The 57,671-nt window shown below is 71.3% G+C and carries 47 protein-coding genes and 2 pseudogenes (1 of these 49 running past the window's edge); 34 read left to right on the top strand and 15 right to left on the bottom strand.

Going from position 1 to position 57,671, the window contains the following annotated elements:
* Positions 1 to 1,513, top strand: the 3' portion of a protein-coding gene (locus tag AB0903_RS22780) for a SpoIIE family protein phosphatase (protein ID WP_366705525.1). It extends 1,070 nt beyond the left edge of the window; 1,513 of the gene's 2,583 nt are visible here — the last part of the coding sequence; its start codon lies beyond the left edge, outside the window; it ends in the stop codon at positions 1,511 to 1,513.
* Positions 1,514 to 1,896: 383 nt separating this feature from the next.
* On the opposite strand, the gene AB0903_RS22775 is transcribed toward AB0903_RS22780, so the two are convergent.
* The 5 genes from AB0903_RS22775 to AB0903_RS22755 all read right to left on the bottom strand — a co-directional run bounded on the left by AB0903_RS22775 (position 1,897) and on the right by AB0903_RS22755 (position 8,231).
* Positions 1,897 to 3,990: a TPM domain-containing protein gene (locus tag AB0903_RS22775; RefSeq protein ID WP_366705550.1), complete on the bottom strand. Its 2,094-nt coding sequence runs from the start codon at positions 3,988 to 3,990 to the stop codon at positions 1,897 to 1,899.
* Between the two features lie 361 nt (positions 3,991 to 4,351).
* Positions 4,352 to 5,122: a succinate dehydrogenase/fumarate reductase iron-sulfur subunit gene (locus tag AB0903_RS22770; RefSeq protein WP_366705523.1), complete on the bottom strand. Its 771-nt coding sequence runs from the start codon at positions 5,120 to 5,122 to the stop codon at positions 4,352 to 4,354.
* Positions 5,119 to 7,047, bottom strand: a complete 1,929-nt coding sequence (locus AB0903_RS22765) for a fumarate reductase/succinate dehydrogenase flavoprotein subunit (RefSeq protein WP_366705521.1) — start codon at positions 7,045 to 7,047, stop codon at positions 5,119 to 5,121. Before AB0903_RS22765 ends, AB0903_RS22770 begins: the two co-directional genes overlap by 4 nt.
* Positions 7,048 to 7,073: 26 nt before the next feature.
* Positions 7,074 to 7,895, bottom strand: coding sequence for a hypothetical protein (locus tag AB0903_RS22760; RefSeq protein WP_366705519.1), 822 nt, complete (start codon positions 7,893 to 7,895; stop codon positions 7,074 to 7,076).
* A gap of 93 nt (positions 7,896 to 7,988) precedes the next feature.
* Complete coding sequence (locus AB0903_RS22755) at positions 7,989 to 8,231, bottom strand: hypothetical protein (RefSeq protein WP_366705518.1); 243 nt, start codon at positions 8,229 to 8,231, stop codon at positions 7,989 to 7,991.
* A gap of 320 nt (positions 8,232 to 8,551) precedes the next feature.
* Here AB0903_RS22755 and AB0903_RS22750 point away from each other — a divergent pair, with 320 nt between their 5' ends.
* The 15 genes from AB0903_RS22750 (at position 8,552) to AB0903_RS22680 (ending at position 28,288) form a co-directional block, all read left to right on the top strand.
* Positions 8,552 to 10,978: an ABC transporter substrate-binding protein gene (locus tag AB0903_RS22750; RefSeq protein ID WP_366705516.1), complete on the top strand. Its 2,427-nt coding sequence runs from the start codon at positions 8,552 to 8,554 to the stop codon at positions 10,976 to 10,978.
* A 302-nt stretch (positions 10,979 to 11,280) separates the two neighbouring features.
* A complete protein-coding gene (gene typA / locus AB0903_RS22745; RefSeq protein WP_366705514.1) occupies positions 11,281 to 13,188 on the top strand; it encodes a translational GTPase TypA in 1,908 nt (635 codons plus the stop codon).
* A 419-nt stretch (positions 13,189 to 13,607) separates the two neighbouring features.
* Complete coding sequence (locus AB0903_RS22740) at positions 13,608 to 15,224, top strand: ABC transporter substrate-binding protein (protein ID WP_366705512.1); 1,617 nt, start codon at positions 13,608 to 13,610, stop codon at positions 15,222 to 15,224.
* Positions 15,225 to 15,353: 129 nt separating this feature from the next.
* A complete protein-coding gene (locus AB0903_RS22735; protein ID WP_366705510.1) occupies positions 15,354 to 16,283 on the top strand; it encodes an ABC transporter permease in 930 nt (309 codons plus the stop codon).
* Positions 16,276 to 17,241 carry an ABC transporter permease gene (locus tag AB0903_RS22730; RefSeq protein WP_366705508.1) on the top strand — a complete coding sequence of 322 codons (966 nt, stop codon included), beginning with the start codon at positions 16,276 to 16,278 and terminating at the stop codon, positions 17,239 to 17,241. The genes AB0903_RS22735 and AB0903_RS22730 overlap by 8 nt, the downstream gene beginning before the upstream one ends.
* A gap of 11 nt (positions 17,242 to 17,252) precedes the next feature.
* Positions 17,253 to 18,311, top strand: coding sequence for an ABC transporter ATP-binding protein (locus AB0903_RS22725; RefSeq protein ID WP_366705506.1), 1,059 nt, complete (start codon positions 17,253 to 17,255; stop codon positions 18,309 to 18,311).
* The gene (locus AB0903_RS22720) at positions 18,304 to 19,395 is read left to right on the top strand and encodes a dipeptide ABC transporter ATP-binding protein (RefSeq protein WP_366705504.1); all 1,092 of its coding nucleotides are present in this window, start codon (positions 18,304 to 18,306) and stop codon (positions 19,393 to 19,395) included. Before AB0903_RS22725 ends, AB0903_RS22720 begins: the two co-directional genes overlap by 8 nt.
* A gap of 140 nt (positions 19,396 to 19,535) precedes the next feature.
* Positions 19,536 to 20,024, top strand: coding sequence for a GNAT family N-acetyltransferase (locus AB0903_RS22715; RefSeq protein WP_366705502.1), 489 nt, complete (start codon positions 19,536 to 19,538; stop codon positions 20,022 to 20,024).
* 49 nt (positions 20,025 to 20,073) lie between these two features.
* A complete protein-coding gene (locus AB0903_RS22710; RefSeq protein WP_366705500.1) occupies positions 20,074 to 21,018 on the top strand; it encodes a GNAT family N-acetyltransferase in 945 nt (314 codons plus the stop codon).
* A gap of 66 nt (positions 21,019 to 21,084) precedes the next feature.
* Positions 21,085 to 22,713 carry an ABC transporter substrate-binding protein gene (locus AB0903_RS22705; RefSeq protein WP_366705498.1) on the top strand — a complete coding sequence of 543 codons (1,629 nt, stop codon included), beginning with the start codon at positions 21,085 to 21,087 and terminating at the stop codon, positions 22,711 to 22,713.
* Positions 22,714 to 22,784: 71 nt separating this feature from the next.
* A complete protein-coding gene (locus AB0903_RS22700) occupies positions 22,785 to 23,708 on the top strand; it encodes an ABC transporter permease (RefSeq protein WP_366705496.1) in 924 nt (307 codons plus the stop codon).
* Positions 23,701 to 24,702: an ABC transporter permease gene (locus AB0903_RS22695; protein WP_366705494.1), complete on the top strand. Its 1,002-nt coding sequence runs from the start codon at positions 23,701 to 23,703 to the stop codon at positions 24,700 to 24,702. The genes AB0903_RS22700 and AB0903_RS22695 overlap by 8 nt, the downstream gene beginning before the upstream one ends.
* A 20-nt stretch (positions 24,703 to 24,722) precedes the next feature.
* Positions 24,723 to 25,751: an ABC transporter ATP-binding protein gene (locus tag AB0903_RS22690; protein WP_366705492.1), complete on the top strand. Its 1,029-nt coding sequence runs from the start codon at positions 24,723 to 24,725 to the stop codon at positions 25,749 to 25,751.
* Complete coding sequence (locus AB0903_RS22685; RefSeq protein ID WP_366705490.1) at positions 25,744 to 26,808, top strand: dipeptide ABC transporter ATP-binding protein; 1,065 nt, start codon at positions 25,744 to 25,746, stop codon at positions 26,806 to 26,808. Before AB0903_RS22690 ends, AB0903_RS22685 begins: the two co-directional genes overlap by 8 nt.
* A 364-nt stretch (positions 26,809 to 27,172) precedes the next feature.
* A complete protein-coding gene (locus AB0903_RS22680; RefSeq protein ID WP_366705488.1) occupies positions 27,173 to 28,288 on the top strand; it encodes a hypothetical protein in 1,116 nt (371 codons plus the stop codon).
* Positions 28,289 to 28,299: 11 nt separating this feature from the next.
* Here the strand turns inward: AB0903_RS22680 and AB0903_RS22675 are convergent, their stop codons facing one another.
* Positions 28,300 to 30,459: a prolyl oligopeptidase family serine peptidase gene (locus tag AB0903_RS22675; protein WP_366705486.1), complete on the bottom strand. Its 2,160-nt coding sequence runs from the start codon at positions 30,457 to 30,459 to the stop codon at positions 28,300 to 28,302.
* A 169-nt stretch (positions 30,460 to 30,628) separates the two neighbouring features.
* Here AB0903_RS22675 and AB0903_RS22670 point away from each other — a divergent pair, with 169 nt between their 5' ends.
* The 5 genes and pseudogenes from AB0903_RS22670 to AB0903_RS22650 all read left to right on the top strand — a co-directional run.
* Positions 30,629 to 30,823 (top strand): hypothetical protein, encoded by a 195-nt coding sequence (locus AB0903_RS22670; RefSeq protein WP_366705484.1) that lies wholly within the window; start codon positions 30,629 to 30,631, stop codon positions 30,821 to 30,823.
* Between the two features lie 38 nt (positions 30,824 to 30,861).
* Positions 30,862 to 31,749, top strand: a complete 888-nt coding sequence (mshB, locus tag AB0903_RS22665) for an N-acetyl-1-D-myo-inositol-2-amino-2-deoxy-alpha-D-glucopyranoside deacetylase (RefSeq protein ID WP_366705482.1) — start codon at positions 30,862 to 30,864, stop codon at positions 31,747 to 31,749.
* A complete protein-coding gene (locus AB0903_RS22660) occupies positions 31,746 to 32,243 on the top strand; it encodes a DUF6113 family protein (protein ID WP_366705480.1) in 498 nt (165 codons plus the stop codon). The genes mshB and AB0903_RS22660 overlap by 4 nt, the downstream gene beginning before the upstream one ends.
* A 234-nt stretch (positions 32,244 to 32,477) precedes the next feature.
* On the top strand, positions 32,478 to 34,625 hold the full coding sequence (locus AB0903_RS22655) for a hypothetical protein (RefSeq protein ID WP_366705478.1): 2,148 nt from the start codon (positions 32,478 to 32,480) through the stop codon (positions 34,623 to 34,625).
* A gap of 294 nt (positions 34,626 to 34,919) precedes the next feature.
* Positions 34,920 to 35,234, top strand: a pseudogene (locus tag AB0903_RS22650) (DUF397 domain-containing protein); the annotation flags it as partial.
* Here the strand turns inward: AB0903_RS22650 and AB0903_RS22645 are convergent.
* Positions 35,143 to 38,046 (bottom strand): AAA family ATPase, encoded by a 2,904-nt coding sequence (locus AB0903_RS22645; protein ID WP_366705476.1) that lies wholly within the window; start codon positions 38,044 to 38,046, stop codon positions 35,143 to 35,145. The pseudogene AB0903_RS22650 and the gene AB0903_RS22645 overlap by 92 nt on opposite strands.
* A gap of 316 nt (positions 38,047 to 38,362) precedes the next feature.
* Here AB0903_RS22645 and AB0903_RS22640 point away from each other — a divergent pair, with 316 nt between their 5' ends.
* Positions 38,363 to 39,577: an isoafricanol synthase gene (locus AB0903_RS22640; protein WP_366705474.1), complete on the top strand. Its 1,215-nt coding sequence runs from the start codon at positions 38,363 to 38,365 to the stop codon at positions 39,575 to 39,577.
* Positions 39,578 to 39,584: 7 nt separating this feature from the next.
* Here the strand turns inward: AB0903_RS22640 and AB0903_RS22635 are convergent, their stop codons facing one another.
* Entirely contained in the window at positions 39,585 to 40,409 is an 825-nt protein-coding gene (locus AB0903_RS22635; RefSeq protein ID WP_366705472.1) for a transglutaminase-like domain-containing protein, read from the bottom strand.
* Positions 40,410 to 40,430: 21 nt separating this feature from the next.
* Positions 40,431 to 41,429: a GNAT family N-acetyltransferase gene (locus tag AB0903_RS22630; RefSeq protein WP_366705470.1), complete on the bottom strand. Its 999-nt coding sequence runs from the start codon at positions 41,427 to 41,429 to the stop codon at positions 40,431 to 40,433.
* A gap of 114 nt (positions 41,430 to 41,543) precedes the next feature.
* Here AB0903_RS22630 and fdxA point away from each other — a divergent pair, with 114 nt between their 5' ends.
* Both fdxA and dapC read left to right on the top strand, forming a co-directional pair.
* Positions 41,544 to 41,864 carry a ferredoxin gene (fdxA, locus tag AB0903_RS22625; RefSeq protein ID WP_003985062.1) on the top strand — a complete coding sequence of 107 codons (321 nt, stop codon included), beginning with the start codon at positions 41,544 to 41,546 and terminating at the stop codon, positions 41,862 to 41,864.
* 95 nt (positions 41,865 to 41,959) lie between these two features.
* A complete protein-coding gene (dapC, locus tag AB0903_RS22620; protein ID WP_366705468.1) occupies positions 41,960 to 43,066 on the top strand; it encodes a succinyldiaminopimelate transaminase in 1,107 nt (368 codons plus the stop codon).
* Between the two features lie 171 nt (positions 43,067 to 43,237).
* Here the strand turns inward: dapC and AB0903_RS22615 are convergent, their stop codons facing one another.
* Together AB0903_RS22615 and AB0903_RS22610 are read right to left on the bottom strand one after the other, a co-directional pair.
* On the bottom strand, positions 43,238 to 43,696 hold the full coding sequence (locus tag AB0903_RS22615) for an ATP-binding protein (protein WP_366705467.1): 459 nt from the start codon (positions 43,694 to 43,696) through the stop codon (positions 43,238 to 43,240).
* Between the two features lie 295 nt (positions 43,697 to 43,991).
* A complete protein-coding gene (locus AB0903_RS22610; protein ID WP_366705465.1) occupies positions 43,992 to 44,969 on the bottom strand; it encodes a hypothetical protein in 978 nt (325 codons plus the stop codon).
* 82 nt (positions 44,970 to 45,051) lie between these two features.
* Between AB0903_RS22610 and dapE the strand changes: the two genes are divergently transcribed.
* Together dapE and AB0903_RS22600 are read left to right on the top strand one after the other, a co-directional pair.
* Positions 45,052 to 46,131 (top strand): succinyl-diaminopimelate desuccinylase, encoded by a 1,080-nt coding sequence (dapE, locus tag AB0903_RS22605; protein ID WP_366705463.1) that lies wholly within the window; start codon positions 45,052 to 45,054, stop codon positions 46,129 to 46,131.
* A gap of 97 nt (positions 46,132 to 46,228) precedes the next feature.
* Positions 46,229 to 46,978: a TIGR00730 family Rossman fold protein gene (locus AB0903_RS22600; RefSeq protein WP_366705461.1), complete on the top strand. Its 750-nt coding sequence runs from the start codon at positions 46,229 to 46,231 to the stop codon at positions 46,976 to 46,978.
* Between the two features lie 168 nt (positions 46,979 to 47,146).
* Here the strand turns inward: AB0903_RS22600 and folP are convergent, their stop codons facing one another.
* The gene (gene folP / locus AB0903_RS22595; RefSeq protein ID WP_366705459.1) at positions 47,147 to 48,007 is read right to left on the bottom strand and encodes a dihydropteroate synthase; all 861 of its coding nucleotides are present in this window, start codon (positions 48,005 to 48,007) and stop codon (positions 47,147 to 47,149) included.
* Positions 48,008 to 48,150: 143 nt separating this feature from the next.
* Here folP and AB0903_RS22590 point away from each other — a divergent pair, with 143 nt between their 5' ends.
* A complete protein-coding gene (locus AB0903_RS22590) occupies positions 48,151 to 48,504 on the top strand; it encodes a DivIVA domain-containing protein (protein ID WP_366705457.1) in 354 nt (117 codons plus the stop codon).
* A gap of 5 nt (positions 48,505 to 48,509) precedes the next feature.
* On the top strand, positions 48,510 to 49,157 hold the full coding sequence (locus tag AB0903_RS22585; protein WP_366705548.1) for a DNA-3-methyladenine glycosylase I: 648 nt from the start codon (positions 48,510 to 48,512) through the stop codon (positions 49,155 to 49,157).
* Here AB0903_RS22585 and AB0903_RS22580 read toward each other — a convergent pair.
* Positions 49,154 to 49,957 (bottom strand): enoyl-CoA hydratase-related protein, encoded by an 804-nt coding sequence (locus AB0903_RS22580; protein WP_366705455.1) that lies wholly within the window; start codon positions 49,955 to 49,957, stop codon positions 49,154 to 49,156. The genes AB0903_RS22585 and AB0903_RS22580 overlap by 4 nt on opposite strands.
* Before the next feature lie 333 nt (positions 49,958 to 50,290).
* Here AB0903_RS22580 and AB0903_RS22575 point away from each other — a divergent pair, with 333 nt between their 5' ends.
* Complete coding sequence (locus AB0903_RS22575) at positions 50,291 to 50,458, top strand: DUF3117 domain-containing protein (RefSeq protein WP_003966491.1); 168 nt, start codon at positions 50,291 to 50,293, stop codon at positions 50,456 to 50,458.
* A gap of 624 nt (positions 50,459 to 51,082) precedes the next feature.
* Here AB0903_RS22575 and AB0903_RS22570 read toward each other — a convergent pair.
* Positions 51,083 to 51,785: pseudogene (locus AB0903_RS22570) on the bottom strand (O-methyltransferase).
* Positions 51,786 to 51,892: 107 nt separating this feature from the next.
* Between AB0903_RS22570 and sigE the strand changes: the two are divergent.
* The 5 genes from sigE to AB0903_RS22545 all read left to right on the top strand — a co-directional run bounded on the left by sigE (position 51,893) and on the right by AB0903_RS22545 (position 57,120).
* A complete protein-coding gene (sigE, locus tag AB0903_RS22565) occupies positions 51,893 to 52,663 on the top strand; it encodes an RNA polymerase sigma factor SigE (protein ID WP_366705546.1) in 771 nt (256 codons plus the stop codon).
* The gene (locus AB0903_RS22560; protein WP_366705453.1) at positions 52,660 to 53,616 is read left to right on the top strand and encodes a zf-HC2 domain-containing protein; all 957 of its coding nucleotides are present in this window, start codon (positions 52,660 to 52,662) and stop codon (positions 53,614 to 53,616) included. The genes sigE and AB0903_RS22560 overlap by 4 nt, the downstream gene beginning before the upstream one ends.
* Before the next feature lie 124 nt (positions 53,617 to 53,740).
* Positions 53,741 to 55,675 (top strand): trypsin-like peptidase domain-containing protein, encoded by a 1,935-nt coding sequence (locus tag AB0903_RS22555; protein WP_366705451.1) that lies wholly within the window; start codon positions 53,741 to 53,743, stop codon positions 55,673 to 55,675.
* A gap of 169 nt (positions 55,676 to 55,844) precedes the next feature.
* Positions 55,845 to 56,306 carry a sec-independent translocase gene (locus tag AB0903_RS22550; protein ID WP_366705449.1) on the top strand — a complete coding sequence of 154 codons (462 nt, stop codon included), beginning with the start codon at positions 55,845 to 55,847 and terminating at the stop codon, positions 56,304 to 56,306.
* Between the two features lie 118 nt (positions 56,307 to 56,424).
* Positions 56,425 to 57,120 carry a hypothetical protein gene (locus AB0903_RS22545; RefSeq protein ID WP_366705447.1) on the top strand — a complete coding sequence of 232 codons (696 nt, stop codon included), beginning with the start codon at positions 56,425 to 56,427 and terminating at the stop codon, positions 57,118 to 57,120.
* A 139-nt stretch (positions 57,121 to 57,259) separates the two neighbouring features.
* Here AB0903_RS22545 and AB0903_RS22540 read toward each other — a convergent pair.
* A partial coding sequence (locus AB0903_RS22540) for a P-loop NTPase (RefSeq protein ID WP_366705445.1) occupies positions 57,260 to 57,671 on the bottom strand: 412 nt, incomplete at its 5' end.

Below are 57,671 nucleotides of genomic sequence, written 5' to 3'. Positions count from 1 at the left end.
CTGCGCGCCAGAAGGAAGCCCCCCGACCACCGTGGGAGAGGTCCACCGCTACCCGTTCAACTCACCGTGCGCAGGAGCCCTGCGCACCGCCCGCGTCCAAACGGTCCCGGGGGAGGACGGCAGCCTCGTCCAGTCGACGCTGGCCGTTCCGATGGTGGCGCACGACACCGTCGTCGGACTGGTGCAGTTCTCCCGGACCAAGGGCAGCGAACCGTTCGGGGAGCGGGACCGGGTGCTCGCGGTCGAACTCGCCGCCCGGGCCGCCGTCTGCATCGACAACGCCCGCCTGTACCGAAGGGAGCACGAGCGCGCCCTCATCCTCCAGCGCAGTCTGCTGCCACCCGGCGACCCCGAGGCCGCCGGACTCGACATCGCCTGCCGCTATCTGCCGGGCACCGCCGCGACCGAGGTGGGCGGCGACTGGTTCGACGTCATCGAACTGCCCGGCCACCGCACGGCGTTGGTCGTCGGCGACGTGATGGGCCGGGGACTGAGGGCGGCCGTCGCCATGGGTGAACTGCGCACCGCCGTACGGACGCTGGCGCTACTGGACCTGGAACCGGCGGAAGTGCTCTCCGCGCTCGACGAGATCGCCCGCGGGCTCGGCAGCCCGGTGAGGGCCGGACGGCCCACGGGCGGTGCCCACGTCCCGTCCCGCGTCGCCCACACGTCCCGCGAGGCGGACCTCTCCGAGGTCTATCTCGCCACCTGCGTCTACGCGGTCTACGACCCGGTCACCCGCCGCTGCACCTTCGCCAACGCGGGCCATCTGCCGCCCGTGCTCGTCGAGCCCGGTGAGGAGGCGCTGCTGCTCGACGTGCCGCCGGGGATGCCGCTCGGTGTCGGCGGCGAGCCCTTCGAGGAAGTGGAGGTCGAAGTCCCCGAGGGGTCCCTCCTCGCGCTCTACACCGACGGGCTGGTCGAGTCCCGCGAGCATTCGCTCGACGAAGGGCTGCGGGCGTTCCGTGCAGCGCTCACCGATCCCGTCCGCCCGCTGGAGGACGTCTGCGACCACGTGCTCGGCGCACTCGACACCCGGCACGGCGAGGACGACATCGCGCTGCTGATGGCCCGTATACAGGGCCTGCCGGCCGAGGCCGTCGGCGACTGGCGGCTGCCGCGCGAGCCCCGCTCCGTCGGTCGCGCGCGTGAACTGGCCCGCGGCCGGCTCACCTCCTGGGGCCTCGAAGCCCTGGTCGACACGGTGGAACTGCTCGTCAGCGAGCTCGTCACCAACGCGTTGCGGTACGGCGAGGGCGAGATCAGGCTCCGGCTGCTGCAGGATCGGACCCTGGTGTGCGAGGTGTGGGACGCGGGCCTCGTACAGCCCAGGCGCCGGCGGGCACGGGACACGGACGAGGGCGGACGCGGACTGCAACTGGTCGGCCTGCTGAGCGCGGCCTGGGGCTCGCGGCGGACGCCGCGCGGCAAGACGGTGTGGTTCGAGCTGGCGCTGCCGGACGGCGGGGGGTCGGCGGAACCGACGGTGGAGCAGCTGCTGAGCATGTTCTGACGGGGGCGGTCTCCCCACCCGCCCCTTCCCGCTGTACCGATGTGCGGTTCCGCCGAGTGGCGGGCTCTGCCCCCGGTGCTCGGCACCCGGCACCCGGCACCCGGCCCCCGTGCCGCAAGCTTCCTCTACGGCTTGGCGGCCGTGGGAGGTGCTCCCGGCGGGGCTGACGCTGCGCGAAACCAGCCCGTCCGGCGTTCGAGGACACCACGCGAAGCGCGGTACCGGGTCCGGGTAGGGGCGGGCCCGAGAAGCCCTGGGTCCGGGTAGGGGCAGAGCCCGGATCCGGGAAGAGTCAGGGGAAAGAGCCCGGGGGGCGGGCAGGGGACAAGCTCCGGACGGGAACGCCGGAGTACGAAACCGCCGCACGGAGTGCGGCACACGCGTCAGAACCGGCCGCCGGCCATCCGCCCCCGCGTGCCACCGCCACCGAAGCGGCCGGGCCCCCCGGCGAAATCGCCGCCCGGTCCGCCGGCGACACCGCCATGGCCTTCGCCCCGGTCCGCGCCCGGCATTCCGCCGAGCAGGATCCCGCCCAGCACCGCGCCCCCGAGACCGCCCCCCGCACGGCCCGCTCCTCTCGCACCGCCGGGCGCGTACGCACCGCCGAACCCGCGTACGTCGTGCTCCGCGAGGCTCTGCGCCTGCTGCGCCAGCCAGTCCGCCCGCCGCGCCTCCGCAAGCGCGGTCTGCGGATCGCCGCCGCTCCCCTCGTCGTCCCCGGCCAGCGTCTCCGCGCGCTCGAGCCGCCGCTGCGCCTCCGTCAGCCGGGTCCGGGCATCGCTGCCGACGGCGCCGCGGTGGGTGCTGATGTAGTCGGCTGCCGCGCCGATGCCGGAGCGCGCGCCGAGCATCGCCCGGTCCAGCAGGGCCCGGGCGCGCCGCGTGCCCTGCTCCTGCTCCCGGGCCCCGGCCAGCGCCTCGTCCAGTCCGGCGTCGGCCTCCTCCACCCGACGCAGCGCGTCGATCGGGTCGTACGGACCGGTCTCCGTCGCCGCGTGCACCTCTGCGGCCACGGCCTCCGCGCGGGCGATCCGGCCCTGGAGCGTGGCGGTCGACGTGCCCTCCTCGGTCGTCCCTTCGAGCAGGCCGCGCGCCTCTGCCAGGTCCGTTTCCGTGTCGGTCAGCGCGCCCGGCAGCTTCCCGGCCGCTTCCGCCAGTTCCCGCGCCCGGCGGTCCACCGCCTCGATCAGCTGCGCGGCCTGGGCGACGGCCGCCTCCGCCGCCCGCACCTGCACGGCGGCCCGACCGTTGTCGTCCGCCTCGACGGCCTCCCGGGCCCGGCCGAGACTGGTCGTAGCGAACTCCAGCCGGTCCCTGGCCTGTTCCACGTCGTCCGCGACGGGCGCCGCGGCCGAGACCGCGTACCGCTCGCGCATCACGCCGAGCGTGGCCTCGGCGCTGACGACGCGGCCCTCGGCGTCCTCGAAGGCGGCCTGGGCGGCGGCCAGGGCCTGAGGTGCGTTCGGCTCCAGGGCGCGCAGCCGGTCGAAGTCCTCGGACTCGGCATCCAGCCGGCGATTGGCCTCCGAGCAGCGGGCGACGATCTCTTCGAGCATCCTGCGCCGGGTGGCGTCGTCCTCCGGGTATGCGTCGTCGAGCTGCTGGCGCAGCCGGAACGCGGCGGTCAGCTCCTTCTGTGCGTACGCCACCGCCTCCTGGAACGGCCGCGCCGTCTCGTCCCCGAACTGGGCCGCCGCGAAGCCGAGTTCCTCGCGGCTGGTGCGTACCGCGTCGTCGGTGTCCACGAGCGCCTGCTCGGCCTTCGCGTCCAGCGCGGGGAGCGGCGGATGCCCCGGCGGGCCCCAGCCCTCCTGGCCGCCCCGGGGAGTGGTGCGGGTGGCCGTGCGGCGCCTGCGTTTGGTGTACGCGTACGCGGCGACCGCGCCGGCGGCTCCGAGCAGCACGATGGGCAGGACCAGGTCACCCCCGACCGTACCGTCGCCGCCCGGGTCCGGGTCGACCTCGCCGAGGGCGGTGTTCACTCTCGGTACGGGTTCGCCGGACAGCACCGCGCCGTAGCCACCGGCGGCGCCGATCGCCGCGCCCGCCGAGTCGTTCTCCCGGAGCGCGGGCTCCACCGCCGTCGCCGCGACCTCCGCCAACCGGGCGCCGGTCAGGCGCGAGGCGTCGTCGACCCAGTACGCGTACTGCCGGTCCCCGGTGGCCACGGCGAGGAGGGCGTCTTCCCGCCCCAGCCCGTTCCTGGCGGCTGTGGCAGCGGTCGAGTCCTGGGGGGAGCGGCCGGAGAAGCCGGACACATGGACGACGAAGAGCTGCAGCCGCTGCTCTTCGTAGAGACGGTCGAGCGCCCCGGACACCTGCGCCTCGCGGTCGCCGAGCACCCCCACCCGGTCGGTGATCCGGCCCTGCCGGGACAGGTCCGGGGGGTCGTCGGCCGTGACGGGGCCGGCGGCGGGCGCGACCAGCCACCAGGCCGCCGTCAGCACGGCGAGAAGGATCCGGGCGGCTGTTCGCATCACATTTCGGAGGCTAAGTCGCGCTCCGGCCCGCCGCGACCCGACGCGGTCCGGAACCGTGCCCACCCGGCAGCGGTCCTGCATCGCATGGGGATCGACGACAGAACGGGGCACGCCGCAACGAGTCCGGGTGGCAGCCCTCGTCCGACGGTGGCGGACATCCCCTCGGCTGACGCGGTCCGAGAGAGTCGTCCTCGCGCCCGCGCCGTTCGTGCCCGTTCCACAGCCGGCCGGGGCGGTGACGCTGCGTGCGACTCGGCCACGGGAGACGGACTCGGCCGTAACACCCGGTGGGCCGCAGCCCGTGGATTTCGACCGGTTCGGCGATCAAGGCCGAGCAGGTATGGGCGCTGCCCGTGCGTCAGCTCTCCCGGCGCCTGATCTTGTCGCCCAGCCACACCAGCGGGTCGTACTTGCGGTCCGCGGTCCGTTCCTTCAGCGGGATCAGCGCGTTGTCCGTGATCTTGATGCCTTCCGGGCAGACCTCCGTACAGCACTTGGTGATGTTGCAGTAGCCGAGCCCGTGTTCGTCCTGCGCCGTCGTCCTGCGGTCGAGGCCCGTCTCCGCGGCCGCGTCCAGCGGGTGCATGTCCAGTTCGGCCACCCGCATCAGGAAACGCGGACCGGCGAAGGGCTGCTTGTTCTCCTCGTGGTCGCGCACCACATGGCAGGTGTCCTGGCACAGGAAGCACTCGATGCACTTGCGGAACTCCTGCGACCGTTCCACGTCCATCTGCTGCATCCGGTAGTCACCGGCCGCGACCCCGGGGGGCGGCACGAACGAGGGGACCTCCCTGGCCTTGGCGTAGTTGAAGGAGACGTCGGTGACCAGGTCCCGTACCACGGGGAAGGCGCGCAGCGGGGTGACCGTGATCGTCTCCTCCCGCGAGAAGACCGACATACGGGTCATGCAGAGCAGGCGCGGCCGGCCGTTGATCTCGGCGCTGCACGATCCGCATTTGCCGGCCTTGCAGTTCCAGCGGACGGCGAGATCGGGCGCCTGGGTGGCCTGGAGGCGGTGGATGATGTCGAGGACGACCTCCCCGTCGTTCACCTCGACGGTGAAGTCCTTGAGGCCGCCGCCGTCCTGGTCACCCCGCCAGACCCTGAAGTGGGCTCGGTACGCACTCACTCGGTCAGCTCCTCTTCGGAGAGGTACTTGACCAGCTCTTCCTTCTCGAAGAGGGCGAGCAGGTCGGCACGGATGGGCTCTGTCGTCTTCCGTTCCAGCTCGATCCGGGCGCTCGCCGGATCGTCGCCGGCCGGGGCCGGCCGGCACACCAGGTTGGTCCGGCGCCATTCGCGCTCCATGCCGGGGCAGTCCTCACGGGTGTGACCGCCGCGGCTCTCCGTGCGCTCCAGCGCCGCCCGTGCGATGCACTCGCTGACCAGCAGCATGTTCCGCAGGTCCAGGGAGAGGTGCCAGCCGGGGTTGAACTGCCGGTGGCCCTCGACCCCCGCGCGGCTCGCCCGCACCCGCAGTTCGGCCAGCTTCTCCAGGGCCTGCTCCATCTCGCCCGCCCGTCGGATGATGCCGACCAGGTCGTTCATCGTCTGCTGGAGTTCCTGGTGCAGCGTGTACGGGTTCTCCGGCGTCCGTCCGTCCTCCTGGCCCTCCGCGCTGAACGGGCGCAGTGCCTCCGCCGCCGCAGCGTCGATCTGAGTCTCGTCGGCGACGGGCCGTGCCGGGAGGCGCCGGGCGTACTCGGCCGCGTGGAGGCCGGCGCGGCGGCCGAAGACGAGCAGGTCGGACAGCGAGTTGCCGCCGAGGCGGTTGGAGCCGTGCATCCCGCCGGCGACCTCACCGGCGGCGAACAGTCCCGGGACGCCGAGGGCGGCGGCCGTGTCGGACTCGACGGCGATGCCGCCCATCACGTAGTGGCAGGTGGGGCCGACCTCCATGGCCTCCGCCGTGATGTCCACGTCCGCCAGTTCCTTGAACTGGTGGTACATCGACGGCAGCCGGCGCCGGATGGCATCGGCCGGCATCCGGGTGGAGACGTCGAGGAACACCCCGCCGTGCGGGGAGCCGCGGCCCGCCTTGACCTCGGCGTTGATGGCACGTGCCACCTCGTCGCGCGGCAGCAGCTCGGGGGGACGGCGGTTGTTGTCCGGGTCCTGGTACCAGCGGTCGCCCTCGTCCTCCGACTGCGCGTACTTCTCCTTGAAGACGTCGGGCACGTAGTCGAACATGAACCGTTTGCCCTCGGAGTTGCGCAGCACCCCGCCGTCGCCGCGGACCGACTCGGTCACGAGGATGCCCTTCACCGACGGCGGCCAGACCATGCCCGTCGGATGGAACTGCACGAACTCCATGTTGACCAGCGGGGCGCCCGCCAGCAGCGCCAGGGCGTGCCCGTCCCCGGTGTACTCCCAGGAGTTGGAGGTGACCTTGAACGACTTGCCGATGCCGCCCGTCGCCAGGATGACGGAGGGGGCCTCGAGGACGAAGAAGCGGCCCGTCTCACGGTCGTAGCAGAAGACCCCGGACACCCGGCCGTCGTCCTCCTGGCCGCCGTCTTTCAGAACCCGGGTGACCGTGCACTCCTGGAAGACCTTCAGGCCGGCCTCGTGGTCGCCGAGCTCGCGTTCGTCCTGCTGCTGGAGCGAGACGATCTTCTGCTGGAGGGTGCGGATCAGTTCGAGTCCGGTGCGGTCGCCGACGTGCGCGAGGCGCGGATACTCGTGGCCGCCGAAGTTGCGCTGCGAGATCCGGCCGTCCTCGGTGCGGTCGAAAAGCGCGCCCCAGGTCTCCAGCTCCCACACCCGGTCGGGCGCCTCACGGGCGTGCAACTCCGCCATCCGCCACTGGTTGAGGAACTTGCCGCCGCGCATCGTGTCGCGGAAGTGCACCTGCCAGTTGTCGCCCGCGTTGACGTTGCCCATGGACGCGGCGATGCCGCCCTCGGCCATGACCGTGTGCGCCTTCCCGAACAGGGACTTGCAGATCACCGCCGTACGGGCGCCCCGCTCGCGCGCCTCGATGGCGGCGCGCAGGCCGGCGCCGCCCGCCCCCACGACGACGACGTCCCACTGCTGCCGTTCGAGTCCGGTCATCGGGTCCTTCCCTCTGCAACAGCCATCTAGAACAGCCTCGGATCGTCGAAGGCGCCGGTCGCGAGGAGATAGACGTAGAAGTCGGCCAGGGCGACGCTGAGCAGGGACGCCCAGGCGAGCTGCATGTGGCGGCCGTTCAGCTTGCCGACCCAGCCCCACAGGCGGTAGCGCACCGGGTGCTTGGAGAAGTGCCGCAGCCTGCCGCCGACGATGTGCCGGCAGGAGTGGCAGGAGATGGTGTACGCCCAGATCAGCACGATGTTGACCAGCATGACCAGGGTGCCGAGGCCCATGTGGCCCCACTCGTAGTTCTCGTCGCGGAAGCCCAGCACCGTGTCGTAGGTGAGGATTACGGCGACCGGAACGGCCGCGTAGAAGAAGTACCGGTGGATGTTCTGCAGGACCAGCGGAAAGCGGGTCTCACCGGTGTACTTCTTGTGCGGCTCGGCGACGGCGCAGGCCGGGGGAGAGGCCCAGAAGCCCCGGTAGTACGCCTTGCGGTAGTAGTAGCAGGTCAGCCGGAAGCCGAGCGGGAAGATCAGGATCAGCAGCGCGGGGGACAGTCCCCACCAGCTGCCGAAGATCTCCCAGTTGGGTCCCGCGCGCATCGGTACGCAGTTCTCCGCCAGACACGGCGAGTAGAACGGGGAGACGTAGGGCGCCGCGTAGTAGTCGGCGTTCGCGAAGGCGCGCCACGTCGAGTAGACGATGAAGGCGAGCAGTCCGGCGGCGGTCAGGACCGGGGCCAGCCACCAGCGGTCCGTCCGCAGATGGCGGGGGCCGATGGCGGCGCGCGCGGGCTCGTGCACGCCCGTACTGACGTGTGGTGGTTCGGTACCAGTGGCCAACGAAGGCTCCGGGTGGCGTGGGATCGGGAGTGTGGACCGGGCCGGCGGCTTCACCGGCCTGCTGCCGCGGGCCGGTCCTGCCGTCCGCGCGGGTCAGGGCGCGTGCCGGTCGCGTACTCCCAGCCCCTCGTCGTCCGAGTCCGTCCACAGGGCGTTGTCGTACGGGGCGTCGGGGATGGTGACCAGCTCGGTACGGACCGTGGCGGCCGGAGCGGCGGGGGCCGCGGCCGGGCCGGATGCGCGCAGCCGTTCGACGGTCTGCTCCAGCTGACCGACGCGGCGGACCAGCTCGTCGAGGCGGCTCTGGACAGCCGCCAGATCTTCCTGGTGTGACATGACTTTGCCCTCACTTCCGCAGGGTGCGGTGGCGTCGTTCATGCGCCTGCGAGTGTCGCGCGTCACATCCCCCCTTGTGAAGGGGACGTACGGGCATTCCCGGCGCGTGCGCTGCCGGCGCGCCCCTTGTGGCCGTTGTCTCACTCCCCCCATATTCGCCCCTTGTATTCCGATATGGGGCATTCCGGGTTCGCCCGCACGGGTGGCGTTGGCGGCGGCGTCGCCGTGTCTGCGTCCGGCGCGGGGCTCTGTCCACTTCAGTGGCTTGAATCGGTGTGATCATCTCTAAATCGACGAAACAGGACGAAGAGGTACAAGCCATGTCCCAGGTGGAAGCCCCCCGAGGGCGGACATGCTCCCGAAGGCTCCGCCCCGTCGCACTGCTCGCGAGCGGAGTGCTCGTACTCCCCGTTCTCGCCGGCTGCAGCTCGGGCGATGAGCAGGGCCGGGGGAAGCCCCCGGCCCAGGACATCTCGCCCGCCGATCGCGGCCTCGTCGCTGACGGAGGCACGCTGCGCTGGGCCGTCGACACGGTGCCCACCACTCTCAACACCTTCCAGGCAGACGCGGACGCCACCACGAGCCGGATCGCCGGCGCCGTGCTGCCGGCCCTCTTCGTCCTTGACGAGAGCGGGCGGCCGCAGCGCAATCCGGACTATCTGGAATCGGCCGAGATCATCGAGCGCGAGCCCAAACAGGTCGTGCTCTACAAGCTGAACCAGCAGGCGGTGTGGAGCGACGGCCGCGAGATCGGCGCTCCCGACTTCCTGGCCCAGTGGCGCGCACTGAGCGGAAAGGATTCTTCGTACTGGACGGCCCGCAACGCCGGGTACGACCGGATCCAGACGATCGAGCGCGGTGCGAGCGACCTCGAGGTCAAGGTGACCTTCACCAAGCCCTACGCGGACTGGCCGTCGCTGTTCACACCGCTCTACCCCAAGGACGTGACGGGGACCCCGGACTCCTTCAACGACGGCGCCCGCACCAAGCTCAAGGCGACGGCCGGCCCCTTCCGGATCTCCAAGATCGACCGTGCGGCGAACACGACGACCCTGGTGCGCAACCCCCGCTGGTGGGGGGACCGCCCGAAGCTCGACAAGGTGGTCCTGACCGCGGTCGCGCGCGACAAGCGCGTCACCGCACTCGCCGCCGGCAAGCTCGACCTGGCGGACATCGACCCGTCGGCGGCGGAACGCATCGCCTACGCGGTGAAGGACGCCGGCCGCGGCGGCCGCCCGCTCGCCTACGGCCCCGGCGCCGCCACCACCCCGTCCGCCGCGCTGAAGTCCTGGGCGCTGGCCCACGGCTCCGACGAGGAACTGGCCGACATCGCGCAGGAGGCCAGGAAGCGGGCGGCGGAGGCCGAGAAGAAGTACGCCGAGGAGCAGTCCGCCCTCAGCAAGTACGAGGTCCGCAAGTCGCTGGAGCCCGCCTACACCCAGCTCGCGCTGAACGGCGAGTCCGGGCCGCTCGCCGACGACCGGGTGCGCCGGGCGATCGCCCGCGCGCTGAACCGCAAGGAGCTGGCCGACGCCGTGCTCACCCCGCTCGGCCTGCCCGCGGAGCCGCCCGGCAGCCACGTGGCGCTCGCCGGCCAGGCCGCCTACACGGACAACAGTGCCGCCCTCGGGGAGCAGGACACCCAGGAGGCGCAGGCGCTGCTCGCCGACGCCGGCTGGACGCCCGACGGACTGGACGAGGAGCAGGCCAACGCGGGCGGCGAGGCCGGGGGCAACGACAAGGAGAAGGACAAGGAGAAGGACGCGGACGAGGCCGGGGACAAGAGCGGGGAGGGGAAGACCTCCGCCGGGCCGTCCCCGGCGTCCTCCGCGAAGCTCGAGCCCGCCGAGGCGGCGGCGTCGGAGAAGGACTCGCAGAAGAAGTCGGAGAAGGACTCCGAGAAGAGCAAGGACGTCGCCTCGGACGAGGGCCTCTACATCGTGGGCGACGACAAGCACGCCGGCCGCGACCCCCGAGCGGCCTCACGCGCCACGTACATCCTCGCCCCGGCGCCCGGCGCGGCCGTCCAGAGCATCGCCCTCAGCCGCCAGGCCGCGTCGCTCCGCGACGTGACGTCGGACGCGGCGGAGGCGGCCGAGAAGGCCGACAAGAACGCTCAGGAGCAGGGCGGCGTGGCCGGCGCCTACGCCCCGCGCGGCACCGCGGCGCCCGACGGGGCTGCCGCGGGCGGAGCCCTCGGCAAGGACGGAAAGCCGCTCAGCCTCCGCTTCGTCCTGCCGTCCGGACCCGGCTCCGAGGTCCTGCGAACCGTCGGTGACAAGATCGCGGAGATGCTCGGCCGGATCGGCGTGCGGACGGAGATCGTCAAGGTCGACGACACGAGCTTCTTCAAGGACCACATCGCCTCCGGCGACTACGACCTGGCCCTCTACTCCTGGCCGTCCAGCCCCTACCCGGCCACCGACGCCCGGCCGATCTACGCCAAGCCGAAGCCGGCCTCCGACGGCTCCCTCCTGGTCGAGCAGAACTACACCCGGGTCGGTACGGACTACATCGACCAGCTCTTCGCCCAGGCCGCCGGAGAGCTCGACGAGGACGCCGCCCGCGATCTGATGCGCAGGGCCGACGCCAGGATCTGGGCCGCGGCCGGTTCCATCCCGCTCTACCAGCGACCCGAGCTGGTCGCGGCCGCCAAGAACGTGGTCAACGCGGGGGCGTTCGGGTTCGCGGACCCCCGGTACCAGGACATCGGGTTCAAAAAGCCCGGCGCTGCCGCGAAGGAGTAGGAAACAGCAGGTCACAACCTCAGAACTGGCTCAAGTTCCTTGCCCGCCGGCCATGCCGGCGGGCAAGCTCGTGCCGACCCCCGACCCGGGCCCGCCCCTGTGTGTCCGCTTGCCCGCCGTACCGGCACCGCCCCTGCCGCGGCGTGATCCCCGCCTCGTTCGCTCCGGACCCGATCGTTCCGGGAGGCCCCTCTCCCGGCGGCCCCGTACCATGGGACAAGCCGTGGCGTGTCCGCCCGGCGGGCGGACGGGGAAATCCCATCCAACGCCTGATCCCACGATCGAGAGAAGCGCCTGCACGCATGCCCACGCGCCACGACATCCGTAACGTCGCCATCGTCGCCCACGTCGACCACGGCAAGACCACTCTGGTCGACGCCATGCTCAAGCAGGCCGGTGCCTTCGCCGCACACGCCGCCGAGCAGCTCGACGACCGCATGATGGACTCGAACGACCTGGAGCGTGAGAAGGGCATCACGATCCTGGCCAAGAACACCGCCGTGAAGTACCACCCCAAGGACGGCGGGGCCCCGATCACGATCAACATCATCGACACCCCCGGCCACGCCGACTTCGGTGGCGAGGTCGAGCGTGGTCTGTCGATGGTGGACGCGGTCGTCCTTCTCGTCGACGCCTCCGAGGGCCCGCTGCCGCAGACGCGTTTCGTGCTGCGCAAGGCGCTCGCCGCGAAGATGCCGGTGATCCTCTGCATCAACAAGACGGACCGCCCCGACTCCCGGATCGCCGAGGTCGTCGACGAGACGTACGACCTGTTCCTGGACCTGGACGCGACCGAGGAGCAGATCGAGTTCCCCATCGTCTACGCCTGCGCGCGTGACGGCGTCGCCTCGCTGACCAAGCCCGAGGACGGCACCGTCCCGACGGACAGCGACAGCCTGGAGCCGTTCTTCACCACGCTGCTCGACACCGTCCCCGCGCCGGAGTACGACGAGTCCGCCCCGCTGCAGGCTCACGTCACCAACCTGGACGCCGACAACTTCCTCGGCCGCATCGCGCTGCTCCGCGTCGAGCAGGGCGAGCTGCGCAAGGGCCAGACCGTCGCCTGGATCAAGCGCGACGGCACGATCTCGAACGTCCGCATCTCCGAGCTGATGATGACCGAGGCGCTCACCCGCAAGCCGGCGGAGGTGGCCGGCCCCGGTGACATCTGCGCCGTCGCCGGTATCCCGGACATCATGATCGGCGAGACCCTGGCCGACCCGGAGAACCCGATCGCGCTGCCGCTGATCACGGTCGACGAGCCCGCGATCTCGATGACCGTCGGCACCAACACCTCGCCGCTGGTCGGCCGGGGCGGCACCGGCAAGGGCGCCGACGCGAAGGCCGCGGTCAAGGACCGCAAGGTCACGGCCCGGCAGGTGAAGGACCGGCTGGACCGCGAGCTGATCGGTAACGTCTCGCTGCGCGTGCTGGACACCGAGCGCCCCGACGCCTGGGAGGTGCAGGGCCGCGGCGAGCTGGCCCTGGCGATCCTGGTCGAGCAGATGCGCCGCGAGGGCTTCGAGCTGACCATCGGCAAGCCGCAGGTGGTCACCAAGACGGTCGACGGCAAGGTCCACGAGCCGGTCGAGCGCATGACGATCGACGTGCCCGAGGAGCACATGGGCGCTGTGACGCAGCTCATGGGTGTCCGCAAGGGCCGTATGGACAACATGTCGAACCACGGCTCCGGCTGGGTCCGCATGGAGTTCGTGGTCCCCTCCCGCGGTCTGATCGGTTTCCGTACGGAGTTCCTCACGAACACGCGCGGCACCGGTATCGCGCACTCCATCCACGAGGGCCACGAGCCGTGGTTCGGCCCCCTGCAGACCCGTAACAACGGTTCGCTGGTCGCCGACCGCTCGGGCGCCGTCACCGCGTTCGCGATGACGAACCTTCAGGAGCGCGGCGTGCTGTTCACCGAGCCCGGCACCGAGGTGTACGAGGGCATGATCGTCGGCGAGAACTCGCGCTCCGACGACATGGACGTGAACATCACCAAGGAGAAGAAGCTCACCAACATGCGGTCGTCCTCGGCCGATTCGTTCGAGGCGATCGTCCCGCCGCGCAAGCTCTCGCTGGAGCAGTCGCTGGAGTTCTGCCGCGACGACGAGTGCGTCGAGGTGACCCCGGAGGCCGTCCGCATCCGCAAGGTCGTCCTGGACCAGAAGGAGCGCGGCCGCGCGGCCTCGCGTGCCAAGCACGGCTGACGGATCACCCAAGCTCTGGCAAAACCGTTGAACGAACGGCCCGGCCCTCCGCAGAGACTGTGGGGGGCCGGGCCGTTCGTCAAATCCTTTTCATGGTCCGAGTGTCCGTATATCGGCCGTCGCACTCCGGAACATGTGTTAACGGTCCGTTTCGGGGGTGTCTGTCTGGGATCGCTTTGTCCGGATTTCGGTATCCAGTACCTCTCTGATGTTGTCAAAACGAGACCCGTTAGGTGTGGTTTACAAGCCTGTCCTACTTAATAGTTGGCTCCATTGAGCTCGGGTCAATGGGTCATGCGCTGTGGGGAGCGCCGACTCACGAGCACACTCGGGGCACTTGACGAGCGCTGTCAGGGGTGTCAGCGCGCGTAGAACCGTGCCCCTCTTGTAGTGACAAGTGGACTCATGAGGAGGAACCCATGCGTGGTGCCAAGAGCGCCAAGTGGGTCGCGGGAGCGATCGTTGTCGCGCTGGCTGCCACTGCCTGTGGCGGCGGCAGCGGTGATGAGGGCAAGAAGAACACGTCCGGCCAGCCGGAGGGCTACGTCTCGATCGACATCGGCGAGCCCCAGAAGCCGCTGATCCCGGCCGACACGAACGAGAACAACGGCTCGTACGTGATCCAGTCGCTCTTCACCCAGCTGCTGGACTTCGACGCCAACGGCGAGATCATCTACACCAACGCCGAGTCGGTGGAGACCCAGGACTCCAAGACCTGGACCGTCAAGCTCAAGGCCGGCTGGAAGTTCCACAACGGCGAGGCCGTCACCGCGCAGTCGTACGTCGACGCGTGGAACTGGTACGCCAACGTCAAGAACAACCAGCAGAACAGCTTCTGGTTCGGCGACATCGCCGGCTACGACGACGTGCACCCGGAGAAGGGTGAGCCGAAGTCCGACAAGATGTCCGGTCTGAAGGTCGTGGACGACACCACCTTCACGATCGAGCTGAAGGACAAGGTCCCGTACTTCAACTACAAGCTCGGCTACGCGACGTTCGCGCCGCTGCCGAAGGTCTTCTACGACGACCCGAAGGCGTTCGGCCAGAAGCCGATCGGCAACGGTCCGTACAAGTTCGAGAAGTGGACCCACAAGAAGCTGATCCAGGTCGCGGCCAACCCTGACTACCAGGGCCCGAACAAGGCTCAGAACAAGGGCATCCAGTTCAAGAACTACGCGACCCTCGAGGCCGCGTACCAGGACGTCATCTCCGGCAACCTGGACATCATCCGCCAGGTCGGCCCGACGGACCTGCCGAAGTACAAGCAGGACCTCGGTGACGGCGCCATCGAGCAGCCGTACGCGGCCATCCAGTCGCTGGTCCCGGCGTTCTACAGCAAGACCTTCAAGGACATCGACCCGAAGGTCCTCCAGGGTCTGTCGATGGCGATCGACCGCGACACGATCACCAAGACCGTCCTGAACAACACGCGTACCCCCGCGACGAGCTTCACGCCGCCGCAGGTCAAGGGCAACCAGGACCTGGGCACGGACGTCTTCACGTACAACCCGGAGAAGGCGAAGAAGCTCATCGAGGAGGGTGGCGGCGTCCCGGACAACAAGCTGTTCATCCAGTACAACACCGATGGTGGCCACAAGGAGTGGGTGACCGCCGCCTGCGAGTCCATCCGCAAGGCGACCGGTGTCGACTGCGTCGGCGACGCCAAGCCGGACTTCCCCACGGACCTCGAGGCCCGTGACAACAACCAGGTGAAGTCGATGTACCGCGGTGGCTGGGTGGCCGACTACCCGGTCAACGTCAACTTCATCAAGGAGCTCTACCACACCAGCGCCGAGTCCAACAACGGTCAGTTCTCCGACAAGGAGATCGACAACATGATGGCCGAGGCGGACAAGGCCAACTCCCTGGAAGAGGCCGTGAAGGGCTACCAGGAGGTCGAGAAGAAGCTTCTCGAGAAGATGCCGGCGATCCCGCTGTGGTACTACCGCATCAACGGTGGCCACGGTGAGCGCGTCGACAACGTCACGGTGGACTTCCACGGTGACCTCGAGCTTGCCGGAGTCACCGTCAAGTAAGCGCCTGCGGGCCTCATCCCCCACTCGGCCGTCCCCCGCCGCCGTCGGTCATCCGGCGGCGGCGGTGGTCCGGGGGCCTTCGCATGCGGACGGCTCCCGGCACCCAGTTAACCCCTCACGGAGGCACCCATGGGGCGCTACGTCGCACGACGACTGCTCCAGATGATCCCGGTCTTCATCGGGTCGACCCTGCTGATCTTCATGATGATGTATGCGCTGCCCGGCGACCCCGTGCGCGCACTGGCAGGTGAACAGCACGTCGATCAGGCGCAGATCGACTCTCTGAAGCAACAGCTCGGGCTGGACAAGCCCATCCTGATGCAGTACGTGATCTACCTCGGCAACCTGCTCCAGGGTGACTTCGGTACACAGATCGCAAGCCAGCGCCCCATCGCGGAGGTCATCGCCGACGCGTATCCCGTCACCATCCAGCTGACCTTCTTCGCCTTCACCTTCACGGTGATCGCGGGCATCACCCTGGGTGTCCTCGCCGGGCTCAAGCCCGAGTCGCTGCGCGACCGCGGTCTGCTGCTGCTGACGCTGCTGCTGATCTCGGTCCCGTCGTTCGTGCTCGGCCGGCTCTCGCAGTACTTCTTCGCGTTCCAGCTCGGCATCGTCGAGCCGAACGTCTCGCTCCAGGAGAACTGGACCGAACTCCTCCTGCCGGCCTCGGTGCTGGCTGCGCTGTCCCTCGCCTACGTGGCCCGGTTGACGCGTACCTCCGTCGCGGAGAACCTGCGATCCGACTACATCCGGACCGCCGTCGCGAAGGGCCTGCCCCGCCGCCGTATCGTCACGGTCCACCTGATGCGCAACTCGATGATCCCGGTCGTCACCTTCCTCGGTGCCGACCTCGGCACGCTGATGTCCGGCGCCGTCGTGACCGAGGGCATCTTCAACGTGAAGGGCATCGGCAGTCTCGTCTTCGAGGCGCTGAGACGGCGCGAGGGAGCCACGGTCGTCGGCGTCGTCACGCTGATCGTCCTTGTCTACCTTCTCTGCAGCCTGCTCGTCGACCTGCTTTACGCGGTCCTGGACCCGAGGATCCGATATGCCTGAGAAAATCGCAGAGACCTCGAAGGGCCAGGACGAACTGCTCCCCGCCGCCGACCCCGAGACCGCCCTGGTGGTCGAGCCCGGTTCGGCGAGCACCAAGGCGCGCAGCCTCTGGTCCGACGCCTGGCACGACCTTCGCCGCAGCCCGCTGTTCCTCGCCTCGTCGGCGCTCATCCTGCTGCTGATCGTCATGGCGGTCGCGCCGAGCCTGTTCACCAGCGCCTCGCCGCGCGACGGCGACCTGGTCAACCACTACCTCCAGCCGCCGAACTGGAGCCACTTCTTCGCCGCCGACTGGTTCGGCTACGACATCCAGGGCCGGTCGATCTACGCCCGCGTCATCCACGGCGCCCGTGCCTCGATCACCGTCGGCATCGTCGTGACGATCCTCGTCACCCTGATCGGTGGCGTCCTCGGCATGATGGCCGGCTACTTCGGCGGCTTGCTGGACACCCTGCTGTCCCGGATGACCGACATCTTCTTCGGCATCCCGTTCCTGCTCGGTGCCATGGTGATCCTCACCAGCTTCGAGAAGCGGGCCGTCTGGACCGTCATCCTGGCGCTGGCCTTCCTCGGCTGGACCTCCATCGCGCGAGTCGCGCGTGGTGCCGTCATCACCGTGAAGCAGGCCGACTACGTGGTGGCCGCCCGGGCTCTCGGTGCCTCCACCTCGCGCATCATGATCAAGCACATCATGCCCAACGCCCTCGCCCCGGTGATCGTCGTCGCGACGATCGCGCTGGGCGGCTACATCGGCGCAGAGGCGACGCTGTCCTTCCTGGGTATCGGTCTTTCCGAGCCCACGGTCTCCTGGGGCATCGACGTCTCCGACGGCTTCGCCCAGATCCGGAACGCCCCGTACGTGCTGATCATCCCCTCGGTGATGGTCTCGATCACGGTGCTCTCGTTCCTCATGTTCGGCGATGCGGTACGCAACGCCCTCGACCCGAAGATGCGCTGAGGGAGGCGTACGTGACCATCATCGAAGAAACAGCAGGAGTACCGGCGCCCCGTGGCGCCGGGGATGCCTCCGGTCCGCTGCTCGACGTGCGGGACCTCCACGTCGAGTTCCACACCCGTGACGGTGTGGCCAAGGCCGTCAACGGCGTCAACTACAGCGTGGACTCGGGCGAGACCCTGGCCGTGCTGGGTGAGTCCGGGTCCGGCAAGTCCGTCACCGCGCAGGCCATCATGGGCATCCTCGACATGCCCCCCGGGAAGATCCCGCAGGGCCAGATCCTCTTCCGCGGCCAGGACATGCTCACCATGAGCAACGAGGAGCGGCGGAAGATCCGCGGCCGGAAGATCGCGATGATCTTCCAGGACGCGCTCTCCTCGCTGAACCCGGTGCTCTCCGTGGGTTACCAGCTCGGCGAGATGTTCCGCGTTCACCAGGGCCTCTCCAAGAAGGAGGCCAAGGCGAAGGCCGTGGAGCTGATGGACCGGGTGAAGATCCCGGCGTCCAAGGACCGGGTCAACGACTACCCGCACCAGTTCTCCGGCGGTATGCGCCAGCGCATCATGATCGCCATGGCCCTGGCTCTCGAGCCGGACCTGATCATCGCCGACGAGCCGACCACCGCGCTCGACGTGACCGTGCAGGCCCAGGTCATGGACCTGCTCGCGGAGCTCCAGCGCGAGTACAACATGGGTCTGATCCTGATCACCCACGACCTCGGCGTCGTCGCCGACGTCGCGGACAAGATCGCCGTGATGTACGCGGGCCGGATCGTCGAGACCGCCCCCGTGCACGAGCTGTACAAGCGGCCCGCGCACCCGTACACCCGGGGTCTGCTCGACTCGATCCCGCGCCTGGACCAGAAGGGCCAGGAACTGTACGCGATCAAGGGTCTGCCGCCCAACCTGCTGAAGATCCCGAGCGGTTGCGCCTTCAACCCGCGCTGCCCCAAGGCGGACGACCTCTGCCGTACGGAGATCCCGGCACTGGTTCCGGTGACCGAGCAGGACGGCAGCGAGCTGCCCGGCCGCGGTAGCGCGTGCCACTACTGGAAGGAGACGATCCATGGCTGAGCTCAAGAAGACGAACGAGGCCGTGGACGCGACCACCGACCAGGCTCCGGCCGACCGCGGTGAGCCCATCCTCCAGGTGCGCAACCTGGTCAAGCACTTCCCGCTGACCCAGGGCATCCTCTTCAAGAAGCAGGTCGGCGCGGTCAAGGCCGTGGACGGGATCTCGTTCGACCTCTACAGGGGCGAGACGCTCGGCATCGTGGGCGAGTCCGGCTGCGGCAAGTCCACCGTCGCCAAGCTGCTGATGACGCTGGAGAAGGCGACCGCCGGCGAGGTCTTCTACAAGGGCCAGGACATCACCAAGCTGACCGGCCGTGCCCTGAAGACCGTCCGCCGCAACATCCAGATGGTGTTCCAGGACCCCTACACCTCGCTCAACCCGAGGATGACGGTCGGCGACATCATCGGCGAGCCCTTCGACATCCACCCCGAGGTGGCCCCGAAGGGCGACCGGCGCCGCAGGGTGCAGGAGCTGCTGGACGTCGTCGGTCTCAACCCCGAGTACATCCACCGGTATCCGCACCAGTTCTCCGGCGGTCAGCGCCAGCGCATCGGCATCGCGCGCGGCCTGGCGCTCAACCCGGAGATCATCATCTGCGACGAGCCGGTGTCCGCGCTGGACGTGTCGGTGCAGGCGCAGGTCGTCAACCTGATGGAGAAGCTGCAGGAGGAGTTCTCGCTCAGCTATGTGTTCATCGCGCACGACCTGTCGATCGTCCGGCACATCTCGGACCGGGTCGGTGTGATGTACCTGGGCAAGATGGCGGAGATCGGCACGGACGCGCAGATCTACGACCACCCCACCCACCCGTACACGCAGGCGCTGCTCTCCGCGGTCCCGGTCCCCGACCCGGAGATGCGCGAGGGCCGTGAGCGGATCATCCTCACCGGTGACGTGCCGTCGCCGGCGAACCCGCCGTCGGGCTGCCGCTTCCGCACGCGCTGCTGGAAGGCCGAGGACAAGTGCGCCACCGAGGTGCCGCTGCTCGCGGTTCCGGAGCGCTTCAGAGGCCGGGACACCGAGGCCGCGCACGAGTCGGCGTGCCACTTCGCCGAGGAGAAGGACGTCGTCCACGCGGCGTAGTCCTCGTTCGTCACACGCAGGGCGCCTGACCCCACCGGGGCGGGCGCCCTGCGCGTCGTGGAAGGCTTGGTGGCATGCGCCGTGGGAGGCGTCGTGGAAAGGCGTTGCGCCGGATCGCGTCCGCACCGGAAGGTGTCCGAATGGATGAAGCATCGACGGATCGGGCCGGCCGCACCATCGCACTGCGTGCCGTCGACGACGACAACTGGCGGGCGGTGGCCGACATCGCGCCGCGCGACGAGCAGCGCGGCTTCGTCGCCGCCCTCGCCGCCCGCTATCTGCTGCTCTCGATGCGCGGCGGCCTCTGGACCTCGCTCGGCGTCCTCGCGGACGACACCGTCGTCGGCCATGTCATGTGGGCGTACGACGAGGAGGGCGGGGCGTACTGGATCGGGGGTGTGGTCGTCGACGCCGACGAGCAGGGCCGGGGTGTGGGGCGAGCCGCCATGGAGGAGCTGATCCGGCTGCTGTCCCGGCGTCCGGACTGCCGGGAGATACGCCTGTCCTACCACCCGGACAACAGCGGCGCGGCCAAGCTCTACACGGCGCTCGGGTTCACGCCGACCGGGGACTTCGAGGACGACGAGGTGGTCGTCGCCCTGACCGTCCCCCGGGACCCGGCCGGCTGAGGGACGAAAATGCGTTGCGGGCCCCGGACCGGGTGTGAACAGTAGTGCCATGCCCCTTACCGTCCGGCCCGCGACGCTCGCGGACGCACCCCCCGTCTGCGCGCTGCTGAACGCCGTCGACATCGCCGAGATCGGCCACGCGGACACCGAACTGCACACGGTCGAGACCGATCTGTCCCACCCCGAGATCGACCTCGCCCAGGACTCGTGGCTGGTGCACGAGGGAGGCGACCTCGTGGCGTACGGAAGCCTGTGGACCGACTCCGGGCAGGGCGACATCGGCGTCGACCACTACGTCCTCCCCGGCCGGCCGGACGCCGCCCTGCTGGTCCTCGAGCGGATCGAGGAACGCGCCGTACGCATGGCCGCGGCGGGCGGCGCCGAGCAGGCGGTGCTGCACCTCAACCTCAACATCCGGCCCACGCTCGACACCACACTGCTCGAAGACCGCGGCTGGCGCACCGTGCGCCGCTTCCAGGTGATGACCCGTCCGCTGACCTCGGGCGACCGCCCGCCGCAGCCGCTCCCCGGGCTGTCCTTGCGTGACTGCACCGCGGAGGCCGATCACCGGGCGGCTCACGCGCTCGTGGAGGAGACCTTCGCCGAGCACTTCGACCACCATCCGCGTACGTATGAGCAGTGGCTGGCGGACAGCGGCCCCCGCGACCGGTCGCTCATGTGGATCGCCTCCGTCGAGGGCGAGGGGGACGTGGCCGTGCTGCTGACCCGGAACGACAAGGAGACCATGGGCTGGATCGGAAACCTCGGGGTCAAGAAGGCGGCACGCGGCCGCGGTCTCGGCGGTCATCTGCTGCGCCATGCCTTCGCCGTGTACGCGGCCCGGGGCCGGGACGCCATCGGGCTCGCGGTCGACACCCGCAACGAGAGCCGGGCACTGGCGCTCTACGAGGCCCACGGGATGTCCCTGCACTACGCGGTCGACACCTGGGAGCTCACCCTGCCCGTCCCCTCACCCGCCACACGGGCGAGCTGAAAATGCGTTAGGTCCCTCATGGAGTGATATTGGGCCCAAGTCGACTTGGGATCTAGGAGGCACTTCATGCGCGGAGCCACCCACGTGAAGTGGGCCGCATGCGCGGTCGCCGTCGTCCTCGCGGCGGCGGCCTGCGGCGGCGGGAGCGACAGCGGCGGCGGTGGGGCCGACGGGATCGTGAGTTCCTCGTGGGGCGACCCGCAGAATCCGCTGGAGCCGGCCAACACCAACGAGGTGCAGGGCGGCAAGGTGCTCGACATGATCTTCCGCGGCCTCAAGCGGTACGACCCGAAGACCGGCGAGGCCCAGAACATGGTCGCCGAGAGCATCGAGACGACCGACGCCACGAACTTCACGATCACCCTCAAGGACGGTTGGACCTTCTCCAACGGTGAGCAGGTCACCGCGCAGTCCTTCGTGGACGCCTGGAACTACGGCGCGAACCTGCGGAACAACCAGCGGAACGCGTTCTTCTTCGGCCAGATCGACGGATACACGGACGTCCACCCGGAATCCGGGGAGCCGAGCGCGCAGACCATGAAGGGCCTGGAGGTCACCGGCCCGCTGACCTTCACCGTGAGGCTCTCGCAGAAGTTCTCCACCTGGCCCGACACCCTCGGCTACGCCGCCTTCGCCCCACTGCCCCGGGCGTTCTTCGACGATCACGACGCCTGGCTCGCCAAGCCCGTCGGCAACGGCCCGTACGTCGTCGGCTCGTACGCCAGGGGTTCCCAGATGTCGCTGCGCCGCTGGGACGGCTACACCGGGCCCGACAAGGCGCAGAACGGCGGTATCGACCTCAAGGTCTACACCGACAACAACACCGCCTACACCGACCTGATCGCCGGCAACCTCGACCTCGTCGACGACGTGCCCGCCTCCCAGCTCAAGAACGTGGAGGCCGACCTGGGTGACCGGTACATCAACAGCCCCGCCGGCATCATCCAGACCCTCGCCTTCCCCTACTACGACGAGGACTGGAACATCCCCGACGGCGCGAAGCTCCGCACCGGCCTGTCGATGGCGATCAACCGCGAGCAGATCACCGACACCATCTTCCAGCAGACCCGCACACCGGCGAAGGACTGGACCTCACCGGTGCTCGGCGAGGAGGGCGGTTATGACCCGACGCTCTGCGGCGCGGCGTGCGAGTACGACCCCGACCAGGCGAAGAGGCTGATCGCCGAGGCCGGCGGTCTGCCGGGCGGGCGGGTCACGATCTCGTACAACGCGGACACCGGCTCCCACAAGGACTGGGTGGACGCCGTCTGCAACTCCATCAAGAACGCGCTCGGCGACGACCGGGCGTGCGTCGGCAACCCCATCGGCACCTTCGCCGACTTCCGCAACCAGATCACCCAGTCCGAGATGTCCGGCCCCTTCCGGGCCGGCTGGCAGATGGACTACCCGCTGATCCAGAACTTCCTCCAGCCGCTCTACTACACCAACGCCTCCTCCAACGACGGCAAGTGGAGCAACCAGAAGTTCGACGACCTGGTCGACCGGGCGAACGCGCAGACCGACCCCGCGCAGGCCGTCGAGACCTTCAAGGAGGCGGAGAAGGTCGTACGGGACGAGATGGCCGCCATCCCGCTCTGGTACCAGAACGGCAGTGCGGGCTACTCCGAACGCGTCTCGAACGTCACGCTCAACCCGTTCAGCGTCCCCGTCTACAACCAGATCACGGTCAACTGACGGCGGAAGGCACCCGGCCCGGCGCGGCGGGCGCCGGGCCGTGACCCTTTTCACGACCTCCGGAGCCCTTCATGGGACGTTATGTGATCCGGCGTCTGCTGCAGATGATCCCCGTCTTCTTCGGCGCCACCCTGCTGATCTTCCTCATGGTCAACGTGATGGGCGACCCCGTCGCGGGACTGTGCGGGGAGCGGCAGTGCGACCCGGCGACAGCCGCACAGCTGCGCAGGGAGTTCGGCCTCGACAAGCCCCTGTGGCAGCAGTACGCGACCTACATGGGCAACGTCTTCACCGGGGACTTCGGCACCGCCTTCAACGGGCAGGAGGTCACCGAGCTCATGGCCGACGCGTTCCCGGTCACGATCAGGCTCACCCTGGTGGCCATCGCCTTCGAGATCGTCATCGGCATCGTCCTCGGCGTCGTCACCGGCCTGCGCCGCGGCCGTCCCGTCGACAGTGGCGTGCTCCTGTTCACGCTCGTCGTCATCTCGGTGCCGACGTTCGTCACCGGTCTGCTGCTCCAGCTGCTCCTCGGCTACAAGTGGGACATCATCGACCCGTCCGTCTCCACCGACGCCGGGCTCGGCGAACTGATCGTCCCCGGACTGGTGCTCGCCTCCGTCTCACTCGCCTACGTGACCCGGCTGACCCGCACCTCCATCGCGGAGAACAGCCGCGCCGACTACGTCCGCACCGCCAAGGCCAAAGGGCTGCCGCGGAGCCGGGTGATCCGCAAGCATCTGCTGCGCAACTCCCTGATCCCGGTGGTCACCTTCATCGGCACCGACGTCGGCGCCCTGATGGGCGGCGCGATCGTCACCGAGCGGATCTTCAACATCCACGGGGTCGGCTACCAGCTGTACCAGGGCATCCTGCGGCAGAACACGCAGACCGTCGTCGGCTTCGTCAGCGTCCTCGTCATCGTCTTCCTCGTGGCGAACCTGCTGGTGGACCTGTTGTACGCCGTTCTGGACCCGAGGATCCGCTATGCCTGAGCCACGGCAGAACCCGCACTTCGACGACCCCGGACACCAGGCCGTCCCCGGCGCCGCCGGATCGGGTGGCGCGACCAACCTCGCGATGAGCGAGGGCGAGACGCTGGAGCAGACACCCGACGGCCCCGAGGGCACGGGACCGGCCGCCAAGCCGCGCAGCCTCTGGTCGGACGCCTGGCGCGATCTGCGGCGCAACCCGGTCTTCGTCGTCTCCTCCCTGGTGATCCTCTTCCTGATCTTCATCTCGCTGTGGCCCTCGGCGATCGCCTCCGGCAACCCGCTCAGCTGCGATCTCGCCAATGCCCAGGAGGGCTCGCAGCCGGGCCATCCGTTCGGCTTCAACGGCCAGGGCTGCGACGTCTACACCCGTACCGTCTACGGTGCGCGGGCCTCCGTGACCGTGGGCGTCTGCGCCACCCTCGGAGTGGCGCTGCTCGGCTCGGTGCTCGGCGGGCTGGCCGGGTTCTTCGGCGGCGCATGGGACGCCGTCCTGTCCCGGCTCACCGACGTCTTCTTCGGCATTCCCGTGGTCCTCGGCGGCCTGGTCCTGCTCTCCGTGATCACCAGCACCACGGTCTGGCCGGTCGTCGGCTTCATGGTGCTGCTGGGCTGGCCGCAGATCTCCCGTATCGCCCGCGGCTCCGTCATCACCGCCAAGCAGAACGACTACGTGCAGGCCGCCCGGGCGCTCGGTGCCTCCAGCTCGCGGATGCTGCTGCGGCACATCGCGCCCAACGCCGTCGCCCCGGTGATCGTGGTGGCGACCATCGCACTCGGCACCTACATCTCGCTGGAGGCGACGCTCTCCTTCCTGGGCGTCGGCCTCAAGCCGCCGACCGTCTCCTGGGGCATCGACATCTCGTCGGCCTCCCCGTACGTCCGCAACGCGCCGCACATGCTGCTGTGGCCCGCCGGTGCACTGGCGGTCACGGTGCTCGCCTTCATCATGCTCGGCGACGCGGTGCGCGACGCCCTCGACCCCAAGCTGCGCTGACCGAAGCTGGAGGAGCCGCCATGCCCGCCACGTCCCACGAGGCCGTGACGTCCGCGGAACCGGACGCGTCCGGCAGCCTGCTCGACGTACGCGGCCTGCACGTGGAGTTCCGCACCCGTGACGGTGTCGCCAAGGCCGTCAACGGGGTCGACTACACCGTCGACGCGGGCGAGACGCTTGCCGTGCTGGGCGAGTCCGGGTCCGGCAAGTCGGTCACCGCACAGGCCGTCATGGGGATCCTGGACATGCCGCCCGGCCGGATCACCGGCGGCGAGATCCTCTTCAAGGGCCAGAACCTGCTGACGATGCGGGAGGAGGAGCGGCGGAAGATCAGAGGCGCCGGAATGGCCATGATCTTCCAGGACGCCCTCTCCTCCCTCAATCCGGTCCTGAGCGTCGGCGACCAGCTCGGTGAGATGTTCACCGTCCACCGGGGGCTGTCGCGCAAGGACGCCAGGGCCAGGGCGGTCGAGCTGATGGACCGGGTCCGGATCCCCGCCGCCAAGGAACGTGTCGGCCAGTACCCGCACCAGTTCTCCGGCGGCATGCGCCAGCGCATCATGATCGCGATGGCCCTCTCGCTGGAACCCGACCTGATCATCGCCGACGAGCCGACCACCGCTCTGGACGTCACCGTGCAGGCGCAGGTCATGGATCTGCTGGCCGAGCTCCAGCGCGAGCTGGACATGGGACTGATCCTGATCACCCACGACCTCGGTGTCGTCGCCGACGTCGCCGACAAGATCGCCGTGATGTACGCGGGCCGCATCGTCGAGACCGCCCCCGTCCACGACATCTACCGGGCACCCGCCCACCCGTACACCAAGGGCCTGCTCGAATCGATCCCGCGCCTCGACCAGAAGGGACAGGAGCTGTACGCGATCAAGGGCCTGCCGCCGAACCTGATGCACATCCCCCCGGGCTGTCCCTTCCACCCGCGCTGCCCGATGGCACAGGACGTGTGCCGGACCGATGTCCCACCGCTGTACGAGGTGAACGAGCGGCGCGGGAGCGCCTGCCACTTCTGGGAGGCGACGCTCCATGGCTGAGGCGATCCTCGAGGTCCGCGACCTGTACAAGCACTACCCGCTCACGAGGGGCATCCTCTTCAAGAAGCAGGTGGGCGCGGTCAAGGCGGTCGACGGCGTCGACGTGGACCTGTACGCCGGCGAGACGCTCGGCATCGTGGGGGAGTCGGGCTGCGGCAAGTCCACGCTCGCCAGGATGCTGGTCCATCTGGAGCGGCCCACGTCGGGCACGATCCGGTACAAGGGCGAGGACATCACCAGGCTGTCGGGCCGTGCCCTCAAAGCCGTGCGACGCAACATCCAGATGGTGTTCCAGGACCCGTACACCTCGCTCAACCCGCGGATGACGGTCGGCGACATCATCGGCGAGCCGTACGAGATCCATCCGGAGGTGGCGCCCAAGGGATCGCGCCGGCAGAAGGTGCAGGAGCTGCTGGACGTCGTCGGGCTCAACCCCGAGTACATCAACCGCTATCCGCACCAGTTCTCCGGCGGCCAGCGCCAGCGCATCGGCATCGCCCGGGGGCTCGCCCTCCGGCCCGAGATCATCGTGGCCGACGAGCCGGTCTCCGCGCTGGACGTGTCGGTGCAGGCACAGGTCATCAACCTGCTCGACACGCTGCAGGAGGAGTTCTCGCTCAGCTATGTGTTCATCGCGCACGACCTGTCGATCGTCCGGCACATCTCGGACCGGGTCGGTGTGATGTACCTCGGCCGGATCGTGGAGACCGGCCGGGACGCCGAGATCTACGACCACCCCACCCACCCCTACACCCAGGCACTGCTGTCGGCCGTGCCGGTGCCCGACCCGGAGGCGCGCGAGCACCGGGAGAGGATCATCCTCACCGGGGACGTGCCCTCGCCGACCGACATCCCGTCCGGCTGCCGGTTCCGCACCCGCTGCTGGAAGGCGCAGGAGCGGTGTGCGGTGGAGGTGCCGCTGCTGGCGGTCCCGGCGCATCTGCGGACGGTCGAGGGGCCTGTGCGGCACCCGTCGGCCTGCCACTTCGCGGAGGAACTGCACGTGGTGCCGAGCGGGCCGGAGGGCGGCGCCGACGGGGATGCCAAGTCGCTGTGAACTGACGTCAGTTCCGTTTACACGCAGGCAACTCGGCCGACGCGGGTCCGATATACGGACGCCCCATACTCAGGAGCGTACGGCCGTGCGGGTGCCGTAGACCGGCCGGGACCGCGCCATGCGGGCCCGGCCGGTCGTCGCGTCCCGCGCCGCAGGGGCCGGTGGGCGTCGCGTACCGCGGTCGTCGTGTCCCGCGCCGCAGGGCCGGTGGGCCCTCCCGTGCGCCGTCGTCGGGCCTGGCCGGGTCCTCCCGTGCGCCGTCGTCCGGGCCCGGCCGGGCGCCGCGTACCGCCGCGCGCCGGTTGTCCGGAACTGTCCGATCGTCGTCTTGTTCGTGCCGTGCCGCCCCGGCAGGATCGTCGGCGTGACTCTTACGCGGGGGGCCAGGATCACGGGAGCGGCGCTGTGCGGCGTGCTCGCCCTGATCACGGGGGCGTGGATCGTCCGGGACGTCTCACTGGCCGACGGGCTCGACGGCTTCTGGCGCCACGGGGCGTCCGGCCCCAGGTGGGGCTTCGGACCGCCCACGCAGGCCACCGCGCCTCTCGACGGAGCGCTGCTGGCGGTGTACGCCGGCACGGCGGTCGCCGTGCTGCGCTCGTCGGTCGCGGCCTCCGCGCTGCTGGCGACGGCCGTGTTCACCTTCGCCGTCCGGATGCCGAGCCTGTGGGTCCTGACCGCCTCCTCCGCGTATCCGGATGTCCCCGGCTCGGTGCGGACACGTGCGCTGCTCAGCACCTTCGCCGTGCTCGGCCTGGCCGTCGGGCTCGTCATCACGGCGGTGGCCGGCAGACGCCCGCCGGAAGCGGCCGCCTGCGCCCCCGCCCCGTTGCGGCCGACCGCTCCGGTGGCCTGGCTGGCCGGCCCTCTGCTGCTCCTGGGCGCCGCCGTCACCACGGCGTGGCAGATCCACTTCGGCTACCGGGTCGGACCGGACGCCTATGTCGACACCGTGGCGGGCGGTGAGCAGTTCGCACACCGGCTGCTCGCACCGCCGCCGGGCTGGCTGGCGGCCACCGTCGTGATCCTCTGTCTGACTGCGGGCATCGGCCTGCTCACCGGAGCCGTCTTCGCCCGCCCGCTGGGCGCCGTGCTCGCGGCGAACATCCTGGCGTCCGGCGCGGTGGGGGTCGACCTCGCCGTGCGGACGCGGATTCCGCAGTACGTGGAATCGGCGCCGCTGGAGTACCGGCTGACCGTCGTGACAGCGTTCTTCGAGCTGATCGCCGGGGTCGTGCTGCTGGTCCTGCTGATGCGGCGCGGCGAAAGCGGCCCGGCGGACGGCCCCTGGCCCGGCGGCGCGAACCGGCCGCCGCCGGGGTACGGACACCCGCCGGCCGGGGGAGGTCACGGATATCCGCCGGCCGCGCCGGGGTACGGGTGTCCGCAGCCGTCCGGCGGCCGCGGACACCCGCAGGGGCCGCCGCCCGCCGGCGGGTTCGGCCCGCCCCCGCCCTCGTCACCCCCGCCGAACTGGTGACCGGCCGCCCCTCACCCGAGCCTAAGTGAGCGCTTGAGGAAGTCGACCTGGAGCAGCATCAGGTTCTCCGCGATCTGCTCCTGCGGCGTCATATGGGTCACTCCGGTCAGCGGCAGCACCTCGTGCGGGCGGCCCGCCGCCAGCAGCGCCGAGGACAGCCGCAGTGAGTGGGCCACCACCACATTGTCGTCCGCCAGCCCGTGGACGATCATCAGCGGCCGTGCCGGGCCCTCCACGGCCGTCAGCCCGGCGTCGGTGACCAGCGAGTTCGCCGTGTACGCGGCGGACTGCGAGCTTGGATCGCCGAGATAGCGCTCGGTGTAGTGGGTGTCGTAGAGCCGCCAGTCGGTCACCGGGGCGCCCGCCACCGCGGCGTGGAACACGTCGGGGCGGCGCAGCACCGCCATCGCCGCCAGATAACCGCCGTACGACCAGCCGCGGACCGCCACCCGCGACAGGTCGAGCGGGAAGGACCCCGCCAACGAGTGCAGCGCCTCGATCTGGTCGTCCAGTGTCGCGCCGAAGTCCCCCGCGATCGCCTTCTCCCAGCCGGGGGAGCGGCCGGGGGTGCCGCGGCCGTCCGCGACGACGACGGCGAAACCCTGGTCGGCGAACCACTGCGAGGTCAGATACGCATGGTGCGCGGCCAGCACGCGCTGACCGTGCGGACCCCCGTACGGGTCCATCAGCACCGGCAGCGGGCCGTCCGAGTCCCGGTGGTCCGACGGCAGCAGCACCGCGCACGGAATCCGCCGTTCACCGGCTTCCGTCAGCGTCGGACGGGCGCGCAGCACCGGCTGCTCGGCGTACGAGGCGACGACCGCGATCTGCTTGCCGTCCCTGAGGATCTGGACCATGGGGCCGCTCGTGTCCGTACGGGACGACGCGAGGACGGTCACCGCGCCCGCGCGGACCGCCGCATGGACGCCGGGGCCTTCGGAGACCCGTTCGACGCCCAGCTCGTTCACCCGGTACACATGGATCTCACCGGTCTCCGGCTGTGCGGCCTCCTCGCCGGCGGCCGCCGAGACGAGCACGTCGTTCTCGCCGATGTCCAGCACCGCGCGCAGCTGCAGCTGCGGTCCGGTCAGCACCCGGTCGCCGACGGCGAGCACCCGGGCGCCGCCCTCGTCCGCGATCCGCACCAGCCGGCCTGCGCCGAAGCCGTGCGCGTGGGACGACTCCGGGGCCCAGGCGGGCACCCCGGGGAAGAGTTCCAGCCATGCGGCGTCCTCGTCCACGTGAACGGTCCGGGTCGAGCCCGACTCCGGGTCGGCCGCCAGATGGAGCTGGGTGCGCTGGTCCCGCGACTGCACCAGCAGCAGCGGAGCGCCGGCCGCCGACCAGTGCACGCGCGCCAGGTACGGATAGCGGTCCCGGTCCCAGCCCACCTCCGTACGCTCCCCGTCCAGGGTGACGAAGAACAGCCGTACGTCGGCGTTGGGTGTCCCGGCGGCCGGATACGCGACCTTCGCCGGCTCCCGGTCCGGATGCGCCGGATCGGGGATCCACCAGCGCCGTACCTTCCCCTCGTCGGCGCGGGCCACGAGCAGCCTGTCCGAGTCCGGCGACCACCAGAAGCCGCGGGAGCGGTCCATCTCCTCGGCGGCGACGAACTCCGCGAGGCCGTAGGAGGTGTGCTCGTCCTCCGGCTCGGCCAGCGCCCGGTCCCCCTCGCCCTCGGCGCCCGTCACCCGCAGCGCGCCGCCGGCCACATAGGCGACGAGACGGCCGTCCGGCGACGGACGGGGGTCCAGCACCGGCCCCGGCACGGGGAGTTCGCGTGCGGTACCGGCCCGCAGTTCCGCGGTGAACAGCCGTCCGGACAGGGTGAACGCCGCCAACTCGACGGCGCGGTCCACGGCGTAGCCGACGATACCGGCGGAGCCCTCCCTGCTGCGCTCGCGCCGGGCGCGTTCCTCGGCGCACAGCTCCTCGGCCGTGCCGCCCGGCAACTCCCGTGGATCGGCGGCCAGACGCTCCTGCGGCGGGCCGTGGCCGTCCAGGTCGAGTACCCACATCAGCCCCGACCGGTCCGTCCCGGAGGCCGAGCGCAGGAACACCAGGCGCGATCCGTCCGGAGACACGGTGAAGGCGCGGGGGGCGCCCAGGGTGAAGCGCTGAGTCCGCGCGGACTGACGCGGAAAGGAGAGCGGCGGCGTCGACGTCATGGATCCGAACCTTAAGCGGTGTGCGCCCCCGTGTGCTGCCGTGCACCGATCGATGCCCGGGTACGGATAGTTATGATCCGTAGCGCAAGGTGGGTATGAACCTCCTGGCACATGTCCCGGCACATGCAACTGGCCCGTCCCGACCGAATATCTGTGGAGGTGAACCGCCGTGGCACTCTCGATTTCGGCGGTGGTGCTGCTGGCGATCGTCGTCTTCCTGCTGATCCGGAAATCCGGGCTGAAGGGGGGACATGCGGCGGTCTGCGTGTTGCTCGGGTTCTATCTCGCCAGCTCCTCGATCGCGCCGACCATCTCGGAGCTGACGACGAATGTGGCGGGGATGATCGGGGGCATCAAGTTCTGACACGGGCACTGTCCCGGCACCCGTTCTAGGGTGTCCGTATGAAGGATCTCCCCGCCCGCCGTCTGCTCCTCGTGCATGCGCACCCGGACGACGAGTCGATCAACAACGGCGCCACGATGGCCCTGTACGCGGCCTCCGGCGTCCATGTCACGTTGGTGACGTGCACGCTCGGCGAGGAGGGCGAGATCATTCCGGACGATCTCGCCCATCTCGCACCGGACCGGGAGGACCGGCTGGGGCCGTACCGCGCCGGGGAACTGGCCGCCGCGATGAAGGAGCTGGGCGTCACCGACCACCGCTTCCTCGGCGGGCAGGGCCGCTTCCGCGACTCCGGGATGATGGGGCTGGAGCAGAACCACCGCGAAGGGGCGTTCTGGAGCGCGGACGTCGACGAGGCGGCCGCGCATCTCGTGGAGGTCGTCCGCTCGGTGCGCCCGCAGGTGCTCGTGACCTACGACCCCGACGGCGGGTACGGGCACCCCGACCACATCCAGGCCCACCGCGTGGCCATGCGCGCCGCCGAACTCGCCGCGGACCCCGGCTTCCGGCAGGACCTCGGAACGCCGCACGCCATCGCGAAGATCTACTGGAACCGTGTCGCGCGGTCGGCGGCGGAGGAGGGCTTCGCGCGGCTGCGTGCGGCCGGAACGGTCTTCCCGGGCATCGCCGAGACCGGTGACGTCCCCGGTGTGGTGGACGATTCGGAGATCACCGCCGAGATCGACGGGGCCGCGTACGCGGAGCGGAAGGCGGCCGCGATGCGCGCGCACGCCACTCAGATCGCCGTCGACGGCCCGTTCTTCGCGCTCTCCAACGACCTGGGGCAGCCTCTGTTCACCACGGAGTACTACCAGTTGGCGGCCGGGGAGTCCGGCGCTGCGCCCGGCGAGCGGGAGCACGACCTTTTCGCGGGGGTCCGGGCATGAGCGGCGGCAGCGAGGCGGGCAGGCGCAAGGCGGCCGGTGCGGGAAGGGGCGCGGAGGGTGGCGGGGGGAGGGCCGGGGGCGGCCGGGAGGTGCCCGGCTCCTGGTTCACCCGGCCCTCGCGGTTCCCCCCGCCCGGCCGGATCGTGGCGTACTGCGTGCTGCTGATCCTGGGCGCGGCCGTCGGCGCGGCGGGCTCGCTCGTCCAGGCGGCCTGGTTCCCCGGCGGGTTGGTCCTGGCGCTGCTCGCCTCCGCCGGTCTGTTCCTCGGCTCCCTGCGGGCGACGGGCACCCAGGTCGGGGTCCTGTCCTCGGCCGTGGGCTGGCTCGTGGCGATCGTCGTGCTCAGCGTCGGACGTCCGGAGGGTGACGCCATGTTCGGTGCCGGGCTCGGGCCGCTCGTCTTCATGTTCGGCGGCATGGCGACCGCTGTGATGTGTGCCACCATGTCGCGGTTGCCGCAATCCGATGGCGGGCCGGGCCGACTTGGGCGATAGGCGCAGACGGCACCCCAGCAAGCAGCCGGTGTGACCGGCCCCCTAGGGTAGATCGCCCCACGGGGTGGGAAGCCGCCGAACTGACCATGCCCGTACGGTCCGCGGAAGGCCGCTTCCCGCAGCCCCGGGGTGTCCGTCGGCGGTGGCCAGTATGGTGGGGCGCGCCGCCGAGCCGCCCGCAGCAGTAGCTATCCAGTAAGAAACGGGCGGCGAAGCCAACCGGGAGAACCTGCTTTGAGTCGTGAAACTGACAGTTCGTCCTCCGGCCCCCAGGGGCGCGGTGGAGCCGCGTACCCCTCTGGGACACCGCCGTACGGATCGCGCCAGTATCCGTCGCTGCATCCGCAGGACGCCCCCGACGAGGCCGGGGAAGCGGCGCCCGAGCAGCAGCCGGAAGAGAAGAAGACCGAGACGACGCTGACGACGCGTATCCGGATCAACATCCCGGGTTCGCGGCCGATCCCGCCGGTCGTGATGCGTACGCCGATGAGCGACATGGACGCGGGGCCGGCCACCGGTGCGTCCAGGGCGTCCGGGACCGGAACGGTCCCCGGGGCCGCTTCGGCGTCCGGCGGGTCCGCCGCGGACCGGGAGGGCGAGCGTACGGGCAGTACGCCCCGCCCGGGAGCGCCTGAGGGGGCCCCGTCGGCACCGGCGGCCGAGGAGAAGCCCCCTGCCAGCGACTGGTTCGCGCCGCGCAAGCCGGCGTCGGCGACGCCCGGGCAGGGTGCGGGTGCGGGTGCGCCCGGTGGTGCGCCCGCCGCCGGCGTGCCGGGGCCGGGCGGCGGCCAGGGTGGTCCGGGCGGCCCCGGTGCCGGTGGTCCGCGCTCGGGGCTGGCGGCTCTCGCAGAGCAGGCGGGTTCCCCCGGTGCGCCCTCGGGCCCCGCGGGCCGAGGTCCTGGCGGGCCCGGTCCCGGCGCGCCCGGTCCCGGCGGTCGTGGCCCCGGCGACGGCTTCGCGCCGCCGCCCGGGCACACCACGCCGCCGCCCGGCGCACCGGACCGCAACGGCGGTCCCGCAGGCCCGACCGCCGGTCCGGCCCTCGGCGACATGCCTCTCGGCCGGCGTACGGGCGTCCCCGTACCGGGCATCGGCGCGCCCGTGCCCCGGATGTCCGACGACACCGCCGTGCTCACCCCGCAGAGGCCGGTGCCCGAAGGCGGTGTAGGCCGCGGGCATGTCTCCGGTGACACGCTGACCAGCGGCATGCCGGTGGTCCCGGGTGGGCACCGCTCGCCGTTTCCGCCGCTCGGCGGACCGGACACCGGTCCCGGCACCGGCCCCAACCCGATCCTGTCCCAGCAGCCCGGTCCGCCGGCCGGCGACGGGGACTTCTCCGTACCGGAGTTCCCGGCCGGTCCCGGCGGCGGCCCCGCGGCCCCCGGTACCGCGGACCGCCCCGCCGCCCGGCCGAAGCCGACACCGCCCCCGGCCAAGAAGGGCCGCTCCAAGCTGGTACTGGCCGGAGCGGGCGTGGTCGGTCTGCTCGGCATCGCGTACGGGGCGGGCCTGCTGCTCAACCACTCCGACGTGCCCAAGAGCACCACGGTCCTCGGTGTCGACATCGGCGGTGGCACGAAGGAAGAGGCGGTCGACAAGCTCGAGGCCGCGTTCGGCGAGCAGTCCAAGGCCCCGCTGCAGCTCTCCGTCGACGGTGAGAAGGCGGAACTCCTGCCGGACAAGGCCGGTCTGTCCCTGGACAGCCAGGCCACCGTCCGCGGCGCCGCCGGCAGCGACTACAACCCGGTCTCCGTCATCGGCTCCCTCTTCGGCGGCGAGCGCGTCGCGCCACCGGTGATCCTCGTCGACGAGGAGAAGCTGAGCGTCGCCCTCGCCGATCTGGCGGGCACCGCAGGGTCGTCCACCGACGGCACGATCAGGTTCGAGCCGGACAAGGCCGTCGCCGTCCCCGGCAAGCCGGGCAAGTCGGTGGACGTCGGCCGCTCGATGATCTCGGTCAAGGACGCGTACCGCACCCAGGTGCAGACCGGTCGGCCGAGCCTGGTCGAACTACCCATGGCCACCCGTGGGCCGACCATCAGCCAGGCCGAGATCGACCGGGCGATGAGGGAGTTCGCGGAGCCCGCGATGTCCGGGCTGATCACGATCAAGGCGGGCGAGAAGTCGATCCAGTTCGGCCCGGCGAGGTCACTGCCGCAGATTCTGTCGATGAAGGCGATCGACGGCAGACTGGTCGAGGTCTACGACAAGAAAGCCATCGAAACCCTGCTCGAGGGCGTCTTCGACGGCATCATGATCACCAAGGCCGACGGCAAGCTGCACGAGGTCTCCGCCGACGACGTGGCCCAGGCGATGGGCCCGGCGCTGCGCGGCAAGACCCCGGCGGAGCGCACGGCGGTCATCGACCTGAACCCGAGCTGAGCCGCTCGCTCCCGATGGAGCCCTCCTGCCCCCGGGCAGGGGGGCTCCGTTCGCGTGCGCGTTCCGGTCGACCGGTCGCGGAACGACGCATTCGGCGCCCGGCGGCTCGTCCGGGTATGCCGGACGTCCGTGGTCCCACCATCGCGCCCTGGGGACGCGTTGCGGCACCGCACGTCCGTGGCACTGGTCGGATCCGTCGCGAGGGACTACGAGCACGCAGCGCGGTGAGCGCACTCCCTCCGGCGCAAGTCCGGCCGCAGCGGCGACAGCGGCGACGGTGGCAGCGGCCACAGCGCCGGCGGCGGCTGCGTCGAGGTCGGCGCCGCCCGCCCCTGGGCCGTCCCGGTTCGCGACAGCAAGCGCCGCGCCGCCCCGTCGGTGACGTTCTCCCCCGCCGCCTGGGCCTCTGGCCGCCCCCGGCTGTGCGGACCGGCGACCTCGACCGGGGATGCCGGCCGAGTGGGCGCCATCCCTGGGGGTGCCGTCCGAGGGGGCGCGCACCGGAGGGCGCGTCCCCTCAATCCGCTCCGGGCTCTCTGCCGAGCAGACGCGCCAGGCCCGCGTGGTCGGAGCCGACCTTGCGGTAGATGTCGGACAGGAGACGGGTGACGATCGGGGCCTGGGCGCCGAGTTCCTCCGCTATGCGGGCGTGCGACCAGCCGTGGGCGGCCCATTCGGCCACCTTGCGTTCCTGAGCGGTGAGCGACTCCTCGGCCGCGGTGCTGAGCCGGAGCGGCCACAGGCCGGTCGCGTCCAGCTCCTCGCGGGCCCGGGCGGCGAGCGCGTCCGCGCCGCACTGTGCGGCGCCCTCCAGACCGCGGTGCAGCTGCTCGCCGGCCTGTTGCCGGAGCCCGGCGCGGCGCAGGGCGACGCCGTGGTCCACCAGGGCGGAGGCCAGGTCGTAGCCGGCGGGGGAGCGCTCCAGATGCTCGACGGCCTCGGCCAGGAGGCGGAGGCGTTCCGTCCCCTCGGTCACCGCCGCCTTGGCGTGGAGCGCCTGGCCGATGGCCGACTGGGTGCCGAACCGGCGGGCGAGTTCGACCCCTTCCGTGGCCAGCTCGCGAGCCCGTTCAGGGTCGTCCGTGGCCCGGGCGAGGTGCAGCCGCCACGGACACCAGGCGGGGTTGCGCATGCCGCGCGGTTCGAGGCGGCGGCCGACCTGTACGAGCTGCTGCTCCGCCTCGCGGCGCCTGCCGAGGGCGAGCAGCAGCTCGCTGTGGACGGTCTGGGAGTCGGGATACACCACGGCGCTGGGCACGACGTTGCCGTAGCCGTACTTCGCGGACAGCGCCCGGGCGTCCTGGGTGCGGCCGCGGGCCAGCAGGATCTCGATGAGGATGCCGATCGCGAAGTACTGCGCGGGCACCTGGTGTCCGACCCGGTCCGCGACCCTCAGTCCGGCGCGCACCAGGGTCTCCGCCTCTTCGAGACGGCCGCGGCGATGGCGGATGTAGCCGAGGAGCGTGAAACCGAACGACAGATGCGCACCGCGCCAGCCATTGCTCTCGCACTCGGCGATGCCCTTGGTGAAGAGCTCCTCCGCCCGCCCCGGCTGGTCGCAGTACATGAAGGTGAGCGCGACGACGACCGGGACCTCGAACCCCCATTCGTCGTCGGTCCAGGAGAGACCGTCTCCGAGCGCCTCCTCCGCGTAGTGCAGCGCCGTGGCGGCGGGCTCGCCGCGCACCATGGCGTCCCAGGCGCGCAGCCCCAGGATGTACCGCTCCGCGAGGCCGCGGCCCTTGAGGTGTTCGGCGAGCCGGGCCAGCCTCCGTGAACGGGCCGGCGAGTCCTGTTCGTCCGCACGGAAGGCGTTCCACATGAACTGCTCCGCCTGCATGCGCAGCCGGGTTCTGGCGTCGGTCGCGCCCCGCGCCGCCTCTGCGACGGTCTCCGCGGCCTCGGCCATCCGGTCCGAGTGGCCGAGGGCCTGCGCCAGCCGGTAGACGATCGCCTCACGCAGCGCGGGGTCGAGGACGGGCTCGTCCAGGGCGGCCCGCAGGTGGTTGACCGTGGTCGCCGGTTCGGTCAGCAGCGCGGAGCAGCCCAGTTCGAAGAGGACGTCCGCCCGTTCGTCCAGGGCCGGAGGCTCGCGGAGCGCTCGGGTGAGGCAGCGCCGGGCGGCTTCGGGGGCGCCTGACCTCAGGTACTCGCGTGCCGCCTTGCGGAGCTCCCGTACGGCCCAGGGGTCGCTCTCGGGGTGCATCTCCAGCAGGTGCCGGGCCGTCGTGGTGACGCCCAGACCGGCGCCGGAGACGATGGCCGCGGCCTGGCCGTGCATGGCGACACGGAACGCGGCGGGTATGGCCCGGTAGACGGCGGTGGCGACCAGCGGGTGGAAGAACTCCAGCCGGTCGTCGTCGGGGGCGTCGGGTGACGGAAGGGCGAGGATACGTGCCTCCCGCAGGCGGGTCACGGCCTGGGCCGACTCGGCCTCGCCCAGGCCGCCGACGCTCGCCGCGAGGCTGCGGGACGCCTCGGAGCCGAGCACGGCGGCGCTCCAGGCGAAGCGGACGGCGGACGTGCCGAGCCGCTCCAGTCGGTCGACGAGTCCGCTGCCCTTCACCGCGGAGGCGAGTTCCCGCAGTTCGGCGATGTGGGCCGACTGCGGCTTGAGTCCGCGGTCGGCGACCTTGGCGGCGAGTTCGACGGTCTCGAAGGGGTTGCCGCCGGTGACCGCCCAGGTTTCGCGGCAGAAGCCGTCGTCCGCCTCCTCGCCCAGGGTGTCCCGCACGAGGCGGCCCACCGCGCCGGGCGTGAGGGGCGCGAGGTCGAAGGGGTGTGAGCCGTGGCGTTCGGCGAGGCCCGCGAACGGGGCGGCGTCGACGGGCAGTTCATCGGGCCGGTACGCCACGACGAGCAGCATCGGCAGTTCGATGACCCTCGGTGCGAAGCCGGTCAGCCAGGCCAGGGACTCGGCGTCGGCCCAGTGGGCGTCGTCGAGCATGACCACCAGCGGCGCCTGCTGCACGGCGATGCGGGTGGCGAACCAGTCGAGGCCGTCCCGTACGCCCTGCGGGTCGGGGACGCCGTTGCCGGATCCGGCGATCAGACCCATCGCGGGGGCGACGATGTCGTACCAACTGCCCAGCAGGGCCCGGTGCTCCGCGTCGGTGGCCGTCGCCAGGAACGGTTGGACGAGCTGGCGTACGACATGGAAGGCGACGCCCTGTTCCTGCTCTCCGCCGCGGGCGTAGAGAACCTTGCAGCCGCGGGCGACCGCCCTGCGGCGGACTTCGGTGAGCAGGGTGGTCTTGCCGAGCCCCGCCGGTCCGGCGAAGGCCAGCAGCCCGCCGCCGGGCGCGGCCGATCCCGCGGGCGCTGTCCCGAGATCGGTCAGCAGCGCGTCCACCGCCGCGAGTTCGGTGTCGCGTTCCAGGAGCCGGCGCTGTCGCTCCGGCCCGTCTCCGATGTGGGCCACCGTCTGATCCTTCGGCATGAGGTGTCGTGGGTCGTGGGTCGTGAGTGGGGACGAGTCCTGAATACCGCGAAGCGTATGCCCAAGGACACGGAACGTAACCCTATGGGGAGTTTTCGGCCATGGAAGAGCAACCTTCTGCTAGAAGAGCCACAGTAGGTGGTGCGTACATCCGAACGAGCGCTGTTTCACGCCACTTCCCATCTGCCGGGCATCTTCGCTCGCGCGGCGGAAAGGGACCTGGCCTCATACGCCTGCGAGCGGCGTCGGACCTGTGCCACTGTCCGGTACGACGTGCCGCGACACCCAGGGGGCAGGTATGACGGACATGATGAACTCCGGCCACAGGCAAGCGCCTTCGGACCCTACCCGGCGCGCGGCGGCAGTCAGGATTCCGTTCCCGGCTCGCCTCAGCCCGCACGCGGAGCGCGCGCGGCGACACACGCTCCAGTGGCTGCAGAAGACGGACCTGCTGGCCGGGGACGCCTCCGTCGAGGAGTACGACGCGCTGCGGCTCGAGCGGCTGATGGCCTATTTCTATCCCGACGCCACGGCAAGCGACCTCGAACTCGCGGCCGACTTCAACGCCTGGTTCTTCATCTTCGACGACCAGTTCGACGGTCGGCTGGGAACGCGGCCGGAGGCGATCGAGCGCCTGGTGGACACCCTGGGGCGGACCATGACGATCGGCGGTACGCATGAGGGGGAAGAAGCACGCGAGGCACACTGGGCGCGCGAGGCGGAAGAGGCTCGCGGGGGACACGGTACCGAAGCGCCCCACGCGGTCTCCAGCCAGCCGCTCGTCCTCGGGTTCCGGGACATCTGGTACCGCGCCACCGCCGGAACACCGAGGAACTGGCAGCGCCGCTTCCGCGAGCACTGGCAGGCGTACATGGCCGCTCACCAGGGCGAAGCGGCCAATCGGAATGCCGACCGCCTGCCCACACCGGAGCAGTTCCTCGAACTGCGGCGGCACTCCATAGGCGTGCAGCCGTGCCTCGACTTCACCGAACGGTGCGGCGGCTACGCACTGCCGGACGACCTCCACGGCTCCTTCCCGCTGCGGGAGATGCGAGAGATCACCGGCGATGTGGTGATCTTCGTCAACGACATCGTCTCGCTGGTGAAGGAACTCGCGGCAGGGGACGTGAACAACAGCGTCGTCGTCCTGAGCGAGCAACGGGGCTGCGCCCTGGACGAGGCCGTCGAGCACATCGCCGAGCGCGCAAACGCCCGCACGGCCCGCTTCAACGAACTCGCCGCCGCCCTCCCCCGGCTGTTGGACGACATGCGCGTCCCGGCGGAGGTGCGGGGGCACATCGGCCACTACGTGGAGGGCATGGGCCATCTGATGGCGGGAAACCTCGCCTGGTCGCTCGCCACCTCCCGCTACGACGAACGGGGTGTCGCCGCGGTGAGTGGCGGGCGGCAGCGGCCCTGGGCGCATCTCGCCGCGGTCGGGAAGGGCGCCGGAGATGGGAGAAGCGCCGGAGAAGAGAGGGGCGCCGGAGAAGACCTGGCGGCGAACGCCTGAAGGGCGCTCAGTTCAGGCGGGCCCGGGCCGCACGGGCGTGGCCCCTGATCGTTTCCGCCGCCGTCGGCTCGACCGCGTCCACGACCTCCGCGTACGCGTCCATCTCCGCCGCGCCCGTCAGGAAGTCGCCGCGCTGTACGAGCAGCTGGGCCCGCTCGAATCGGAGGCGGGCCGGATGGGAGGGGAGGAGGAGCAGGAGGTCGAGCGCCCAGAGGGCTACCGCGGAGTGCTCGGGGCGCAGGGCCGCCCAGGCGCGGACGTTGTTGAGGATGCGCGACACCACGGCGAGCGGATCGGCGGGCTTCAGCATCGACGGCGTCAGAGCGGTGCCCGTGGTACCCGTCACGAGCAGTTCGGCGTCCGTGCCGGACAGGATGCGGCCCGCCGCGAACGGGTCGGCCAGCACCTGCTCCTCCGGGGCGCCGAAGCCGACGACGAAGTGGCCGGGCAGGGCCACTCCGTACACGTGCCCGCCCGCGCGGCGGGCGACCTCCGTCCAGACCACGGAAAGCAGGATCGGCAGGCCGCGGCGGCGGCGCAGGACCTGGTGGAGGAGCGAGGACTCCAGGTGCTGGTAGTCGCCCGGTGTGCCGTGGAAGCCTTCGCGGCCGCCGAGCAGATCGGCCAGGGCCGCCGCCCAGGCGTGCGGGCCCCGCAGCCCGTACGGGATCGAGCCGGCCAGGCGGTCCAGCTCGATCTGGGCCGCGTCCATCCCCTTCTCGTCCAGCGACGGGTCCCCCTCCGCGCCGATGAGCAGGCAGAGCAGGGCCAGGTCGGGGCGCTCGGAGCGGGCCTCCTCGGCGAAGCGGGAACGCCGGTCGTTCTCATCCATGACTGACTCGTACCCCCGGGCCTACGGAGCCCGATAGTGGTGGTAGTGATGGTGCACCGAGAATCCCATGCCGGCGTAGAGGGCACGTCCGCCGGCGTTGTCGGACTCCACCTGGAGCCAGGCCGCCGCCGCGCCCTCGTCAAGGGCCCGGCGGGCCAGGGCGGCCATGACCGCGGACGCGAGTCCCTGACGCCGCTGCTCCGGGTCCACCTCCACCGCCATGAAGCCGGCCCAGCGTCCGTCGATCACACAGCGCCCGATCGCGGCCGGTGCGCCCTCGGCGCCCGGTAGGGAGGCGAACCACACCGAGGGGCCGCTGTTCAGGACCTTGAGTACATGTGGTCCCGGCACACCGAACCGCTGGTAGCGCCGTAGCCATGCCTCGTCGACGGAGCGGGAGAGCGCGACGCGCGAGACGTCGGCGTCCAGGTCTCCCACCGCCGCCAACCCTCCGACCTGCACCTGCGCGGAGACCTCGCGCTCCCAGCCGCGTGCCTCCAGCCCGGTGCAGAGCTCCTCCTGCGTCCCCGCCGCGCCCGTCGCCGTCTGGACGTACGCCGGCAGACCGCGGGCCGTGTACCAGTCGCGCACCCGCGCCAGCGCGTCGTCCAGCGGAAGGCCGGGCCCGCCGAGCGGCAGTACGGAGTTGGCGCGCCGGGTGAATCCTGCGGCGGCCCGCAGCTCCCAGTCGCCCAGCCGCTCGCTCTCCACCGGCTGCCATGCACGCGCCGTGACCCCGGCGAGTTCCCGGAAGTCCGCCGCGGGGACACCCCTGCGCCGCGCGGGCGCGGCCGGTACGACTTTCCCGGCGACGAGGGAGGATTCCGGGATGTGGACGCTCTCGCCGGTCCGGCGTGTGATCACCAGCACATCATCGGTCCAGGATGCGAGAACGCCGACCGTGTCGGTGAACTTCGCGCCGGGCGCTCCATCCTCGCCCAAGCGTCGTACCGAGACGCGTTTACCCACGTCAGCAGGTGTGATGCGGATTTCGAGCCGTCCGCCCGCAGTGAATTCCACAGCTCTGTGAGCCCCTCCTGTTCGGATCGTTACCGAGAACGGAGATACTAGGGGCGGGCATCGACGACGCCGCGCTCCCGCGCAAGCCAGCCCTTACCGAGGAGGAACGACAGCGTGACCTACGTCATCGCGCAGCCTTGTGTCGACGTCAAGGACAAGGCGTGCATCGAGGAGTGCCCCGTCGACTGCATCTACGAGGGCTCCCGGTCCTTGTACATCCACCCGGACGAATGCGTCGACTGTGGTGCTTGTGAGCCGGTCTGCCCGGTCGAGGCCATCTTCTACGAGGACGACACCCCGGAGGAGTGGAAGGACTACTACAAGGCGAACGTCGAGTTCTTCGACGAGCTCGGTTCGCCCGGTGGTGCCTCCAAGCTCGGCCTGATCGAGCGCGACCACCCCTTCATCGCCGCCCTGCCGCCGCAGAACGGCTGATCCGATCCGCATGCCCCCGGTCCCGTACGGCTCGTCGTCCGTACGGGACCGAGGCGTTTGACGCCCCCGCACGTGACCCGAAAGTGAGCGCCGCCGTGCCCGCAGTCTCCTCGCGACTCCCCGTCTTCCCCTGGGACAGGCTCGAGCCCTACAAGGCCACGGCCGCCGCACACCCCGACGGCATCGTGGACCTCTCGGTGGGCACCCCGGTCGACCCCGTTCCCGAGGTGATCCGGAAGGCGCTGACGGAGGCCGCCGACTCGCCGGGCTACCCGACGGTCTGGGGCACGGCGGAGCTGCGCGACGCGCTCGCCTCGTGGGTCGAGCGCCGGCTGGGCGCGGTGGGCGTGCTGCACACCAACGTCCTGCCCGTCGTCGGTTCCAAGGAGCTGGTGGCCTGGCTGCCGACCCAGCTCGGTCTCGGCACGGGCGACCGGATCGCCTACCCCCGCCTCGCCTACCCGACGTACGAGGTGGGTGCACGGCTGTGCGGGGCGACCCCGGTGGTCTACGACGACCCGACCGAGATCGACCCGGCAGGGCTGAAGCTGCTCTGGCTCAACTCGCCGTCCAACCCGACCGGCCGGGTGCTGCCCAAGGACGAGCTGAAGCGGATCGTCGCCTGGGCGCGCGAGCACGGCGTGCTGGTCTTCAGCGACGAGTGCTACCTGGAGCTGGGCTGGGAGGCGGAGCCGGTCTCGGTGCTCCACCCGGACGTGTGCGGTGGCTCCTACGCCGGCGTGGTGGCCGTCCACTCGCTCTCCAAGCGGTCCAATCTGGCCGGCTACCGCGCCGCGTTCATCGCGGGCGACCCCGACGTGCTGGGCGAGCTGCTGAAGATTCGCAAGCACGGCGGCATGATGACGCCCGCCCCGGTGCAGGCGGCCACCGTCGTCGCGCTCGGCGACGACGCGCACGTCACCGAGCAGCGCGCCAGGTACGCGGCCCGCCGCACGGCCCTGCGCACGGCGCTCGAGGCGCACGGCTTCCGGATCGAGCACAGCGAGGCCGGCCTCTACCTGTGGGCCACCCGCGACGAGCCCTGCTGGGACACGGTCGCCCATCTGGCCGCCCAGGGCATCCTGGTGGCGCCCGGCGACTTCTACGGGGAGGCGGGGGAGCGCTTCGTCCGGGTGGCGTTCACGGCGACGGACGAGCGCGTCGAGGCCGCCGTGAAGCGCCTCGGCCGCGCGGACGCCTGAGCCCGCCGTGCAGCCGCCCGGCCCCGGCCGGGCGGCGCGGCGACGGGCCCGAGGACCAGCCGCCCGCGGGTAGGGCACGGGAACGGCACGCGGGCGGGCATGGGAACGGCCCGCGGGCGGGCCCCGGGAGTTCCGCCCCCGGGGCCCGCCCGCGTGCGTGGCGCCGTGGTGTCAGCCGCCCAGCGGCAGGCCGCCGAGAGAGCTGGTGGGCAGGCCGCCGCCCGTCAGCGAGCCGGTCGGCAGGCCGCCCTTGGTCGCGCCGCCGACCAGGTCGCCCGCCGGTCCGGAGGTGCCACCGGTGGCCTTCTCGGCGAGCGGCGCCGTCGCCTTGGCCGCCTTGCCGACGGTCTTGGCCGCCCCGGGGGCCGCCTTGCCGACGGTCTTGGTCGCCCCGGGGGCCGCCTTGTCCGCCGTCTTTCCACCGACCTGGCCGGCCACCTTGGTGGTCTCCTTGGAGACGCCGTCGACCGTGCCGTCGACGTTGTCCGCGTCGAGGGCGGAGAGGCTGCCGACCGGAGCCTGGGGAAGTTCCATGGCGCCTGCGGAGCCGGCCGCACCGACCACGGGGGCTGCTCCCGCCGCGACGAGCAGCGCGGCACGGGCGATCCGGCGGGTCAGGGGGAGGGACATGATGCTCCTTGAGACGAGAGGACGTTCGGAATGGTGCGTGTCCGGCGTGCGGACGTCCTGACAACCGGGCGGAGGCGGGGGGAAGTTGCGGTGGATCAAGGTAAAGAATTGGTAACGCGTCGCATTATCGGTCTCGGATAAAAACGGGCAAACGCAGCAATGCGTGGTCGGCTGGCGAACCGTCACTTCCCGCTGCTGCCAAGGGAATTCGAGGCGCTGGAGGGGGCGTCTCACGGGGGCCGGACGGGGCCGCGCCGGACGGGAGCGGAGTGACTCGTTCGAGGGGGCTGTCGGGCTAGCGTGCGATGCGGATCCGGACCTCGTCAGGACCGTCCTCGGTGCTGTCGGCCGTACGCCAGCCGTCCGCCGACTCCCGGGCGCTCCACACCCGGCCGCCGTAGGAGACCTCCTCGATACGCAGCTCGTCCGCCCGCGCGACCGCCCAGTGCGCGAGCTCCCAGCCGCGCTTGCCGCCTTCGCCGCCGGGCCCGCCACCTGTGCCCTCGGGCCCCCGGCCGCCGCCGACCGCATCGGCCGCGTCCTCCGCGCCCTTGGGGGCCTGCGCCGGGAGGACCAACTGCCGCGCACTCGCGTCACCCGCTCGCCCGCGCTCGTCCCCGTCCTTCGGCAGCACCCCGGGTCCGAACGCCAGGGTCAGCTCCGTCCGCACCCGCGCCGGGTCGCCCGGTCCGCCGCCTTCCTTGGTCTCGCAGCTCAGGGTCGCGGAGGCCCGCCCGGTGAGAGCCGCGGCCAGCAGTGCCGCGTCCGGCTCGTGCTTGGCGTACGCCTGGGGGAAACCGCTGCGCTGGACGCGCTGCGCGGCGACGGTCAGCGGCAGCCGTGAATAGCCCGGTACCTCGGCGAGATGCTCGTAGAACTTCCGCGACGAGTAGACGGGGTCGAGGATCTGCTCCGGGGTGCCCCACCCCTGGGACGGGCGCTGCTGGAAGAGACCGAGGGAGTCCCGGTCGCCATGGCGGATGTTGCGCAGCGCCGACTCCTGGAGCGCCGTCGCCAGCGCGATCGTGACCGCCCGCTCCGGCATCCCGCGGGTGGTGCCGACCGCGGCGATCGTCGCGGCGTTCCCCGCCATCTCGGAGGACAGTTCGTACGACGGTCCGTCGCCCTCGGCCGTGCGCACGACACAACGCAGATTCCCGCCCCCGGTGACGTACTGCACCGCGACGTAGCCGATGAGGGCCAGCAGCACGAGGAACGCGGCCGCGAAGCGCAAGGAGCGGCCGCGCCGGACGGGAGAGGCGGTCTCGGACACCCGCCCACCGTACTGGAGCCCCCGAGCGGCTCCAGGGGGTGTGCCGGTCAACGGCCCGCCCGGACCGCTTATCGTCGAAACCATGCACCCGACCGCGCTTGACCTCACTCTCGACGCCCCCGCGCTCACCGCCGCCCTGGTCGACTTCCCGTCGGTCAGCGGCACCGAGAAGCCCCTCGCCGACGCCGTGGAGGAGGCTCTGCGCGAGCTGCCGCACCTCACCGTCGACCGGCACGGCAACAACGTCGTGGCCAGGACGCACCTCGGCCGCACCGAGCGCGTGGTACTCGCCGGGCACATCGACACCGTCCCGATCGCGGACAACGTGCCGTCGCGGCTCGACGAGAACGGCGTCCTGTGGGGCTGCGGCACCAGTGACATGAAGTCGGGCGTCGCGGTCCAGCTGCGGATCGCCGCCACCGTCCCCGAGCCCAACCGCGACCTCACCTTCGTCTTCTACGACAACGAAGAGGTCGCCGCACACCTCAACGGTCTGGGGCATGTGGCGGAGGCCCACCCCGACTGGCTGGAGGGCGACTTCGCGGTCCTCCTGGAGCCCTCCGACGCCCAGGTCGAGGGCGGGTGCCAGGGCACGCTCCGGGTCCATCTGCGGACCAGGGGCGAGCGCGCCCACTCCGCCCGCAGTTGGATGGGGTCCAACGCCATCCACGCCGTCGGCCCGATCCTCGACCGCCTCGCCTCCTACGAGCCCCGCCGTCCGGTCATCGACGGACTGGAGTACCGGGAGGGCCTCAACGCCGTCGGCATCCAGGGAGGTGTGGCCACCAACGTCATCCCCGACGAGTGCACCGTGGTGGTCAACTACCGCTACGCCCCGGACCGCAGCATGGCCGAGGCCGAGGCGCATGTCCGCGAGGTCTTCGCCGACTGCGGGCTGAGCGAGATCGTGGTGGACGACCACACGGGCGGCGCCCTGCCGGGACTCTCGCACCCGGCGGCCGCCGCCTTCATGAAGGCCGTCGGCGGGACCGCGCAGCCGAAGTTCGGCTGGACCGACGTCTCGCGCTTCAGCGCGCTGGGCGTGCCCGCGGTCAATTACGGCCCCGGCGACGCGCTCCTCGCCCACAAGCGGGACGAGCACGTCGCCGTGGAAAGGATCACGCACTGCGAGAAGCGGCTGCGCGACTGGCTCACTTCCTGACGCCGCATACCGGTTGATCACCCCGATTTCACCATTCGTAACGTCAACCGATCTACCCTGAGCCAAAGCAGATGATGTTCGGCGGAGGGAGCAGGTCATGAGCAACCCCGAGGGATTGCGGGCGCTGGAGGAGCAGCGGCTGGGACCGGTACTGCGCCGCAGGGATCAGATCAGGCCGGGCACCACGGACCAGCGGCTGCTCGACACCGAGGGCGACTCCCAGTGGGTGCACACCGACCCGTGGCGGGTCATGCGTATCCAGTCCGAGTTCGTCGAGGGCTTCGGCGCGCTCGCCGAACTGCCCAGCGCAATCAGTGTCTTCGGCTCCGCACGCACCCCGGCCGGCACTCCCGAGTACGAAGTCGGCGTCCGGCTGGGGAAGGCCCTCGCCCAGGCCGGCTTCGCGGTGATCACGGGCGGCGGCCCGGGCGTGATGGAGGCGGCCAACAAGGGGGCGCGCGAGGCCGAGGGCGTCTCCGTCGGACTCGGCATCGAGCTGCCCTTCGAGCAGGGCATCAACGCGCACGTCGACATCGGGGTGAACTTCCGCTACTTCTTCGTCCGCAAGACGATGTTCGTGAAGTACGCGCAGGGCTTCGTCGTCCTTCCCGGCGGCCTGGGCACCCTGGACGAGTTCTTCGAGGCGCTCACTCTCGTCCAGACGCGCAAGGTGACGCGGTTCCCGATCGTGCTCTTCGGTACGGAGTACTGGAGCGGCCTGGTCGACTGGCTGCGGGGCACCGTGATCGCCCAGGGCAAGGCGTCGGAGAAGGACCTGATGCTCTTCCACGTCACCGACGACGTGGAAGAGGCGGTGGCCCTGGTCTCCAAGGAGACGGGCAGGTAGCCGGCCCGTCGCCGCCCGGGTGCGGGCCCGGCTGCTTCCGGGCCCGCACCGGCCGTCGGGCGCCGCGGCACGCCCGACGCCGGGCTGGGGCCGCCGGACGGCCGGGGCAGGCCGGCAGGGGCCGCGCGGCGGATCCCGGGCGGAGCCGCGACGGGCCGCCCGCCGACGTCAGGCGAGGCCGCGACGGGCGACCGCCGGCGCGCGGCGGCCCGCGATCGAGGCCACCATGTCCAGGACCTGCTTGGTCTCCGCCACCTCGTGCACCCGGTACACCTGCGCGCCGAGCCATGCGGAGACCGCTGTCGTCGCCAGCGTGCCGAGCACCCGCTCCTTGACCGGCTTGTCGAGCGTCTCGCCGACGAAGTCCTTGTTCGACAAGGAGACCAGCACCGGCCAGCCCGTCGCCGTCATCTCCCCCAGCCGGCGTGTGGCCTCCAGGCTGTGTCGGGTGTTCTTGCCGAAGTCATGACCGGGATCGATCATGATCCCGTCCCGGCGGACACCGAGCCCGACCGCCCGCTCCGCCAGCCCCAGCGTCACCCGCAGGATGTCCGCCATCACGTCGTCGTACGCGACCCGGTGCGGACGCGTGCGCGGCCGGGCGCCGCCCGCGTGCGTGCACACCAGGCCGGCGCCGTACCGCGCCGCGACCTCCGCCAGCTTCGGGTCCACGCCGCCCCACGCGTCGTTCAGCACATCGGCGCCCGCCTCGCAGACCGCCGCGCCCACGTCATGGCGCCAGGTGTCGACGCTGATCACCACGTCCGGATGGCGCCGCCGCACCTCGGCCACGAAACCGACCGTGCGCCGCGCCTCCTCCTCGGGGGTGACCTCCTCACCGGGACCGGCCTTCACCCCGCCTATGTCGATGATCGCGGCACCCTCCGCCACGGCCTGCTCCACCCGGGAGAGCGCGGGCTCGTCGCGGAACGTCGCCCCCTGGTCGTAGAAGGAGTCCGGCGTCCGGTTCACGATCGCCATGATCACCGGCTCGTGCGCGTCGAACTCGCGCCGTCCCAGCCGCAGCATCCGCTGTTTCCTCCTCAGTGCTCGTACGCCTGCGACCCTAGCTGTCGGTGCCCCGTGGCACGATCAGCACCGGAGGGTTTCCCGCTCGGGTAAGTTCCCCGGGACGTACGGGAAGCTTCGGAAGCCCGGGGAGAGGGTCGCTCGTGTTCTGGTTCTTGCTGATCGCGATGGTCGTGGTCGTCGCGGCGGTCACCCTCGTCGTGCTCGGCGGCAGCGACACCGCGGCACTGCCCGAGGCCGCGCCCGAGCAGCTGGTCGACCCGCTGCCGCTCGACCGGCCCGTCGGCCGCGCCGACGTCGACGCGCTGCGCCTCCCTGTCGGTATGCGCGGCTACCGGATGGCCGACGTGGACGAGGTGCTCAGCCGCCTCGGCGCGGAACTCGCCGAGCGCGACGCGCGCATCGCCGAACTGGAGTCGGCGCTCGCGGGGGCCCAGGCCACCGCCTCCGGCCGCTCCGACATGTTCACCGAGCCCGGTCAGGAGCCGGGCCGGTGACCGCGGTGACGGGTGCCGCCGTACCGGGCCCGGACGGCGGACTGCGCTGCCCCTGGGGCCTGTCCGCCGAGGACTACGTCGCCTACCACGACGCCGAGTGGGGCCGTCCGGTCCACGGCGACGACGCCCTGTTCGAACGGCTCTGCCTCGAGGCGTTCCAGTCCGGGCTCTCCTGGATCACCATCCTGCGCCGCCGGGAGGGGTTCCGCAGCGCCTTCGACGGCTTCAAGATCGCCTCGGTGGCCGCGTTCACCGACGCCGACGAGGAACGCCTCCTCGCCGACCCCGGCATCATCCGCAACCGCGCCAAGATCCGGGCGACGCTGGCCAACGCGCGCGTGCTCGCCGACTGGCCCACCGGTGATCTGGACAGGCTGATCTGGTCGTACGCCCCCGACGGCGAGGGGCGGTCCGTGCCGCGCACCGTCGCGGACGTGCCGGCCGTCACCGACGAGTCCACGGCGCTGGCCAAGGCGCTCAAGAATCGCGGTCTGCGCTTCGTCGGCCCGACCACGGCGTACGCCCTGATGCAGGCGTGCGGGCTGGTCGACGACCATCTGGCCGACTGCGTCTTCCGGGGCGGCGGTGCGGGCCGCCCCGGCCGCACCGGGCCCAACGGGCCAGGGGGCCGCGGACGGCCGCACCGGGCCTAACGGCCCAGGTACTTGGGGGCCTCCTTGGACAGGAACGCCTGCACCGCGATGGCGTGGTCCTCGGAGGCACCCGCCTTCGCCTGCAGTTCCTCCTCCTTGTCCAGCGCCTCGCTCAGGGAACGGTCCGCGCCGTACGCCATGGACTCCTTCAGCGCCGCGTACGCGACCGTGGGCCCCTCGGCCAGCGCGCGCGCCACGGCGGCGGCCTCCGCGGCCAGCTCGTCCGCCGGGACGACCCTGTTCGCGATGCCCCACTCGAACGCCTCCTGCGCGGAGAACGAGCGCGGGAACAGCAGCAGGTCCGCGGCTCGGCTCTGCCCGATCAGCCGCGGCAGCGTCCACGAGACCCCCGAGTCGGCGGTGAGCGCCACCCCCGCGAACGACGTCGTGAACTTGGCCGTGTCGGCGACGACGCGGTAGTCCGCCGCCAGCGCGAAACCGAGACCGGCCCCGGCGGCGACGCCGTTGACCCCGGCGACGACCGGCTTCGCCATACCCGTCAGGGCGCGGACGATCGGGTTGTAGTGCTCGCGGACCGTGCTCATCGTCTCCGCACTGCCGGACTCGCGGTCCGCGGCCAGCAGGGACACGTGCTCCTTGAGGTCCTGGCCCACGCAGAACGCCTTGCCGCCCGCCGCCGTCAGCAGCACCGCCCGCACGTCACCGTCGGTGGCCGCGGCCTGCGCCGCGTCCCGCAGGGCGACCTTGGCGTCGACGTTCATCGCGTTCATGGCCTCGGGCCGGTTGATCGTGATCGTCGCGAGTCCGTCGGTCACGTCGTACAGCACGGAGTCGGCCATGGCGGGTCCCCTTAGTGATGAGGCTGGTGATCCAGCGCGGTTCTGACGGCGGTGCCGAGCCCAGCATGACGGAGATCATCGGGCCTGCACATGTGACCTGCGTCAAAGAATCCCCGTGTGCCGCCCGGCAAGCGGTGGCGAAGTATCGCAGGCACATCGCCGAATTGGGTGGTTTTGAGAGAGCGCGTTGCGCAAGCGATGCGGGCTGATGTTGGTCTTTGGGTCCCGCCATGCGGGATAATGGCCTGGAAGCAATGTGTTCGATGCCGGTGACACAGCACCTCTCACGGGGCCGCCGGCTGCGATGAGCTGGTTTCAGGAAGGGGAACGAGCATGGCGGCCATGAAGCCGCGAACGGGCGACGGCCCGCTCGAGGTGACCAAGGAGGGGCGGGGCATCGTCATGCGCGTTCCGCTCGAAGGCGGCGGTCGTCTTGTCGTCGAACTGACTCCGGACGAAGCCGATGCACTCGGCGACGCCCTGAAGAAGGTCGTCGGCTGACGCATCCTGAGTCTCCACCGCCCCCGGTATGCGAATACCGGGGGCGGTGTGCGTTGGGGGATGCGGGTGTGGGTGAGCCTGCGGCGCGAGGCTGTTCCTCTCGCGCCGAAGCCCCGTCCCGGTGCACCGGATTGCGGCTCCGCCGGACGCCGTACGCGGCCCCTCCCCGGTGCTCCGGATTTGCGGCTCCGCCGCGTGGCGGGCTCCGCCCGGACCCGTACCGCGCTTCGCGCGTTGGCCTCGATCGCCGGACGGGCTGTGCAGCAGCCTGGGATTCGAGGTGCGCGGGAGTCGGGTCGGGGTGTCTGTACGGCAGCCTCACCGGGGGTGCCTCCCACGGGCCGCCAGGCCGTGGGGGAGATTCAGGCGCGGAGGTCGGGTGAGGGTACCCCCAGGCCGCCAGGGCGAGGGAGAGGGGCTCCGGTTCCGGGGAGGCGGGGCCCCGTGGCCGCCGGGGGAGGACCGGGAACCACGCCGCGCAGCGGCCCCGCACCCGCCATCCGTTCCCGGCGGCCCCGCCACGCGCGCGCCGCGCGCGCCGAGGGCGGGGTGCTGCACTGGCTGGACGACTTCGGGCTCCAACGCCCGCCTTGCGCGCGCCGAGGGCGGGGCGCCCCGCAGGGGTCAGGGGCGGCGGACCGCGCAGAGGAGGCCGTCGCCGACCGGGAGCAGCGTCGGCAGGAGCTCCGCGCTCTCGCGCACCGCGCGCAGCAGTTCGCGCAACCGCAGCACCTCGGCCGGCTGCGCCGCCGAGTCGACCGTACGGCCGTCGGCGAAGACCCCTTCGAAGCAGACGAGCCCGCCCGGCCGCAGCAGGCGCAACGATTCAGCGAGGTAGTCCAGGGACTCGGTGCGGTCACCGTCGCAGAAGACGAGGTCGTAGCCGCCGTCCGCGAGCCGCGGAAGGACGTCCAGCGCCCGCCCGGGGATGAAGCGCGCCCGGTTCGCGGCGAAGCCGGCCGCCCGGAACGCCTCCTTCGCGAACTGCTGGCGCTCCGGCTCCAGGTCCACCGTGGTCAGGACGCCGTCGGGGCGCATACCGTGCAGCAGGTAGATCCCGGAGACCCCGGTCCCCGTGCCGATCTCGGCGACCGCCTTCGCGTCCGCCGTGGCCGCCAGCAGTCGCAGCGCGGCGCCGGTGCCCGGCGACACCGAGGGCAGCCCTGACTCCCGGGCCCGGTCGCGGGCCCAGTGCAGAGCGTCGTCCTCGGCGACGAAGGCGTCGGCGAACGCCCAGCTGGTCTGCTGGTTGGCGGTTATGACCCTCTCCCGTCCCCGTAGTTGGCGCGACGCTGACTGTATCCGCTGCGCACGGGAACCCGCAGATGGGACCGTCCGTTGTTCAGGGCAGAGGGAAGCACGTGGAGCGGGCGCCGGAAGCCGGACCCAAATCCACGTAAAGATTCTTATCCGGAGCTAACGGGCGAGGTGGCTATGGTAGGGGCTCCGCTGGACACCACCAGAGCCGACAGGGGAGGTGCGGCTGCACCTGCGGATCGGGGAGGGCTGCTGAGGCGCCTTCTCAGGTCGGTGGGTGAGCCGAGATCCGTGACCAACACTGCTGACCGTTCCGTGCCCTCCGACTCCGTCACCACCGCGACCTTCGCATCGGATGCGGAATCGCAGGCGTGGACCCCTCCCACCTGGGAGGAGATCGTCAGCACGCACAGCGCACGAGTCTACCGTCTCGCGTACCGCCTGACGGGGAACCAGCATGATGCGGAGGACCTCACACAGGAGGTCTTCGTCCGCGTCTTCCGTTCCCTGTCGACGTACACGCCAGGCACCTTCGAGGGCTGGCTGCACCGGATCACCACGAATCTCTTCCTGGACATGGTCCGCCGCAAGCAGCGCATCCGTTTCGACGCTCTCGGCGACGACGCGGCCGAGCGGCTTCCGAGCCGTGAGCCGTCCCCGCAGCAGGTCTTCAACGACAGCCACTTCGACGCGGACGTGCAGCAGGCGCTGGACACCCTCGCGCCCGAGTTCCGTGCCGCGGTCGTGCTCTGCGACATCGAGGGCCTGTCGTACGAGGAGATCGCCGCGACCCTGGGCGTGAAGCTCGGGACCGTCCGCAGCCGGATTCACCGCGGCCGCTCCCATCTGCGCAAGGCCCTCCAGCACCGGTCCCCGGAGGCACGCGCGGAGCAGCAGCGCTCGCTCGCGGGTGCCGTCGGCCTGGCGGGGGAGGGCGGACCGGCGTGAGCGGTACAGGTCCGACCCCCGCGGAACAGCACCTGGGGGACCGTCTCGCCGCGCTTGTCGACGGTGAGCTCGAACACGACGTGAGGGACCGCGTCCTCGCGCATCTGGCGACCTGCCCACGATGCAAGGCCGAGGCCGACGCCCAGCGCCGCCTCAAGAACGCCTTCGCCCGGTCCGCCCCGCCGCCCTTGTCCGAAGGGCTGCTCGCGCGGCTCCAGGGGCTGCCGGCGGGCCCCGGCGCGGATGACGACGACGAGCGCGGCCCCTTCGGCCGCGGCCGCCTGGCGGGCGGCGGAGTGTTCGGAGCACTGAATCCGTCCGCGGGAAGACCGCGCGACCCCCGCGCGGAGACGTTCGGATACGTCCCCGAGGGCGCGCACGCGTCCGTTCTGCCCGATGGCGGGAGCGGCTTTCGGATCCACGAGGTGGGCCGCACGGAGCCTGAGCGCTCGCCGTGGCGCGGCAGGCGCTTCGCGTTCGCGGCGGCCAGCGCGGTCTCCTTCGCCGCGATCGCCCTGGGCGGTGCGGTTCCGCTGGACGTCGCGTCGGACTCCGGCTCCCGCGGTCAGGGCGGCGGCAACAAGGTGACGCCGCTGCGCACCGCGACGCCGACCACCGCCACGAACAGCACGAGCCCGGGTTCCTCCGGCGGCACGACCTCACTGCGCGGCACGGACGGCGACCGTCGGCGCGGGCCGGGGAGCGGCCAGACCAGGCCGGGCCCGGGCCCGGTCGTCGCCGCTGTGCCGGGTGAGCCGGCCGGTCGGTCGCTGAACCGCTCCCTCGGGGTGTCGCCGCTGGCCCACGCCTCGTCGACGTCGCCGCTGATCCGTCCGTCGGCGTCCGTGCTCCAGCTCGCCGCCGCCCCGGCGATCGGTCCGGCGGCCACTCCCGTCCCCACGCACCTGGCGGCTCCCACGCAGTCCGCCCCGCCACTGTCGCCGTCACGCTGACCGGCGGCCCGGCGGGGTCCGGGAGGGACCTGACCAGGGCCCTGCGCGTGTATTCGCAAACCTGGTTGAATCTCAGCGGGCGTCCGCGCGGGCGCCGCATCGGCCGGAAGTCTGCGGGGAGAGCATGGACGACGGGAAGCCCACCGGACCCAAGGCGAAGTGGTGGAGCCGCCCCGGCACAGGACGCGGCGTTCCTTCCGAACCGGAGGCCACCGCGTCCGACGTGACGCCCGTGGCGCCGGACGCTTCGCCGGCCCATGACGTCCCGGCCGCGGGAACCGCCACCGCGGCCGCCGCCGCGTCGTCCGCGACCCCGGACGCCGCGCCGTCCGCGGTCCCGGGCACCGCGACGGGCGCAGGACCGGACGCCGCAGCCCCGTCCGCGACCCCGGGCACCGACCCGAACGCCGTTCCCGGCGCTCCCGCGGCGGCCTCGCCGGAGGCCACCGCGGAGCTGCCCGAACCGGCGGACGCCACCGGGACCACCCCCGCCGACGCGCCGACGGACGTCCTCCCACCCGCCCCCGCCCCGGTCAGGCCCAAGCCGCTGCACGAGCCGGACGCCTACAGCACTCCGCCGTACGGCGGGCCGGGGCCCTGGGCGCCCGCGCCGCCCGTGCAGCGGCCCGTGCCGACTCCGACGCACGGCACGCCGGTGCCCGCGCAGTACACGACGGCCGGGGCCGAGCCCGCCGGCGGATACGCCCAGCACCCGCCCCACGCGCACCCGCCCCACGCGCAGCCGCACTCACATCCGCACGCCCCGCGCCGGCCCGGCACCCGTCCGCAGCCCTACCCGGCGACCGTCCCCGCCTCTCCGGCCCCTGCCCCCGCTCCGGCCCCTGTCGACGAGCGGCCGCAGCCGCTGTCCTCCGTGTGGCTCCAGTACGACCCCTGGAGCGCCCCGGGGCAGCCGCTCACGCAGCACGGCGAGCCGCCCGCGCCGCGCAAGCGCCGCAGCGGGCCGCTGGTCATCGGGGCCCTGGTCCTCGCGCTGGTCTCCGGCGGCGTCGGCGGCGCCGTGGGCGCGTACGTGGAACGCAACGGCGGGGTGAACCGGATCGAGCTGCCGCAGGCCGGTCCGGAGAGCGCCGACCGCGCGCCCGACAGCGTCGCCGGTATCGCCGCCCGGGCCCTGCCGAGCGTCGTCACCCTGCACGTCAGCGGTGACGCCGAACAGGGCACGGGCACCGGCTTCGTACTGGACGAGCGGGGCCACATCCTCACCAACAACCACGTGGTCGACCCGGCAGGCACCTCGGGGGACATCTCCGTCACCTTCAGCGGCGGCGAAACGGCCAAGGCCACGCTGGTCGGCAAGGACAGCGGCTACGACCTGGCGGTCGTCAAGGTCACCGGTGTCGGCGGCCTCAAGCCGCTGCCGCTGGGCAACTCGGAGAACGTCCGGGTCGGCGACCCCGTCGTCGCCATCGGCGCACCGTTCGACCTCCGGAACACGGTCACTTCGGGAATCATCAGCGCCAAGGAGCGCCCGATCACCGCAGGCGGCGAGAAGGGCGACGGCAGCGACATCAGCTATGTCGACGCGCTGCAGACCGACGCGCCGATAAACCCCGGCAATTCGGGCGGTCCGCTGGTGGACAGCCGGGCCAGGGTCATCGGCATCAACAGCGCCATCCGGGCCGCCGACACCGGCGCGGGGCCCGACGGCGGCCAGGCCGGTTCCATCGGGCTGGGCTTCGCCATCCCCATCAACCAGGGAAAGCGTGTCGCCGAGGAGCTGATCAACACCGGCAGGGCCACGCACCCGGTGATCGGCGTCAGCCTCGACATGCGGTTCACCGGTGACGGCGCGCGGGTCGGAGAGAAGGGGCAGGACGACACCCCCGCCGTCACCCCGGGAGGCCCCGCCGCCGAGGCGGGCGTCAAGCCGGGCGACGTCATCACCAAGGTCGACGGCCGTCGGGTGCACAGCGGCGAGGAGCTGATCGTCAAGATCCGTGCCCACCGTCCCGGGGACAGCCTGGAGCTCACCCTGCGCCGCGGCGGTGACGAGCGGACCATGACGCTGGTCCTCGGCTCCGCGGACAGCTCATGACCATCTCAGGGCCGCCCGGAGAGTACCGGGGCGACAGCTCCGCCAGGTACCTTGGATCGGGCCCTCACCCCGGCTTGACCGCGGATCCCGGCGGGCGGGCAGAACGCGGCGAACACAGAACGCAGCGAAGACGACCACAGCGAGCACAAAGAACACGAGGAGCAGCAGGGTGTTCAATGACATAGGCGGACTGGAGCTGGTGGTGCTCGTGGTTCTCGCTGTGCTCATCTTCGGTCCGGACAAGCTGCCGAAGGTCATCCAGGATGCCGCCCGCTTCATCCGGAAGGTCCGCGCGTTCTCCGAGAGTGCGAAGGAGGACATCCGCAGCGAGCTGGGTCCGGAGTTCAAGGACTTCGAGTTCGAGGATCTCAACCCGAAGGCGTATCTCCGCAAGCAGCTCGCGGAGAACGAGGATCTCAAAGAGCTCAAGGACCTCCGCAGCAGCTTCGACCTCAAGAAGGAGATCGGTGAGGTCGCCGACGCCGTCAACGGAACGGAGCATTCCGGTGTGTCGGGGAGTTCCGTCCCCGCCGCGGTGAACGGTTCCCCCACAGGCGGCCCCGACCTGCTCAAGAAGGGCGAGAAGCCCACCCGCGACGAGCGCCCGCCCTTCGACGCAGACGCCACCTGAGGACCGTCCTGCCCTGAGACCGGCGGCAGGGTGGCTATTCTCCATCTGTCCGGCAGTGAGGACGCCCGAGGGGGGCGGGTCCGCTGCAGGTGTGAAAGACGGAGGAGGCGGTCGGCACATGTCGACGACGAGCCGGGTGACGGAGCAGCAGGACTCGGCGGGCGATCCGCCGGCCGAGAGCGGCTACAGGTCCCGTACGGCGCAGGGGGACACGGCGGCCCGGCGTGCGGTGGAGGGCTTCAAGAACGCCGCTTTCCCCTGGTACGCACTGGACGCGGCCTTCACCGGCCCGCGCCGCCTGATGCAGGTCGGCACCGCCGCGGACGGCACGGTGCAGCACGGTGCGATCGGCCACGGCGACGAACCGACGATACGGGCCGAGACGGCCGGTGCCGAGAAGGAGCGTTTCGCCGTCGTGATCACCGTAGCGGCCAGCCCGGTCAGACGCAGCGGTGACGGCACCGGCGTGCTCGAGGCCACCACGGTCTCCTCGGCCGCATGGCTCGCGGGTTCGGGCCTGCTGGCCCACACCTGGCCGGAAAAGCTCGACCACGCACTGCGCGACGACTGGCTGGACCAGCAGACGGAGACCGCGTTCGAACTCGCCGACGACCTGGACGGCCCCGCGTGGTCGGTTCTCTCGCTCCCGGTCGACGGCGTCCCGACGCCCTTCCACTACCGCGAGTCCGAGTTCGGCTGGGTGCTGGCCGGCACCACCGGGTCCGGCGTCCACATCGGGGCGTACGGGCGCGGGATGAGCGCGTACGGTCTGGGCTTCGCGGTGGCCCCGAACCCGGCCGCGTACGCACAGTGAGAAGGCGCCGCTCCGACCGGGCGGCGCCTTCTTCAGCTGGGGCTCAGCAGCGGACCGACGGGCAGACCACCCGTGGGAGGGGACCAACCGGGGGACCACCGCGGGGGCCGGGCTCCAGGGGATCAGCCGGGTGGGACCGTCAGAACTTGTTGCGGGGCGTGATTCCCAGGGACATGCCGGACAGGCCGCGCTGGCGGTCACCGAGCTTGGCGGCGATCGCACGCAGCGCCGCGCCGGCCGGGGAGTCCGGGTCCGTCAGGACGACCGGCTTGCCCTCGTCGCCGCCCTCGCGGAGCCGTACGTCGATCGGGATCGAGCCCAGTACCGGCACCGTCGCGCCGGTCGTCCTGGTCAGGCCCTCGGCGACGCTCCGGCCGCCGCCGGTGCCGAAGACGTCGACCATCTCGTCGCAGTGCGGGCAGGGCAGGCCCGACATGTTCTCGACGACGCCCACGATCTTCTGGTGCGTCTGCACCGCGATGGACCCGGCACGCTCCGCGACCTCGGCCGCGGCCTGCTGCGGGGTGGTGACGACGAGGATCTCCGCGTTC

The organism is Streptomyces sp. NPDC048389 (assembly GCF_040706335.1).
Taxonomy (GTDB): Bacteria; Actinomycetota; Actinomycetes; order Streptomycetales; family Streptomycetaceae; genus Streptomyces.
This window is presented reverse-complemented; position numbering and strand designations above follow the sequence as displayed.

Bases quoted from the DNA above. Each gene is read 5' to 3' on its own strand.
- AB0903_RS22775 (WP_366705550.1), bottom strand. From the start codon at position 3,990: ATGCGAACAGCCGCCCGGATCCTTCTCGCCGTGCTGACGGCGGCCTGG.
- AB0903_RS22765 (WP_366705521.1), bottom strand. From the start codon at position 7,047: ATGACCGGACTCGAACGGCAGCAGTGGGACGTCGTCGTCGTGGGGGCG.
- AB0903_RS22755 (WP_366705518.1), bottom strand. From the start codon at position 8,231: ATGTCACACCAGGAAGATCTGGCGGCTGTCCAGAGCCGCCTCGACGAG.
- AB0903_RS22750 (WP_366705516.1), top strand. From the start codon at position 8,552: ATGTCCCAGGTGGAAGCCCCCCGAGGGCGGACATGCTCCCGAAGGCTC.
- typA (WP_366705514.1), top strand. From the start codon at position 11,281: ATGCCCACGCGCCACGACATCCGTAACGTCGCCATCGTCGCCCACGTC.
- AB0903_RS22740 (WP_366705512.1), top strand. From the start codon at position 13,608: ATGCGTGGTGCCAAGAGCGCCAAGTGGGTCGCGGGAGCGATCGTTGTC.
- AB0903_RS22735 (WP_366705510.1), top strand. From the start codon at position 15,354: ATGGGGCGCTACGTCGCACGACGACTGCTCCAGATGATCCCGGTCTTC.
- AB0903_RS22730 (WP_366705508.1), top strand. From the start codon at position 16,276: ATGCCTGAGAAAATCGCAGAGACCTCGAAGGGCCAGGACGAACTGCTC.
- AB0903_RS22720 (WP_366705504.1), top strand. From the start codon at position 18,304: ATGGCTGAGCTCAAGAAGACGAACGAGGCCGTGGACGCGACCACCGAC.
- AB0903_RS22715 (WP_366705502.1), top strand. From the start codon at position 19,536: ATGGATGAAGCATCGACGGATCGGGCCGGCCGCACCATCGCACTGCGT.
- AB0903_RS22710 (WP_366705500.1), top strand. From the start codon at position 20,074: ATGCCCCTTACCGTCCGGCCCGCGACGCTCGCGGACGCACCCCCCGTC.
- AB0903_RS22705 (WP_366705498.1), top strand. From the start codon at position 21,085: ATGCGCGGAGCCACCCACGTGAAGTGGGCCGCATGCGCGGTCGCCGTC.
- AB0903_RS22700 (WP_366705496.1), top strand. From the start codon at position 22,785: ATGGGACGTTATGTGATCCGGCGTCTGCTGCAGATGATCCCCGTCTTC.
- AB0903_RS22695 (WP_366705494.1), top strand. From the start codon at position 23,701: ATGCCTGAGCCACGGCAGAACCCGCACTTCGACGACCCCGGACACCAG.
- AB0903_RS22690 (WP_366705492.1), top strand. From the start codon at position 24,723: ATGCCCGCCACGTCCCACGAGGCCGTGACGTCCGCGGAACCGGACGCG.
- AB0903_RS22685 (WP_366705490.1), top strand. From the start codon at position 25,744: ATGGCTGAGGCGATCCTCGAGGTCCGCGACCTGTACAAGCACTACCCG.
- AB0903_RS22675 (WP_366705486.1), bottom strand. From the start codon at position 30,459: ATGACGTCGACGCCGCCGCTCTCCTTTCCGCGTCAGTCCGCGCGGACT.
- mshB (WP_366705482.1), top strand. From the start codon at position 30,862: ATGAAGGATCTCCCCGCCCGCCGTCTGCTCCTCGTGCATGCGCACCCG.
- AB0903_RS22660 (WP_366705480.1), top strand. From the start codon at position 31,746: ATGAGCGGCGGCAGCGAGGCGGGCAGGCGCAAGGCGGCCGGTGCGGGA.
- AB0903_RS22640 (WP_366705474.1), top strand. From the start codon at position 38,363: ATGACGGACATGATGAACTCCGGCCACAGGCAAGCGCCTTCGGACCCT.
- AB0903_RS22635 (WP_366705472.1), bottom strand. From the start codon at position 40,409: ATGGATGAGAACGACCGGCGTTCCCGCTTCGCCGAGGAGGCCCGCTCC.
- AB0903_RS22615 (WP_366705467.1), bottom strand. From the start codon at position 43,696: ATGTCCCTCCCCCTGACCCGCCGGATCGCCCGTGCCGCGCTGCTCGTC.
- dapE (WP_366705463.1), top strand. From the start codon at position 45,052: ATGCACCCGACCGCGCTTGACCTCACTCTCGACGCCCCCGCGCTCACC.
- AB0903_RS22600 (WP_366705461.1), top strand. From the start codon at position 46,229: ATGAGCAACCCCGAGGGATTGCGGGCGCTGGAGGAGCAGCGGCTGGGA.
- folP (WP_366705459.1), bottom strand. From the start codon at position 48,007: ATGCTGCGGCTGGGACGGCGCGAGTTCGACGCGCACGAGCCGGTGATC.
- AB0903_RS22580 (WP_366705455.1), bottom strand. From the start codon at position 49,957: ATGGCCGACTCCGTGCTGTACGACGTGACCGACGGACTCGCGACGATC.
- AB0903_RS22575 (WP_003966491.1), top strand. From the start codon at position 50,291: ATGGCGGCCATGAAGCCGCGAACGGGCGACGGCCCGCTCGAGGTGACC.
- sigE (WP_366705546.1), top strand. From the start codon at position 51,893: ATGGTAGGGGCTCCGCTGGACACCACCAGAGCCGACAGGGGAGGTGCG.
- AB0903_RS22555 (WP_366705451.1), top strand. From the start codon at position 53,741: ATGGACGACGGGAAGCCCACCGGACCCAAGGCGAAGTGGTGGAGCCGC.
- AB0903_RS22545 (WP_366705447.1), top strand. From the start codon at position 56,425: ATGTCGACGACGAGCCGGGTGACGGAGCAGCAGGACTCGGCGGGCGAT.